Below are 46,851 nucleotides of genomic sequence, written 5' to 3' on the forward strand. Positions count from 1 at the left end.
CATCTTTGTTCAGAAAATCCCAAAGCTCTTTTGCGTACCGGTCGTCCCTGGCGATGCCCCTTAAATAGTTATCCCAGTTGCCGGCGTGGGCGAAACCATCGGGCTCCATAAAGTTGATGAGCATCAGGTTGGGTTTATAAGTCGTCAGGATGCGCTTAGCCTCTATCAAGGTCAGCGAGTCCATGCGGTAGCCAGTGCCGGGGCCGTTTACGCCCGCATTTACCGACGGCTGAAACGTGTTCTCCCAGTCGGGCCTGTTGGTATTGGCAAGTATGTGCAGTTTGTCTTTGCTCGATACGATCCAGGCCGCCGTTGTCGGTTTTCCGCTCTGCTTTAGGAAGTACTGGAAGATAGAGGGATTGGCCGGAAGCTCGTCGCCATAGTTATCAATGGGCTGGTTTACGCCGGTAGTGATGGCTGTGTGGCCGGAGTTGGTATACGTATAGGCATCGTTGAGGAAATGGGGCAGAAAAACGCCTTTCGGCTTCAGGACGGTGGACATGTTGGGAATAAGGCCCGGCACGCTATCCCAGGTCTCAGACATGCGCGTACCGTCTATCACCAATATTATGACATGCTCTGTTTTGGGTTTGTCTGAGGCAGAAGGTGACGAGGTACAGGCAGTTAGCACAACCAACAGCAGGAGCAACAACGCTCTGCCGGCGCATTTATACTTTCCTATAGCTGTTGCTGCCATACTTCCGCCCTCCACACGTCTAATTTTGTATACGATTTGTATAAATGTTTAGATGAAGAGAAAGGGCGTGTCCACTGTCCCTGCCCCGAAACAAGTTCGGGATCCGAGACTTGTCTAAGGCGGGGAATCCGCTATTACTCATACCAAAGTATAAGTTCTATAGTCAAAGTATAAACACCCCTATTGACCTATGGTCGCAAGTTTCGAACTCTCGTTCTCACTTGTCCTCAAGGGGACAGTAGTAATAGCAGCAGCTATCGAACTGATACCCAGTCCTTGGGTTGAGCGCCTTGTGAGATTCCGGTGCCGAACGTGAGTGAGGCATTGCGACGTCAGGAGCAAAGGAAGGGAACACAGCGCGATGCCAAAGGACGAGCCCTCTCGGGCTTGAGAGCACCACTACAGGAAGTGCAACAGTAGGTTTGTGGGAACTACAGGATCAGCGGAAGCTAGAAAATATAGCTTGTGTCAAATTGCAGGGAGCGGCGGCTATGGGAAGTATAGCCGAAGTATAAAGTATAGCTCAAGTATAGGTAAAGTATAAACGCACAAGTATAACCAAGACTCCTACTGCACCGGCAAAACCGGATCAGCGGCAAAAACCTACTCCCGCCATTTGCGTTTAACCCAAAAGTTCGCATTATTGCAACCGTAACAGAACACATGCATCAACCAGCAGCCATAGCGACCACACTATCCCGACCAACATCCCTTGGTATGGCGCTGCTGCACACTGCCTATTCTTATTGCCTGAGCGTGTATAGCTATTACAGCTATTATTATCGCTATTACAGCACCCGCAGCTAAGGCAATCACCAACAACTAGCATTTTAGACTCGGGGAGTAACGCCACAAGGCCCTCCCACCGGTGAACCTGCCAAAGCAGCGGCTCAAGCCCCTGCTTTTTTCTTTTTGTACCCAATTCAAAGCATCAAACCATAAAAACATGAACCTGACACAAAACTACAGCACCTACACCGAAGAGAACCATACCGTTTGGGCCATACTTTTCCAGCGCCAGATCGAGAACCTGCCCGGCAAAGCCATTCCTGAGTTTTTTGAGGGACTCAAGCTGGTGAACTTCCAGCCGGAACGCATCCCCAACTTTGCGGAGGTGAACGAGCGCCTGAAGCCCCTGACCGGCTTTGAGGTGGTGGCCGCCCCCGGTATTGTGGACGACGCGCTGTTCTTCGGCCTGATCGCGGAGAAGAAATTCCCGGCCACGGTGTGGATCAGAAGGATGGATCAGCTCGAGTACCTGGAGGAGCCGGACATGTTCCATGATGTGTTTGGCCACGTGCCGCTGCTCACTATTCCGGTGTACTGCGAGTTTCTGGCCAGGTTATCGGCCCTGGCGCTGCAGCACGTAGACCGCCCCGACATCGTGGACCGACTGACGCGCATCTACTGGTACACCATCGAGTTCGGCCTGTTCCGGAAGCCCGGCGCGGAGGCACGCATTTACGGCGCCGGCATCCTTTCGTCGGTGGGCGAGAGCCGGCTGTCGGTATCGGAGCAAAGTATAAAGCATGAATTCGACGTGCAGCACATCCTCGACACAGCCTATATCAAGGAGACATTCCAGAGCCAGTACTTCTGCATCGAGAGTTTTGAGCAGCTGCTGGAAAGCCTGCCGCAGTTGGAGAAGGCTATCCTGAAGTTGCGCGAGGAGCCTGTGGAGGTAGCCTAAAGTATGGGATTGAGGCATTTAGGGGTCGTCTAGCCCTTCGTGTTAAATCCGAAAATGGCCACCGCTCTGCAAGAAACCAGATCTCTCCTTGCATCTGAGATGACAAAAAAAGACTTTAATCCGCTGAGCTGACTGCATCAGGATTAGGTTTACCCTTAACAAAAAAGAGTTTTAGTTTAAAGATTGACGAGAAAAGGCCCGGGTGCTGCCCGGGCCTTTTGTGTGTGTGCAAAGTATACATGCGTTTAATGCGTCAGCTCCGGGCTTATCTGGAAACCGAGCTTGCGCGGCTTGGTCAGGTGCATGTTCTCCAGCTTTTGCTTCAGGGTAATGCGCTCGATGTCGCTCACGTCCTGGCCCATCAAGTCGTTGTTCACGGCGGCGATCATGGCGCTCTCCACGATAATACGCAGCACCCTGTCGCTGAGCTTGTTCTCGGCAATATTGCTGATCTTCTCCAGCGGCAGGTCCAGCTGCTTCACACCCTCAATGCAGTAATGGTTCTCGATGTTGATGAGCATGCGGCCGATCAGGTAGCCGGGGTCGTCGAGGCGGTTATACTTTATCGTGTCCGCCATAAAGTTATAGGCCATGATGTGCCCGAAGAACCGCCTCCTGAAGTCCTCGTCCACGTAGTCGTTGCGCATGATCTCGTAATCGTCGGGGAAGGTGATGATGTTGGTGTGCATCACAAAGACCAGCAGGTCGCCGGAGAACTTTATCTGGAACTCATGTTCGCCAATGTTACGGTACTCTATCACCACATCCGCATCCTGGCGCGTTACCCGCTCGGTCAGCTCCGCCACCAGATCCTGTGAGATCTCCTTCAGGCGCTCAAAGGCCTGCTTGGTGTTGCGGTAAATCTCCTGCTTTGTCTTGGACTTGTGGTGAAGCCCGCTGATGATATCGTCTAATCTAGTGGTCTCCAGCTTTTTCTCTTCTTTTTCTTCCATAGTTTGAATGCCTTTGGGTGTGTCAGATCTAGTTTTTACCCCACTTTCAGCCACTTTGTTTAATTTCCGCGGATTTGCGGAAGTATAAACGAAACGGTGAACAGCGTTGCCAGGCGAATTTTGTCAGCAACTTGGACCACTATCGCCCTCAGCCCCACCACTATTATACGTGGGCGGCGGGCTTAGCTCCAGCTCCTGCTGCCCCTGCAGCCGGAAGGCCACCTGCCGCAGCCCCGGCTTGCCATGGGGCTGTTGCAGCAACAACTGCTGCGCCTGCGGCAGCCCGAAAACCTCCGGTAGGGTATGCACCGCGCCGGCAGGCACGTGCCGGGTGTGCAGCTGCCGCAGCAGGCTTTCCCGCTCCTGCTGCGCTATAAGCTGGCGCAGCCGCCCGTTTACCTCCTGCCGGTGCTGCACACGCGCATAGTTGGTTTTATACTTCGGATCATCAGCCATACTTTCGGCGCCAAGTATAGCGCACAGCCTCCTGAACTGCCGGTCGTCGCCGATGGCCAGCACGAGTTGTTTGCCGCATTTACAAGTATAAACCGAGCCGTAAGGTACGATGTTGGGATGCTCGGAGCCCATGCGCTGCGGCTCCTGCCCCGCCACCAGGTAGTTGGTGGCCTGGTTGGCCAGCGCTGAGACCGCCGCCTGCAGCAGCGACACCTCCACCAACTGCCCCAGTCCGGTGCGCTCCCGCTGCAGCAGCGCCACCAGCAGCCCCTCCTTCAGCTGGTGCGCCGTCAGGATATCCATCAAAGCGACGGGCATCTTGACAGGCTGTCCATCCGGTTCACCATTCAGGTGCATAAAGCCGCTCTCGGCCTGCACCACCGCATCGTAGCCCGCGCGGGCATCCTTGGGACCGTAGCCGGTGATGTGGCCGTACACCAGGCGCGGATTTATACTTTGCAGCGTCCTGTAATCTACCTGCAGCTTCTCCGCGTCGCCGGGTTTGTAGCTGGCAATGACCACGTCGGCCTGCCTTACTAAGGTATACAGTCGCTGCAGCTGCTCCGGCTCCGTTAAATTCAGGGCCAGGGAGGTTTTGCCCCAGTTGGCGGCGCAGAAGTAAGCAGGGGTGTCGGTTTGGGCAGGTTCAGACTTCAGCTTCCAGCTGCGGGTCACGTCGCCGTGGGTGGCGGCGTTCTCCACCTTGAGCACGCGCGCGCCCAGCTCGGCAAAAAACTGCCCCACGCTTGGCCCGGCCAGCACGCTGGCCAGCTCCAGCACCAGTAGGTCTTTAAAGATCGGTTGCATTGATTTATACGTTGCGGAATCTCCAAACAAAAGGCCGCAACCCCTTGGCTGCGGCCCTGTTTATACTTTGTTGCGCTACTCCAGTTCTGCCAGCACTTCCTCGCTCAGCTCCAGGTTGTGGTATACTTTCTGCACATCGTCGTCGTCCTCCAGCGCGTCGATCAGCCGCAGCACCTTGCGCACCGCTACCGGGTCCTCCACTTTCACGGTGGTCTGCGGCAGGCGCTGCAACTCGGCGCTCTCCAGGTCCAGGCCAAGCTCCTCCACCTTGCGCTGCATGGCCCCGAAATCCTCCATGGCGCTGTAAATGGTCACGTAGCCCTCCTCAAACTCCACTTCCTCGGCGCCCCCGTCGGCCAGTTCCAGCAACAGCTCGTCCTCGTTTATACTTTGCTCCGGGGCTAACCTGGCCACAAACACGCCCTTGCGGTCGAAGAGGTAGTCCACCGAGCCGCTGGTGCCCAGGCTGCCGCCGCTTTTGTTGAACATGGTGCGCAGGTTCTGCACGGTGCGGTTAATGTTATCGGTGAGGCACTCCACCAGCACCGCCACGCCGCCGGGCCCATAGCCCTCGTAGCTTACCTCGCTGTAATCGCCGGCATCGCTCCCCTCCCCTTTCTTCACAGCGCGCTCAATGTTATCCTTGGGCATGTTGGCAGCCTTGCTCGTCTGGATGGCCAGGCGCAGGCGCGCGTTGCCGTCCGGGTCGGGGCCGCCCTCTTTCACGGCCACCGTGATCTCCTTTATCAGCTTGGTGAAAATCTTCGAGCGTTTGGCGTCCAGCGCCCCTTTCTTCCGCTTTATCTGCGACCACTTGTTATGTCCTGCCATAAGCTATATTCTAATCTTAGTTTACAATACACCCCAAACGTACTCCCCCACTAAGCAAAATAAGCAAATTTTAACCGGAAAGGCATAAAAAAGAGCGGCCCTGCTTTCGCGGGGCCGCTCCTGTACGTGTGTATGGTAACATCTAAGGATGCCGCTGCTACACCAGCAGCATAAAGATGGCATTTACAATATTAAGGCCTACCAGTAGGAATAAGTTAGGAGACTCTTGTATAACTTTTTTCATGACTTTGTTGGAGTTAATATATATTTTTTATGATGTTATGATTTACGTTGTTTTGAAGTTGTTTACGCCTTCTCTGCGCCAATGTTTCAGTAAATTATAATTTTACTTACAAAGATTAACATATATAGATATTATAATATGCTTTCTACGCCTCTCAACAAACATTCAGGAAAATTCGGTTTCCCTTTAAATTGGACTAATCCAATTTAACCGCATCATTCACCTCTCCCAGCTGTCCTATTTTTTACAAACATAATACATCCTTTTGAATACTCACAACATTATCCTAAAAAATATTTGAAAAAATGCATATATTTTTAGTCAGCATATTTCTAGTATCTTTACTCGGAAAAGCGGCTGATGGAAAAAGATGGCCGCCATGTACTAAACCAAAACATTAAACACATTGGACTTCCATTCTTTTAACCTACACGAGGATGTGCTGACGGGCATCAACTCCATGGGCTACAACAACCCCACCCCCGTACAGCAGCAGGCTATCCCGCTGATCCTCGAGCAGAAAGACCTGATTGCCTGCGCCCAGACCGGCACAGGAAAAACGGCAGCCTACCTGCTGCCGCTCATCGACCGCATTTCGAACGAGGGCTACGAGCACACCAGCACGCTTATTCTGGTACCAACCCGCGAGCTGGCCAAGCAGATAGACGAGCAGGTAGAAGGCTTCGGCTATTTCGCCTCCGTTAGCTCCATTGCCATTTACGGCGGCAACAAAGGCGATGACTGGGAGCAGCAGAAACGCGCCCTCACCACCGGCGCCGACATCATCATCGCCACGCCGGGCCGCCTGCTCTCGCACATGGCCATGGGCTACGTAAGGCTGGACCAACTCAACCACCTGGTGCTCGACGAAGCCGACAAGATGCTGGACATGGGCTTCATGGACGATCTGATCAAGATCATCAGCCAGCTGCCCAAGCAACGCCAGACGCTTCTGTTCTCGGCTACTATGCCTAAGAAAATTCGTGACCTGGCCCAGCAGATCCTGCAGCAGCCCGCCGAGGTAAACCTGGCCATCTCCAAGCCAGCCGAAGGCATTGATCAGCGCCTCTACCTGACATACGACAACCAGAAACTGCCTTTGCTGGAGCACCTGCTGCGCGAGCTGGAGGTGCAAAGTATGATCATCTTCACGTCCCGCAAATCCAACGTGACCCCGATCGTGCGCTCGCTTAAGAAGATGGACTTCACGGTAGAGGGCATCTCCTCGGACATGACGCAGGATGAGCGCGAGAAGGCACTGCAGGGCTTCAAGAACAAGCAATACCAGATCGTGGTAGCCACCGACATCCTCTCCCGGGGCATCGACATCGACAGCCTGAGCCACGTGGTGAACTTCGACATGCCGCAGGACGCCGAGGACTACGTGCACCGCGTGGGCCGCACGGCGCGTGCCGCCTCCACGGGCATGGCCATCACGTTTGTGAACGAGAAGGACATGTACCGGGTACAGAAGGTGGAGCGACTGATCGAGCGGGAGCTGCCGAAGCTGCCGCTGCCGGAGAACTTCGGACCTGGCCCTGCCTTTGACCCTACCCGCAGAGACGGCGGCAACCCACGGCACCGTGGCGGCAACAAGCCCGGCGCAGGAAACAAGGCAGACAGCCACCGCAGCAAGCACCACAGAGGCCCCAAACCCGGAGCACCACGCCCTGAGGGCGCGCAGCCGAAGGGAGAGGGCAACGACAGGCCGGTAAAACTAGCCGGGCAGGCGGGCGGCGAAGGCCAGGGCAAAAGCAGGAACCGCAACAGGAACAGAAACCGTAACAGGAACAAAGGCGATAATCAGGGTGGCAGCCCGGCAAGCAGTGCCACCACCACGCCACAAGTATAAACCCAACAAGTATCATGCGCGCTTTACTGCTGATAGACATACAGAACGATTTCCTGCCGGGCGGCGCTCTGGCCGTGCCGGAAGGGGATGCCATCATCCCGATCGTGAACCGGCTGCAGAGCCAGTTTGAGCTTGTAGTGGCTACCCAGGACTGGCACCCGCCGCAGCACAAGAGCTTTGCCTCCCAGCACGAAGACAAGAACGTGTTTGAGGTGACGGACCTGAACGGGCTGGAGCAGGTGCTGTGGCCTGACCACTGTGTGCAGGGCACGTTTGGCGCTGAGTTCTCGGCGGAGCTGGAGCAAAACCGCATCGAGGCGATCTTCCGTAAGGGCACCGACCCGGAGGTGGACAGCTACAGCGGCTTTTTTGACAATGGCCGCCGGAAAGACACCGGACTTGCCGGCAGCCTGCGGGCCAAGGGGGTAACGGAAGTATACTTGGCCGGCCTCGCCGCTGACTTCTGTGTGTACTTCTCAGCCAGGGATGCGCAGGCCGAGGGCTTTAAAGTATACTACCTGGAGGATGCCGTCAGGGCCATCAGCGCGGAAGGCCTCGGGAAAGCCAAAGCAGACCTGGTGGAACGGGGCGTACAGCTTATACCCAGCCACACCTTGCTACTGCAATAAAGTATAAATCCGACAGAGAGCCACCCTTTACCGGGTGGCTTTTTTTATGATCCCATACCATAGGAGCAGTTACAGGCAAATAATCTACCCGTCAATTCCTGTACTCACAACTGTTGCTATATGGTTTATCCAATAAATATTTTATACTATATATACTCTATATTAAAATTCTGCGTTATCTTTCCAAACACAAAAACTTTTTGGGCAGGGATAGGCTGGACGGCCTTGGGAATTTAGGGGAAAGTGAGAGCCTGGAAGTATAAGTATAGGCTCGCTTATACTTGGTGCATTACCGTACGCTCACACTAACCTAAGTATACATGAAACAAACCTTCCTGCTGGCCCTGTGCCTGATGCTCTGTTCCATTTCCTGGGCCCAGAGCCCTCCCACCGGCACCATTACAGGGATAGTGATAGACTCCGCTACCCAGGCTCCACTCAGTTATGTTACCGTGGTCGTCAGTCCGCCAGACAAGGACGAGGCCCTGAAAACCACCTTCACGCAGGCTAACGGTAGCTTTGAAGTGACGGGATTGCCGCTGTCCCCTTACAAGCTTATACTTACCTATGTGGGCTACAAGCCCTTCTCGGTGCAGGTGCCGGCGGTGGAGGCAGGCAAGGCCACTGACCTGGGCAAGCTCCGCATCGTTACCTCGGCCAAGCAGCTGCAGGAGGTGGAGGTGACCGCTGAGAAACTGCTCGTGACCCAGGACATCGACAAAATCGGCTACAACGTAGAGTTCGACCCGGAGAGCAAGACCTCCACGGCCCTGGAGATGCTCCGCAAAGTGCCCATGCTCAGCCTCGACGCCGAAGATAACATACAGCTCAACGGCAGCAGCAATTTCAAGGTGCTGGTGAACGGCAGAAACTCCACCCTCTTTGCCCGCAGCCCCAAGGATGTGTTCCGCAGCATGCCGGCCAACACCATCAAGCGCATCGAGGTGATCACCGACCCACCAGCCAAGTATGACGCTGAAGGCATTGGCGGCATCATCAACGTGATCACGCACGACAAGCCGCAGAACGGCTACAACGGCAGCGTATACTTCTCGCAGGCGATGCCCGACAGCCGCTTCGGCTCCGCCAACATCAGGGCGAAAGTGGGCAAGCTGGGCATTTCGGCCTACGGCGGCGCCAACAGGTTTACCAGCCCCGATTCCTATTCCACTTTTGAGCGACGCGACAACAGCACAGGCACCACCTTGCGGCAGCAGGGCCAGGGGAGCAACGAGAACCAGTACAACTACTTTAACAGCGAGCTAAGCTATGAGATAGACACGCTGAACCTGCTCACGGCCAAATTCGACATAAACAGGAGCGAGTTTGAGTCGGCGTACCTGCAGACGGTGGAGGAGTTTAACATTGGGCGCGACCGCACGCAGGCCTTCGAGCGCAACACCTACGGCCTGGGCTCCTGGGGCAGCTACGAGGTGGGGCTGGACTACCAGCATACGTTTAAGCGCAACAAAGAACAGCTGCTCACACTCTCTTACAAGATCGGCGACAACTCCAACGCCAACGACTCGGACCTGGAGTTTGTGCCTACCCTGAACTACACAGGCCCCGTTGGCACGCGCACGCAAAACGACGGCAAATCCATAGAGCAGACGGCCCAGGTGGATTACGTGCATCCCTTTAAAAAGCATACCCTGGAGGTGGGCGCCAAAACCATCCTGCGCGATAATGGCAGCGACTATTTTTACCGCAACTATAACCCCGAAACGGGTACCTATATTGAGGTGCCAAGCCTGACGAACGAGTTTGATTACAACCAGGATATTTACGCCGCCTATACTTCCGCCAGCCTTCGGTACAACAAATGGGGCATTCGCGCGGGCGCCCGCCTGGAGCAAACCGTAGTAGATGCCAACTTCAAGTCTTCCAAGTCAGTGGCCGACCAGGATTACCTGAACCTGATTCCGAGCGCCACGCTGACGCGCACCCTCAAAAACATGGCTACCCTGAGACTGTCTTACACGCAGCGCATCGAGCGGCCCAGTTTGTGGTACCTGAACCCGTACGTGAACCGGCAGAACGAGAAAGCCATTTCCTTTGGTAACCACAAGCTGAAAGCTGCTACCAGCCACGTCTTTAGCCTGGGCCATAGCATGTTTAAAAACGGCAAATCGCTAAACAGCACCCTGACCCATACGTTTACTAACAATGCCATCCAGAGTTATACTACCTTTAACCCCGCCGACTCGGTGAGCAGCACGACCTACGACAACATCGGCAGAAACAACACCACGACCCTCTCCATCAACAGTAACGCCACATTTTTCAAGAAACTCAGCGTGAACCTGAATGGCTCCATGTCTTACAGCCAGCTTAGCGGCAACATAGCAGGCGTTAACCTGAAGAACAGCGGCATCAGCGGGAACGTCTACAGTTATGCCAGCTACAGGTTCGAGAAAAACTGGCGGGCCGGCGTAAACCTGGGCTACTACGCGCCGCGCGTCATGCTGCAGGGCGAGTCGGCCGGGCAGTTCTGGAACGGCTTCTCGCTGAGCAAGAGCTTCCTGAAGGACGAAAAGGCGAGCATCAGCCTCTCGGTACAGAACCCGTTCGGCAAGTACTATACCGGCTACAGCGAGCTGAGTGGCCTGAACTTCGAGCAACGCAGCGAGTACCGTCATGTTCGTCGCCGGGCCAACATCGGCTTTAACTACAGGTTCGGCAAACTGAAAGTGGACATTAAACGCACCAAGCGCGGCATCAAAAACGATGACCTGAAAGGCGGCGAGAGCACCGGCGGAGGCGGTAATTAGGCCCTAAAGTATAAAGTATAGCCAAGCTGAAACTGTGATCGGTTGGGCTATACTTTATACTTTCGGTTTATATATTGTACTAGCGGAGGATTTAAGAAATTCCGTACATAGTGCAGATAAGCCGAATAGACTTCTGTTTAGCCACAAGTTATGGGTAATTAAAACAATAATATGCACAGCTTTGATGACTTAATATACAGAAGTATAGCATTTACATTGAATGCATTGGAAGAAGCGAATTCAAAAATATTACATGAACTTCAGACAGGGGCATCAACTATTGCTGTTAAGAATTTACAAATGATTCAATTACAAAAAGTAATATTAGCTACTGGTATGTTTTCCATGTTTGAATCAATATTACAGGAAGAGTTATCATGCCGCAACGGTTTCGAAGAGGCCAAAAATATACTTATTCAAAAAGGAAAAGATGAACTCCATGACCGTTTCATCAACTTCTATTATGCTATTAATGTACTTGAACATGGCAAAGGGAAAAGCTATGACGCACTAGTAGCAAAATCTGGCTCATTACCCTTTAGGATAAAATTACCAGGAGAAAATTTCTTTGAAGAAGGAGATGTTTCAGAAGTTTCTACATTAGTAGAGGTAGATGACCAGTTCGTTTTAAACTGCGCTGATTTGATAGAGCAGATTTCTAAAGAGATAAGGATTGAATAATAACAACCCATAACAACACCTAATCGTCAGTCTTCGGCCGACGGCCTTGCCCGTCGTTTAGCCCAACCGTTCCTCACCCCCAAAAACCTTTCTCCCCCAGCCATAGTTTAAAATCTGGTACTTCCCTAACTTAACGGGACCGATAAAGCGACCAGCATGTGGTTTACCAAATCATTTGAGGAGGTTGTGGCAGACCTCGATGCCAATCCCGCCCAGGGCCTCTCGGGGGAAGAGGCAAAAGCCCGACTGCAAAAGTATGGACCCAATAAACTGAAGGGCAAGAAGAAGAAAAGCGTCCTACAGATGTTCCTGGCCCAGTTGCAGGACTGGCTGATTTACGTGCTCTTCGCGGCCGTGGTGATCACGATGATTATGGGTGAGTACGTCGACAGCATCATCATCCTGGCCGTGATCATACTGAACGCCATACTGGGCGTGGTGCAGGAGGTAAAAGCCGGTAACGCTATCGAGGCGCTGCAGAAAATGGCCTCGCCCAAAGCCCTGGTGCGCCGCGATGGCACAGTGCAGGAGGTGGACGCTGAAACCCTTGTGCCCGGCGAGATGCTGATACTGGATGCCGGACGCTACATTGCCGCCGACGCGCGCCTGGTGGAGTCGGCAAACCTGCAGGTGGAGGAGTCGGCACTCACCGGCGAGTCAGTGCCCTCCACAAAAGACGCGACCCAAATCCATACTTTAGAAACGCCCCTCGGCGACCGCTTCAACTCTGTTTTTATGTCGACGCTGGTGACGTACGGCCGTGGCGAAGCGCTGGTAACAGGCACCGGGATGGACACCGAAGTAGGCAAGATCGCCAGCATTATTGGTGGAGAGGAGGAGACTAAAACCCCGCTGGAAATACGCCTGAATCACCTGGGCAAGACCCTTGGCAAACTGGCCATCGGCATCTGTGTGCTCATTTTTGTAGTGGCGCTGCTGCAGGGCCGCGACCTGGCTGAAATGTTCCTGATTTCGGTATCGCTGGCGGTGGCCTCCATCCCCGAGGGGCTGGCAGCTATTGTGGCCATCGTGCTCTCCATCGGCGTTACGGGCATGTCCAAGCGCAATGCCATTATCCGGCGGCTCCCGGCTGTGGAGACGCTCGGCTCGGTCAACATCATCTGCTCCGATAAAACCGGCACGCTCACGCAGAATAAAATGAAGGTGGTGCAATACTTTACCCTTCAGGGAGAAACCTCCGTAGAGCACGGCGCACCGAATACCGCCACCGACGAGGCCATCCTGCTGGCCAAGGCCTTTATACTTTGCTCCGACGCCACCTACGACAAACAGACCGAATCCGGCACCGGCGACCCGACCGAGATTGCTCTGCTGCTGCTGGGGGATGACCTGGGCCTGGATCGCGAGGAGCTGCAAGCCGGAAACAAGCGCCTGAATGAGTTTGCCTTTGACTCGGAACGTAAGCTGATGTCCACCTTGGTGGAGGAGGACGGCGACTATACCGTATACACCAAAGGCGCCATCGACAACCTGCTGAACATCTGCACCCATGTACCAGAAAACGGGCAGATCGTCCCGCTGACCGAGGCGCACAAAGAAGCCTTCGCCCAAGCCACGGAACGCATGTCTACCCAGGCGCTGCGTACCTTAGGTGCGGCCTATAAGCCTGTAAACTCCGTTGTGAGTACCGAGGAAATGGAGCAGGACCTGGTTCTGCTGGGGCTGGTGGGCATGATCGACCCGCCCCGCACGGAGGTAAGGCCATCGGTACAGAAGGCGCACCAGGCGGGCATCACCACCGTTATGATCACCGGCGACCACAAGCACACAGCCTTTGCCATTGCCCGTGAGCTGGGGATTTCGGAAAGTATGGACCAGGCCATTACCGGGCAGGAAGTGGACGAAATGACGGAGGAGGCCTTTCAGCAGCGGGTGGATAACTTCCGTGTGTTCGCGCGGGTCTCGCCGGAGCATAAGGTGAAGATCGTGCGGGCCCTCCGGGAGCAGGGCAACATCGTGTCCATGACCGGCGACGGGGTGAACGACGCCCCTTCGCTGCAGGCCGCCGACATTGGGGTGGCCATGGGCATCACAGGCACCGACGTAGCCAAGGGCGCTTCGGACATGATCCTGACAGACGATAACTTCGCCACCATCGTGTCGGCCATCGAGCAGGGGCGCAATATCTACAACAACATCCGCAAGGCGGTTATCTTTCTGCTGACCTGTAACCTGGGCGAGGTGGTGGCCATGTTCATCACCCTGCTCATCGGCTGGGAGGCTCCGCTCATTGCTACCCAACTGCTCTGGATCAACCTCGTGACGGATACCCTACCGGCCGTGGCGCTGGGCATGGACCCCGGCGATCCGGATGTGATGAAGGACAAGCCGCGTGCACCGAATGAGAACTTTTTTGCGGGCGGCGCGGGTATTCGCGCCATAGGCGGCGGTATCCTGATCGGCGCGCTCACCATTTTCGCTTTCTGGTACGGCTACTACGAGCACGGCTTCAGCCCCTTTGATGATGCGGTACCGGTAGAGACCCTCAAGAATGCACGCACCATGGCCTTCCTGACGCTGGTGGCCTGCCAGCTTTACTACTCCCTGGCTATGCGCCACCCGACCAAATCCATTTTCCAGGTGGGCCTTTTCAGCAATAAATATCTTATTGGCGCCATTGTGCTGGGGCTGCTGCTGCAACACCTCATTATCGGCATTCCTTTTATGCAGGAGGCTTTTAGCCTGCATATGCTCGATCTGGAGGGTTGGATAACGGTGATTATACTTGGACTGGTGCCGCTGCTGGCAAATGAGGTGATGAAATTTTTCCTGCGGCGCCGCAGGAATGTGGCGGAAGTATAAGTGGGGGGCTGATCTTTATACTTGCTGTACTTTTACTTCAGCTATACTTCTATACTTGAAACTATACTTTATACTTCCGATTATACTTCCTTAGCCTTTCTGGCGCAAGTCTTCAGACTTATGTACTACGGGAGGTGCTAAATCTCTGACTTAACTGGCTTGAAAAGCAATACTTTATACTTTGGCTATACTTTTTATACTTCGGCCATACTTTATACTTCTCTGGCGCAAGCGTCCGCTTGTGCCTTTTTATACTTGAGCCATACTTTATAATTCGAGCTATACTTTTGTACTTGCTGATTTATACTTCCATATCCACTGCTTCCTTCTGCTTGACACAAGCTATACTTTCTAGCTGCCGCTGATCCTGTAGTTCCCACAAACCTATAGTTTCATTTCTGACTTTGGTGCTCTCAAGCCCGAGAGGGCTCGTCCTCGGGCATCGCGCTGGGAGCTTTTCCTGCCCTCGTACCTCGGGCTGCCTCACTGGCGTTCGGCACCAGAAAAACTCGCATAGGCGCTCAACCCAAGGACTGGGATCAGTTCGATAGCCGCCGCTGACGGAGCTTGAACTAAAGTGTCCCCTTGAGGACAAGTGAGAACGAGAGTTCGAAACTTGCGACCATAGGTCAATAGGGGTGTTTATACTTTGACTATAGAACTTATACTTCAGGTAAAGCAATGACAGGCTCCCCTCCTTAGACAAGGAGGGGTAGGGGTGGTTGGACCCGGCAGTGCAGAAATGCGGACAAGGATGTCTGCAGCAGCCTTAGTACTGCAAAACTCCCTCCCCTGTTTTTAGGGGAGGGTTGGGGAGGGGTGAAATGGTGCCAGGAGCAGGTCTATATTTTGTAGGGACAAGGTCGCGACCTGTCTGCGCGAAGGCTATAGCTATCTATAGAATTTATACTTTTGAAGCAGCAGCTACCGGCTCCCTCCTGTTTTTAAGAGAGAGCTAGGGAGTGGTCCTCCCCTACACCACCTGCCCTATACCAAACAGCAGCACAAACAGCAGCGTGGTAATAGCCATTTGCTTGAGGTAAGGATCCAGCTCCCTGGAGCTTTGCTTGCGCCACACGTTTACGCCATTACTTAGAAGCAGCGGCAGGGCAAGTATAAACAGGAACTGCCAGGGGCTTTGGTAATTCAGCAGCACGTAGGTAAAGGCACTCAGTACCCCGCCCAATAGCACCAGCACATGGTATACACGCGCAGCCTTTGGGCCAATCCGAACAGGTATTGAACGCTTGCCGGCAAGTATGTCGGAATTGATGTCGCGGATGTTGTTGACGTTGAGCACACCTACCGAGAAGAAACCACACACCAGCGCCGGAAGTATAACCGATGGCTCCAGCGCCTGCGCCTGCAGAAAGTAGGTGCCCAACACGCCCACCAGCCCGAAGAAGATGAACACGAAAATATCGCCCAGCCCGGCGTAGCCGTAGGGGTTGTCACCGGCGGTATAGTTGATGGCGGCCCAGATAGAGGCCAGCCCCAGCACCAGGAAAAGCAAAAACAGCAGCATGCCCTCCGCGCCGAAAGCCACCCACAACAGCAACAAACCTGATACCAGCGAGAGCAGGCTAAACACCAGCATGCCCTTCTTCATCTGGTCGGCCTGTATGTGCCCCGCCTGCACGGCCCGCAGCGGTCCCTCGCGGTGCACGCTGTCAGCCCCATGCTTAGAATCGCCATAGTCGTTGGCCAGGTTAGAGAGGATTTGCAGGAAAAGCGTGGTAAGCACACACAGGCCTACTACGGTAGCGTTGAAGTAGCCATGGGCTGCCGCCATAAAACCGCCCATGCTTATGCAGGAGAGCGCCAGTGGCAGCGTGCGCGGCCTAAAAGCCGAAATCCAGGCCTTTACCAGACCTGGATTTGGGGTACTTGTGTGTTGGGATGTATTCAAGTTGCTATACTTATTGCTCAATAGCCGCCAGCAGCTCCTTGTCCATCGGTTTTACTTTGGATGGATAGAAGCCTACCACCTTACCGTTCTCGTCCACGAGGTATTTGCTGAAGTTCCAGCTCGGCTCTTCGTTGCCCGGTGCGTGCTGTGCCAGCCAGGTGTAAAGCGGATGCCGATCCTCCCCCTTCACAGAGATCTTCTCCAGCATTTGGAACGTAACGCCGTAGTTTTTCTGGCAGAAAGAAGCGATCTCCTCGTTAGAGCCCGGCTCCTGCCCGCCAAAGTTGTTGGCCGGAAAACCAAGTATAACCACCTCTTTGCCGTGCTGCTCGTGCAATTGCTGCAGGTCTTCGTACTGCGGTGTAAAGCCGCACTCGGAGGCGGTGTTCACCAGCAGCACCTTCTTGCCCTTGTACTGCGAAAAGTCCACGTCTTTGCCATCCAGCGACTTCATCTTAAAAGTATAAAAGTCGTTTGCCTGTGTGTTTGGAGTTGATTCTGTAGCCATGGTTTCTTCTTTTAGGTTTGTTGTGCCGCCCCCGCCTGAGCAGGAAACTGTTACACCTAATACAAGCACCAGCGCTAAAAGTTTATGCAGGTTTTTCATTTTGATGGTTTTATGGCTTTTAAAACTGAAAGCTAATCTATGTCCCCCTTTGATGCACTTCCGTAGGTTGTCCCCTTGAGGGGACTATAGGGGTGTCTGCTTTTGCAGAATGCGTTTACACCCCTGTGGTCCCCTCAAGGGGACAGTTACAATAATCCCTTCAACCTCTACCTTACATCCGCTCCGGCACCTCGATGCCCAGCAGATTCATACTTTCGCGCACAAAGCGGGCCACCATGGCCGAGAGGGCAATTCTAAAGCTACGCGCCTGCTCATCAGTCTCGTTGAAGATCGAGATCTCCTGGTAGAAGCGGTTGTAGGCCTTTGCCAGCTCGTAGGCATAGTTGGCGATAACAGAAGGCGCATACAAATTGCCCGCCTCCTTCACCACGGCCGGGAAGTTCACCAACTGCGTGATCACCTCCTGCTCCACCTCATGCAGATTCCCGAAGCTCTCAAATGCAGCCGGATCATACTTGATGCCCATCTCGCCGGCCTTACGAAGTATGGCCGAGATGCGGGCATGGGTGTACTGAATGAACGGCCCGGTATTGCCCCGGAAGTCGATGGACTCCTGCGGGTTGAAGAGCATGCGCTTCTTCGGGTCCACCTTTAGCAGGAAGTACTTCAACGCGCCCATGGCCAAAGTATGGTAGAGCTCCTGCGCCTGCTCCGGCGTGAAGCCTTCTATCTTGCCCAACTCCTCGGTCTGCTGGCGGGCCGTGTCGACCATCTCCTGCACCAGTTCGTCGGCATCCACCACGGTTCCCTCCCTGGATTTCATCTTGCCGGAAGGCAGGTCCACCATGCCGTAAGACAGGTGATAGATGCCATCGGCGTAAGGCTTGCCCAGCTTTTTGAGCGTGGCCTTCAGCACCTGGAAGTGGTAGTTCTGCTCATCGGCCACCACGTACACTGATTGGTCGTAAGGGAAGTCGTTATACTTCAGCTCGGCAGTGCCCAGGTCCTGGGTGATGTAGACCGAGGTGCCATCGGCGCGCAGCAGCAGTTTCTCGTCCAGGCCCTCGTCCGTCAGGTCTACCCAAACGGAGCCGTTCTCTTTCTTGAAGAAAACACCCTTCTGCAGCCCCTCCTCCACGCGCTCCTTGCCTAAAGTATAGGTTTGAGATTCGTAATAGTATTTATCGAAGTCCACGCCGATGGTGCGGTAAGTCTCCTCAAAGCCGGCGTATACCCAGGTGTTCATCATCTTCCAGAGGTTTACCACGTGCGGGTCGCCCTGCTCCCACTTCAGCAGCATTTCCTGCGCCTCCAGCATCCACGGCGCCTTTTTCTTGGCTTCCTCTTTGTCCATGCCCTGCTCTACCAGCGCGTCGATCTGCTCCTTGTAAGCCCTATCGAACAGCACGTAATACTTGCCTACCAGGTGGTCGCCTTTCAGGCCGCTGGTTTCAGGAGTCTCGTCATGGCCAAGCTTCTCGTAGGCCAGCATCGACTTACAGATATGGATGCCGCGGTCGTTCACCAGATTCACCTTCATCACCTGGTGGCCATTGGCTTTCAGGATCTCCGACACAGCGTAGCCCAGGAAGTTGTTGCGCAGGTGGCCCAGGTGCAGCGGCTTATTGGTGTTGGGCGAAGAATATTCCACCATCACGTTGCGGCCGCTCGGCTCGCCGTGGCCATAGTTGGCATCCGGCATAATGTCCCGGAACAGGCGCAGCCACTCCCGCTCCTCCACCTCCAGGTTCAGAAACCCCTTTACCACGTTAAAATCCTTTACCTCCCCGGCATACTCCTTCAGGTACTCGCCCAGGGCCTGACCGATCTGCTCAGGGCCCTTGCCCACCTGTTTGGTGTAGGGGAAGGTAACGAAGGTAAACGAGCCGGCAAACTCCTTGCGGGTGGGTTGCAGGGCAATCTGGGAGGCATCAACAGTGATTCCGAACAGGGCTTGCAGCGCCTGGCTTATACTTTGGCTAATGGCGTTTTGTAATTGCATTACTATATGGCTGTACTTTTAGATTCTCGGTGTAAAATAGCGTCGGTGGCGGCCTCCAGAATATCAAAGGCATTCTCGGCCATGGTGTTCTCCGTGTCCAGGGTCGGGTTGATCTCCGTCATCTCGTAACACACCACGCGCGGGTCCTGCAGCAGCAGGTGGTTTAGCTCTTTGGCCTGCTCCACGGTGAGCCCCACCTCCACCGGCGTACCGGTGCCCTTGGAGAACTTGGAGTCGAGGCTGTCCACATCAAACGACACATAGATAAAGTCGCACCCCTGCAGGCGGTCCAGGGCCTCCTGGGCTACCTGCGGTATGCCTTTCTGGTTCACTTCGCTATAGGTAAAGTTCCTGATGCCATACTTGCTGAGGAGGTAGTCCTCGGGCTCCTCGGTGTCGCGCACCACCATGTAGACCAGGTGCTCGGGCGCCAGCTTCGGGCCTTCGAAGCCCAGCTTTTTCAGGGAGTTCCAAAAGAATACGGTCTCGGGCGCAGGGTCGTTTATCTGGCGCTCCAGGTTATCGAAATTCAGGGCCATGGCCAGCGGCATGCCGTGCACGTTGCCTGACGGCGAAGTATATGGCGAATGGATGTCGGCGTGGGCATCGATCCAGATCACCCCTAAAGTTTTATCGGGATAGGCGGCTTTTATACCAGCAATGGTGCCGTGTGCGTTAGAATGATCACCGGAGAGCACCAGCGGGAACATGTCCATGGAGATGGTCTGCTCCACGGCGTTGGCGATGTTCTTCTGCACGGTCAGGATGCTGTCGATGCGGTGGGCGTTGGGGAAAACGTCCTTATCGAATAAAGTATAGTTCAGATCCGGCACACTGATAGAGTTAAACCGTTTGAAGTAGTCAGAGCCTTTGTCCCAGCAGGCTACGCGCAGCGCCTCTATCCCCATGCTGGCCCCACGTGTTCCGGCCCCCAGCTCAGACCTGACCTCTATCAGTTTTACTTTTTTCATAGATTTAGAACAAACTTTTTGCAAAGATGGTAAAATACGAACAATATTGCATGTTTTCTTAACCTCCCCTAACCAACAGAATGGATAAATACACGGATCTGATCCACCAGACTTTTGACTTCCCTACTGATGAATTCACAGTAGAAAATAACGAGTTGCTGTTTAACGGTATCCCACTGATGGACATCATTAAGCAGTACGGCACTCCTCTTAAACTGACCTACCTGCCCAAGATAGGCTCTCAGATACAGAAGGCCAAGCGCCTGTTTAACGAGAGCATGCAAAAGCTGGACTACAAAGGCACTTATACTTACTGCTATTGCACCAAGGCCTCGCACTTCTCTTTTGTAATGGAGGAGGCCCTGAAAAGCGGCGTGCATATCGAGACCTCGTCCGGGTATGATATGGAGATCGTAAAGGCGCTGTATAAGAAGGGAAAGATCGATAAGAATACCTACATTGTCTGCAACGGCTTTAAGCGCGAGCGTTACCGCCACCACATCTCCGAACTTATAAACAGCGGCTTCGTGAACTGCATGCCCATACTCGACCACCTGGGCGAGATTGACTACTATAAGGAGCACGTAAAAACCAAGACGAAGGTTGGCATACGCCTGGCCTCCGACGAGGAGCCGAAGTTCGAGTTTTACACGTCGCGGCTGGGCGTGCGCTACAACGACGTGATCGACCTGTACGAGCAGCAGATCAAGCCCGACGACAGGTTTGAGCTCAAGATGCTGCACTACTTCATCAATACAGGCATTAAAGACACCTCCTACTACTGGTCGGAGCTTAGCCGCTTTGTGCACAAGTATGCCGAGGTGAAGAAAGTATGCCCGGAGCTGGACACCATCGACATTGGCGGCGGCTTCCCGATCAAGACCTCCATCCAGGCCGACTACAATTACCAGTACATGACCGAGGAGATCCTGCGCACCATCAAGCGCATCTGCAACGATGAGGGGGTGCCGGAGCCAAACATCTTCACGGAGTTCGGCATCTTCACCGTAGGCGAGAGCGCGGCTAACATCTACTCTATCCTGGACGAGAAGCTGCAGAACGACAAGGAGCTTTGGTACATGATCGACGGCTCGTTCATCACCAACCTGCCCGATGCCTGGGCGCTGAACCAACGCTGGCCGCTGCTAGCCGTGAATCATTGGAACAAGGAATACCGTAAAGTACAGTTGGGAGGTATGACCTGCGACAGCCAGGATTATTACAATTCCGAAATGCACTCTTTCCAGGTGTTCCTGCCGAAGATACCGAAGGGTGAGCCCCTGTACATCGGCTTCTTCCATACGGGAGCGTACCAGGAGCAGTTGAGTGGCTATGGCGGCATTAAACACTGCCTGATTCCAGCGCCACAGCATATTCTGATCGACAGAGACGAGGACGGGACGCTGAAACACTGGCAATTTGCGCCGGAGCAAACCAGCGAGTCGATGATGCGTATACTGGGTTACGAAGTATAGGTAGCTCCCTATATTTTTGTAACGCTTTTTTTGCTTTTAAAGAATTTATACTATTTTTGGTTCTAAATCCTTCAAATTACTATATCATGAAGAAAGTTATTCTAATGGGCAGCCTGTGCCTGGCAATGGGCATGGCCTCTTGCAAAACGTACTGCCCGGCGTACAACTACGCCAAAGTTGAGAAATCAGCTCAGGAAAAGGTAGTTGTAACCGCCTCCGCTGAGGACCTGACTACAGAGAAAGCCAGCATCTAACTCCCCCACGCGTAAAGAACTAAACCATACATACAAAAACCGGCCCTGTGCCGGTTTTTTTGTTTAGTACTCCTGAATCAGCACGTTTGTAGGTATATTCAAGGTCCTGTGCAGATTCCTTATCATTTCCAGCGTGAGCTTTCTTTTTCTACTCAGCACTTCGCTCACTCTACTCTTATAACCCAGTACTTCGGCTAAATCCTTTTGCTTTAAACCTAGCTGCTCCATTCTGAACTTTACTGCTTCAATCGGGTCCGGTGCTTCGATCGCGAAATGCTCCTTTTCGTAGGAGTCAATCAGGAAAGAAAGTACCTCTAGTTCATCGCCCTCCTGTGTGTCAGGTTCCGCGTCAAAAATAACTTCCAGCCTTTGCAGGGCCAATTGGTAATCTTCTTCTGTTTTTATCAGCTTAATATTCATTCCTTATTCAGTCAAACTTTAGTAGCGTCAATCTTGTCATATTCAGCATGCGTCCCAATAAACCGAATCCAGACAACGCTATACTTGTAATTGATTCTGACGATTAGCCTGTAGTTATTCCCCTTGATGTTGAAGACCATTCTGTTATCTTCCAATATACTAGCTGAAGGATAGTCTTTCTTTATGTCGTTCGGAGACTTCCAGTCAGCCTGCTCCGCCTCGTTGTACCAGGCTTTTAGCTGCTGTTCACTATCGGCATGCTTTTCCCAGAAATCCCGCAGTGTCCGTTTTGCTATTACTCTCACTTCTTTATTTTAGAACTCAAATATAAAGAAATAAGTTACCAAAGTGGTAACTTATTTAAAAATTATTTAATTCAAAATATCATACAACGGCTTGGCTATGGTGCGTTTATGTACTATAGGTCTTGTTGACGTTTCGTTATTCTTAAGGTATTTTGATGTCTCCTTCTCTTTTTAAAAAGTGCCATTCCATTTTATTAACTGTTGCGGTGTCTGTTTCAACCGCAATATTCCATAGACCTAAGAAAGGAGTTAGCTTTACCGTTCTTTGGCTACCATACCCAAAGGCACCGTTATCCCACAGCTGGTGGCTGATTACTTCTCTTGGATTCTCCTTACTTTCATAAACTATTTCATAATTTACCCAAGCACCGAACCCATAGGAGAACATCAGGAGTACTGATAAAAAGAAGGAAGCCACTGCCCCTATACTTGTCAGCACAGCAATTCTTATGTTCTGTTTAACAGTTCTGTGTTTTCCCATTGTATATGCTAAGGTCAAAAGTACAGCAACAGGAAAACCTTGAAGAACTATGTCATAATAAGTGTGGCTATACTTCCAGTCAGCAAATTCTATAGGAAATAATTGACCAATAGTAAGGGAAAATGCCACTATAAAAAAGAACACTGTTGTTACCCAAAAGAAGGTTCCTCTTAATGTTTTCATAATTTGAATGCACGCCAACTATTGCATAACAGTAAACCTACGCTTATCCGCACTATAGCTGGAGCTTTTATCAACTGCTTAAGCAGATAATTAATTTCTAAGTCAGATAAGTACGCAATCCCCATACTTTACCTCTCAGTAAGTATAAACTGCACTGCCTCCCACAGTTGAGCCAGTTGCCATACATGCACATCGGGTTTATACTTACCGCCCACGAACCAGTTCCAGGCTATACTTGCAAAGGCTTTCTCTGGCACCAGGCATTATCTACTACTGAAGCTACTCCAGACTTTTCCTGTGGAGCAAGATTTTGGCGTAGTCTCTCCCTAGCTTGTTGCCATATACCTCGTACGACTTCTTCGCCCACTCTAAGGCTTGATCCGTATTGCCCAGCACTTCGTGCGCGACGGCAATGTTGAGGCTGGCTTTTCCGGCGTTTTTGCGGCTCGTTTGGCTTAAGATGGCGCTCCAACTGTCCATCGCCCCTGGCCAGTTGGCAACTTCGGAGCTCCTGAAGGCTGCTTTAAATGCCTGTTTGCTGGACCCTTTTCCTTTTTTGTAAAGGTCTCTCTTAACAGTATAATGGCTTGGCAGAAAACGCTCGATGTAGCTGCGCCCTGCCTCGTAGGCCGTGTTGTGCAAGGCTTCCGGTGGAGGAAGTATAAGGTTGTTGCCTCCTGGGCCGTTAAAGGTCAGGAAGCTCTTTGCCTGGTGCTGATCGATGATGGTCTTGGAAACCGGATTATACAAGCGCCAGAATGCTTGCACGCTTACCCTGATCTGGTTGGGAACGGCAGGTATGGGGGCATTACCGCCCAGCGCCGCCGTCACCTGGTTGGTAACGGTTGTTAGCAACACATCAGAATTGGAGTCGAATGTTTCGAGCACGAGCAAAGCGTCTGCATTGCTGGCGTCACAGATGTTTCGTACCAGTTCCCAGTCCAGGAGTTCGGGCGTCTCGCGGGTACCGGTGCCGTATAGCCTGGTTTGCGGAGGGAGCACAGCCTGTATGTGGCGGTACCCATTGATCCGGTCGAATATGCCTTTCAGGCACTCGTCGGAAGCTAATCGGTCAGAGCCTGAAATCTCTCCCGTTACAATGGCTTCCAGTACCTTCCCTTGCTTATCCTCCGGCCTTGTGAGCGACCTGTTCACCAGCGCGATCGTCTGAATGTCGTCAGCTAGGTATATCTCCGGCGGGAGCGGATAATCTAAATGGACATAGCCGTGTTTGCTGCACCCGCTAAAAATAAGGCCCAGTAACAAAAGGCAAACCGGCAAACGCCTAAGAAGACGACAGAAGTATAGCATGCTTTAAATATATCAAATATTTAATCAGCACAACACTTCTGTCTCTAAAACTGCTCTTTACCAAAGCGCCTACCTGCAAAAAGATCGGAATGGTCGCAAGTATCGTAGAAGCCTATACTTATACTTTAACGTCCCATTTCAGTCGGTTCCCTAAGTATAAACTGCGCCGCTTCCCACAGGTCAGCTAGTTGCCAGCCGTATGTGCCGGATTTATACTTGTTGCCTACTAAAATCCCCTTCACGCCTACTTTTTCAGCTGCCTCCAGGTCGCGCAAAGAGTCGCCTACCATCCAGCTTTGAGCGGGGTCGATGTTATACTTGGCGATGGCTTTTTCCAGCATCAGGCTGTCGGGTTTGCGGGAGAGGGAGGCGGAGGAACTCGGGTGGCCGGGCGCCATGTAGTGGGCATCGATCAGGGAGTCGCAGGCGTCCTGCAGCTTCCGGTGGCAGGCCAGCACGTCCGATTTTTTGTACAATCCCTTGGCCACGCCCCCCTGGTTTGTAACCACGATCAGCAAATAGCCGTTCTTCTTCAACAACCTAAGCGCCTCAGGCACACGGGGCAGCACCTCAAAATCTTCCAAAGCATACGTATAGTCGCCACGCTCGCGGTTCAGCACGCCGTCGCGGTCCAGGAAAACGCACTTTTGCTTCTGCATCTGGTATAGTTTGTGTGGGTGGTGCGCTAAATTACGCATTTAAACGTTTAGGAGGGTAAATGCCAGCCCAGGCTAAGGCAACAAAGTATAACATACACAGCAACAGCAGCAGATGAGAGTAGCGATTATTGGAGCGGGGATTTCAGGGCTGGCGCTGGCCTATTACCTACAAAAACTGGGCATCCCCTACGATTTGCTGGAGGCCGGCAGCCGGGTTGGGGGCAACATCCGCACGGTTAGAGTGGGCGACTACCTGCTGGAGCTGGGCCCAAATGCTGTCCAATTCTCGCCGGAGCTCGACGACCTGGTGCGGGAGCTGAAACTGGAAACAGAGGTGCTTCCGGCCGCCGCCGACAGCCACAACCACTTTGTGCTGCGCGACGGCACTTACCAGCAGCTGCCCCTTACGCCGTTCTCGCTCCTCTCCAACACCTGCTTCTCCTGGAAAACCCGTTACCGCATCCTGCAGGAAAAGAACATTCCGCCTGCTGACAATGAGTACGAAACCGTTTCGCAGTTTTTTGAGCGCCGCTTTGGCCCCGGCGTGCTGGAGTATGCCGTGAACCCGCTCATCTCCGGCCTCTTTGCCGGCGACCCGGACAAGCTGCTGATCCGGAAACTATTCCCGCAGCTAAAGGAACTGGAGATGGAGCACGGCTCTGTGCTGAAGGGGCTGGCGCACCGCCGCAAACTAGCCGACCGGCTTAAGTCATTCTCGTTTGTGGAGGGCATGGCTACCTTGCCGCTTGCCATTGCAGACAAGCTGATCGCGCTGCACACCGAGCACCAGGTGGAGATGATCACCCGCTGCGAGGGCAAGTACATCGTGAGCTGCGCCTCGCCCTCCGAAACCGACGCTGAGGAGTATGATGCGCTGGTGCTGGCGCTGCCCGCCCCCAAAGCCGCCGATCTGCTGCACTATACTTTCCCGGGGATGGCCGCCGCGCTGCAGAACATCCATTACCCGCCGCTGGCGGTGGTGCATACTGCCTACAACCGCCGCGACGTGAGCAATCCGCTGGAGGGCTTCGGAGCCATGCACCCAAAGGCCGAAGACGCGTTTACCGTACGCTCTATCTGGAGCAGTTCAGTTTTCAGTGGCCGCTGCCGCCCGCACGAGGTGTTATTTACCACGTTTGTGGGCGGGGCGCAGGCCGAGCATCATGCTTTAACCGAGCGCGAGGCCCTGTTACAGCAGGTGCACCAGGAGTTGAGGGAACTGCACGGCATCACCGCCGAAAAGCCGAACTTCCAGTATACCCACCTCTGGCAGCAGTCTATGCCGCAGTACGACATCCACATAGAGGATGCCCATGAAATGGCCGAAACCCTGGAGACGGAAGGCATGTACATCGCCGCCAACTGGCAGTCGGGCGTGTCGGTGCCAAGCTGCATACGCGCCGCCAAGGAGCTGGCCTGCAAAATTAATTCTACCAGGCCTCATGCCCACAATAGCTGATTAGCTATATTTGGGGTATGAAAGACGCGTTGGTGATCATCCCAACTTACAACGAAAGGGAAAACATAGAGGCGATGGTGCGGAAGGTAATGTCCTTGTCCCACCCCTTCGAGCTGTTGGTCATCGACGACGGATCGCCGGACGGCACCGCCGACATTGTGCGCCGCCTGCAAGCGGAGTTTCCGGGCCGCCTGTACCTCGAAACCCGTCAGGGCAAGCTGGGCCTCGGCACGGCCTACATCCACGGCTTTAAGTACGCGCTGCGCCACGGCTACGAGTTTATCTTCGAGATGGACTGCGACTTTTCCCATAACCCTGATGATTTACTGCGCCTCTACGACGCCTGCGCCAACCAGGGCTACGACGTGGCCATTGGCAGCCGCTACGTGCAGGGCGTAAACGTGGTGAACTGGCCCATGAGCCGGGTGCTGATGTCGTGGTTTGCCAGCTGGTATGTACGCCTGGTAACGGGCATGCCCATCCACGACACCACAGCCGGCTTTAAGTGCTACCGCCGCAAAGTACTCGAAACCATCCAACTCGACGAAATCCGCTTTGTAGGCTATGCCTTCCAGATTGAGATGAAGTTCCTCTCCTACAAGTATGGCTTCAAGATAAAGGAGGTGCCGATCATCTTTACCGACCGCACCCGGGGCACTTCCAAAATGTCATCGGGCATTTTTAAGGAAGCCGTGCTGGGGGTGATCAAAATGAAGCTCAGCAGTTACTTCCAGCACTTCGACCGCTACTAGCCGCAGCTTATACTTATACTTATACTTATACTTGTGCTCTGGCAAATGAGCCTCTGAAAGTATAATGTGCCACCCCATGGGGTCGCCGGGATTTATACTTTATACTTTCTATACTTCCGCCACCGGCAAACTTTGAGGGCAGGGAGAGGCTAGCTCCCTTTTATACTTTTTATACTTTGCCGGAAACCTGGCATCCCAATTAGTATGGATTCTTACCGGAATTGTATCCGGACACAGCAGCTTTTCGGCGAACAATTCATGTGAGTTTGCCAACCCTTGCCTATATTTGTTCCTCTAAAAACACGGCCGACCCTCATGGACAATATTTATTTCTGGATCTTTTTTAATGCCTTTGTAGTCCTGATGCTGGTACTGGATCTGTTTGTATTCCACAAAAAGGAGCATGAGGTGAAGATAAAGGAGGCCCTGCTTACCAGCCTCTTTTGGATTATGCTGGCCATGGGCTTTAACGTGCTCATTTACTTCTGGAAAGGCGAGCAGCCGGCCATGGAGTTCCTGACGGGCTACCTGATCGAGAAGTCGCTGAGCGTGGACAACCTGTTCGTCTTCATCCTGATCTTCAACTACTTTAAGGTACCACCCAAGTACCAGCACAACCTGCTTTTCTGGGGCGTGTTCGGGGCCCTGGTGCTGCGCGCCATCTTTATACTTGTCGGTGTGGCGCTTATCGCCAAGTTTCACTTCCTGATCTACATCCTGGGCGCTTTCCTGGTGTACACGGGCATTAAAATGGCGTTCTCCCAGAACAACGACGTGGACCCGGAGCAGAACCCGCTGGTGAAGTGGGCCAGCAAGCACCTGCGCATGACCAAAACGGCCGTGGGCGGCAAGTTCTTCACCAAGATAGACGGCAAGTGGTACGCCACGCCCATGTTCCTGGTGCTGATCATGATCGAGAGTACCGACGTGGTGTTTGCCGCCGACTCCATCCCGGCCATATTGGCTATCTCCAAGGATCCGTTCATCGTGTATACCTCCAACGTGTTTGCCCTGCTGGGTTTGCGTGCTTTATACTTTGCGCTGGCCGGCATCATGCAGCTGTTCCATTACCTGCACTATGGCCTCTCGCTCATTCTGGCCTTTATCGGCGTGAAGCTGATTATCAGTGACATCTACCACATCGACATGCGTTACGCCCTGCTGGTCGTGGGGGCCATACTGGCCATTTCCATCATCGCCTCGCTGCTCTTCCCTAAAAAAGACAGCCAGTTGCCCGAGCCGCCGGTTAAAGAGTAACCAGGTGATCACCACCCTATACTAACTCGCTACAGAACCTACCCCGAAAAAATATTTCCGGGAATAAGTTTGCTTTAGTGGTTGCGTATTTCGTATACTTGCTGAAAATATAGACAAAGATATGCTTCAGCAACTAGCCTGCATTTATACAAATTCCTTTAAGGTGCCTCATAGGGGGCTTCCAAGGTAATGTATTGTGCATCGCGAATAGAGTTGTAGAATATAACCACCAAGGGAGCCCCGCCACAAGCGGGGCTTTTTTGTTTTAAGCCAGTATCAAACTAAAACCAATCAGAAACAAAACCACTTTTTTTTAAGATGTCAAGACCATGAGAGCGAGTAGAATACCGATCAATGTAGCACAGAAAAGCAGCTTCCGACACGCAGACGGCAGCCTGGTGCTGATTGCGGGACCATGCAGTGCCGAGAGCGAAGAACAGATGCTGAAGACAGCCCAACAGCTAAAAGCCATTAAAGGGATTAATGTGCTTCGTGCTGGAATCTGGAAATCGCGCACACGCCCCAATTCGTTCAAGGGCGTCGGCATGGTGGGGCTACAGTGGCTTGATATGGTAAAGAAAGAAACCGGCCTGCGCACCTCCTGCGAAGTGGCCAACGCCCAGCATGCCGAGGAGGCCATGAAGTATGGCGTAGACATCCTGAGCATCAGCGGCCGCGCGACGGTAAACCCGTTTGCCATGGAGGAGATAGCAACCGCCCTGAAAGGCACCGCTATGCCCGTGCTGGTGAACAACCCGGTATACCCGGACCTGGGCCTGTGGCTGGGCGCGCTGGAGCGTCTGAATCAGGCAGACATTACCGACCTGGGCCTGATAAACCGTGGCTTTGCCGCCGATGAGCAGTACCCGTACCGCAGCCACCCGCGCTGGGACCACATGCTGCAGTTGCAGGAGATGCACCCCGAGCTGCCCATACTTTGCGACGCCGCACACATTGCCGGCCGCCGCAGCCTGCTGTACCCTGTTAGCCAGAAAGCGGTAGATTTGGGTGTGGATGGTTTGCTTTTCGAATCACATGTAAACCCGGCGGCGGCGCTCAGCAGTCCGCAGCAACTCATGCCGCAGGAGCTGGAGCTGCTCATCAACGCCCTCAAGACAAAGGTGAGGCTGGACGGCACCAACCACTTGGTAGAGCAACTCGACGATCTGAGCCAGCAGATGGACAGCATGGACAAGGCCCTGATGGAGCTGTTGCTGCGCCGCCGCGAGGTATCGCAGAAGATAAGCCTGCACCAGATGGGCGATGTGCAGGAGAGCCTGGAGGTAAGCCGCTGGCAGCAGGAACTGGACGCCTGGCTGCAGCGCGACGACTATACCGAGATGGACAGCAACTTTGTAAAAACGCTGATGAGGGCGCTGCAGCAGCACCGCCAGAGCCCGCAGAGTGGTATGAAGTCATCGGCAGTGGCGTAATAAAAGTAATTTTTAAGTAGGATTTCTAAATCTCACAAACTAGCTTTGGAGCAGAAAGATGTATAAACACATGTTGCACAACACATTTTACTTTAGCTTTTACTTTTTTGGTACTCCGCCGGGGCTCCACAGGTAATGCTATTGTGTTTGTGAAACACACCAAAGTATAAACCAGAGAAGCCCCGCCACAAGCGGGGCTTTTTCTTTTTAACCCTATAGCAACCACACCATGAACAGAACCAGAATAGCCATACAGGGTGGGCCCGCCTCCTTCCACGACGCGGCTGCCAGGCAGCTGCTCGCCGGCAACCCGGTGGAGACGGTGCCCTGCACTACCTTCCGCAGCCTTTGCGCGGCGCTGCAGCAGGCGGAGGTGGATGTAGCTGCGATGGCCATAGAGAATACCCTGGCCGGAAGCCTGCTGCCCAACTACGGGCTGGTGCAGGAGTACGGGCTGCACATTGCGGCGGAGCTTTGGATGCCCATCGATCAGAACCTGATGGCGCTGCCCGGCCAACGTATAGACGCGCTGCAGACGGTGCTTTCGCACCCGGTGGCGCTGGCGCAGTGCAGCAGCTTTCTGCAACGGCACCCGCACCTGCACCCACAGGAAACCCACGACACCGCCGACAGCGCCAAACTGATACAGGAACAGCAACTGCAAAACACCGCTGCCATTGCCGGAAAAGCGGCCGCCGCGCTTTATGGTCTCGAGATCCTGGCTGAGGGCATCGCTGAGTCTAACCAGAACCATACCCGCTTCCTGCTGCTGCAGCGGGAGCAGCCCGCCACATTGGCCATTGCCAACAAAGCCATCCTTACCTTCCGCAAGCCGCTGCATACTTCCACCCTTACCCTGTTGCTGAGCCTGTTGCAGAAACACCGGGTAGAGCTGGCGCTCCTGCAGCACCTCCCCTCTACTACAGAAAGAGGCGACATGGTGGCAGAGCTGGAGGCGGAGCATGTGGAGCAACTGCAGGAGGCCATCGGGCAGGTACGGCCGCTGGTAGAAGAGCTACAGGTGCTGGGGCTGCTGCAGAAGGCGGCGCGTCCGGCGGCCACAGTATCCGAAAAAGAGACAGCAGCCATACATTAAGAAGATGATCATACCTAAAGCAGACAGGCTACAACACGTGCAGGAGTACTACTTCTCGCGCAAACTGGCGGAGGTGCGGGCACTGCAGGCGCAGGGCAAACACATCATCAACCTCGGCATCGGCAGCCCGGACCTGCCTCCTTCCGAGGCGACTATCACGGCGCTTACGCAGTCGGCGCAGCAGGCCACGAGCCACGGTTACCAGCCCTACAACGGCACAGTCAGGCTACGGCAGGCCATGCAGGCCTGGTACCAGGAGCTGTACCAGGTGGCGCTTCTGGAGCAGGAGGTGCTGCCGCTGGCGGGCTCCAAGGAAGGTATTTTCCATACTTCCATGGCTTTCCTGAACCCCGGCGACAAGGTGCTGGTGCCCAACCCCGGCTACCCGGCCTATGCCGCCGCCGCAAAACTGGCAGGTGCAGAAGTCATCAGTTATACGTTGGAGGAGGAGAACGGATGGCTGCCGCAACTATCGGAACTGGAGCAGCTGGTGGCGCAGGGCGGCGTGAAGATCATGTGGATCAACTACCCGCACATGCCGACAGGTACTGCCGCCACAATTCATACTTTGGAGTGGCTGGTGGAGTTCTCCCAAAAGCACGGCCTGCTGCTAATCAACGATAACCCTTACAGCCTGGTGCTGCCCCAGCAGCCGCCCGTAAGCCTGTTAAGCATAGCCGGAGCCATAGAGAACTGCCTGGAACTGAACTCGCTGAGCAAGTCGCATAACATGGCGGGCTGGCGCGTGGGCATGGTGTTGGGGCAGCAGGAGTACCTGACCGCCATACTGGCCGTAAAGAGCAACCTCGACTCGGGGCAGCTGCTGCCGGTGCAGGAGGCTGCCATTGCTGCCCTGCACAACAACTACGCCTGGCACGCGGAGCGCAACGCGGTGTATGCCCATAGGCAGCAGTTAGCGCACCTCCTCCTCGACCAGCTTGGCTGCACGTACCAGCCAAACCAGGTGGGCATGTTTGTGTGGGCACGCGTGCCGGAGCAGGTAGCCGATGTAGAAGCATACTTAAACCGGCTCCTCTACGAGCAGGGCATTTTTCTAACGCCCGGTAAAATATTCGGCAGCCAGGGAGAGCGTTACCTGCGGGTCTCCCTCTGCGCGTCCGCTGATCAACTCAAAGAAGCTATCAACAGAATCAAATCATCAACAGAAATTTTAAATCAACTATAAATCATGAGTACCAACACATCTAACCTCAACACCGTAGCTACCACAAAAATTTTAAATGGTGGCCCCCTTCCAACTGTTATCGCCGGCCCCTGCAGCGCCGAATCAGAAGAGCAAATGCTGCAAACGGCCCGTGAGCTGAAGAAAGACCACCGCGTTTCTATTTTCAGGGCAGGTATCTGGAAGCCGCGCACCCGTCCCGGACTGTTTGAGGGAGTAGGCACCGTGGGGCTGGAGTGGCTGCAGACGGTGAAACAGGAAACCGGTTTGCTAACTACTGTTGAGGTTGCGAACACGCAGCACGTGGAAGAGGCGCTGAAGTATGGCGTGGATATACTTTGGGTGGGTGCCCGCACCACGGTAAACCCTTTCTCGGTGCAGGAGATAGCCGATGCGCTGCAGGGCGTGGATATCCCGGTGATGGTGAAGAACCCCGTGAACCCGGACCTGCAGCTGTGGCTGGGTGCGCTGGAGCGCCTGAACCGCGCCGGCATCACCGACCTGGGGCTGATCCACCGTGGTTTCTCCACCCCCAGCAATAAGCCGTACCGCAACCACCCCAAATGGCAAACCATCCAGGAGATCCGCAACCTGGCTCCCGGCATTCCGCTGCTCTGCGACCCGAGCCACATTGCCGGCCGCCGCGACCTGCTGGAAACTGTGAGCCAGCAGGCCCTGCGCCTGGGTGCCGACGGCCTGATGATCGAAACGCATATTAACCCGGACGTGGCCCTGAGCGATGCCTCGCAGCAGGTAACACCGGCGGGCCTGGACAAGCTCCTTACGGTGCTGGACCTGGAAAAGGAGAAGGTGGCACAGCCCGAGCAATTGCAGGACCTGCGCGCCCTCATCGACCGCCTCGACAACGAACTGCTCAACGTGCTGTTTCTGCGGGCGGATGTTTCCAAGCGCATCGGGGAGTATAAGCGCGCCAATTCCCTGGACATTTACCAGTCGGGCCGCTGGCAACAGCTGATCGAAAACAGGTTGAAAGCCGCCGGCGACATCGGCCTGGATGAAGAGTTCGTGAAAGCCATTTTCGATGCCATCCATGGCTTTTCACTTGGTCTTCAGAATGAGGTGTTTGCTGCCTCTGCCGTGGATAATCCGGTAACGCAGGCAAAGTAAGCGCTGCCTTTGTTGCTGCCTGGCTGCCGCAAGTATCCTTCTGTCGAAATTTGCGGCGGCGGTAGGGCACGTTTTGTAACTTTGTCCTGTTGCAAGGCAGCAACATTTATTAAATAAAGCAGCACTCATGAAAACTCCGATCTCGCGCCTCCGTACGGTGGGCTTTTACGAAGGTTTGTCTTACCTTATTTTGCTGGGCATCGCCATGCCCTTAAAGTACATGTTCGACATGCCCCTGTTTGTGAAGTATGTTGGCTGGGCGCACGGCCTGTTGTTCGTGCTCTACATGCTGGCCCTGCTGCAGGTGACGCTGGCGCACAACTGGGGGTTTAAGAAAGTGGCGGCTGGCTTTATCGCCTCCCTCCTGCCCTTCGGCCCGTTTATACTTGACAGGAAGCTTTTGGATAAAGAGGAAGCTGCTGTAGAGGCACAGAAGCAGAAACAAATGGCTTAAAACTGCGATTTCTATATTTTGTGAAACGCCCGCTTGCTATTGTAGCAGGTGGGCGTTTTGCTTTGTATACTTGCGTTATACTTTCCTTCCAAGTTCTACTTCAGCTATACTTTTATACCTGCCTTTTTCCATGGTGCAAGTCTTTAGACTTGTATCCTACCATGAGATCAAGTTTGTAACTTGACTGGCTTGAAAAGCCATACTTTTATACTTGCTTCTATACTTGCAGCTGTCTTTTATACTTCGGCTATACTTTATACTTTCTCTGGCGCAAGCGTCCGCTTGTGCCTTTTTATACTTTGCATATACTTTAGCTATACTTCATTATACTTTTCCTAAGCCACCGCTTCATGCAACTGGAACCAAGCTATACTTTCTAGCTGCCGCTGATCCTCTAGTTCCCACAAACCTACAGTTGCACTTCCTGCAGTGGTGCTCTCTAGCCCGAGAGGGCTCGTCCTTTGGTATCGCGCTGTGTACATTTCCTTTGCTTGACCTTACGGTCTCCGCAATTTCGCTAAAGCGAAACCGTAAATCTACAAGGCGCTCAACCCAAGGACTGGGATCATATTCGATAGCCGCTGCTTTTTGTCATCTCGACCTTTGGGAGAGATCTCTTTAGAATTCCAGATAGATCCCTCACTTCTTTCGGGATGACAGCAAAAGATGTAAGTATAATTTTAGTATGAATCCCCCTCCTCGGAGGGGCTGGGGTGGGTTCATACTTTGTAGGGGCAGATCGCGACCTGTCGGCGCGAAAACTGCTGCTACAAAGTTTATACTTCAGCAGCAGTAAAAGCAAGCTCCCCAACTTGGACAAGGAGGGGCAGGGGTGGTTGGATTCGGTACTGCAGAACTCCCTCCCCTGTTCTTAGGGGAGGGTTGGGGTGGGGTAAAACTCCCCCAAGCTGGGCAACTATTGGGTTTTATACTTTCCCAGCACTCAATCCACAGCCTTCCTCCTGGCCTCAGCCTGCGCAATGACGCTGGAGGCCAGCAGTTGCAGGGCGTGGTAGATCATGATGGGCAGCAGGATAATGCCGACCATGTTGCCCCCAGGGAACAGCACCTTCGACATCACCGTGCCGTGCACCAGCGATTTCTTGGAGCCGCAGAAGATAGCCGTGATCTGGTTTTCGCGGTTAAAGCCCAGCAGTTTGGTTATCCCGTAAATGATACCGTACACCAGGAAGAACAGCCCGATCATGGCGCCACCAAGTATAAGTATATCCAGCGCGCTGTAGCCGCTGAACATCCTGCGCGCAAACGACTCGGAGAAGGAGGTGAACACGATGAGCAGAATGATAACCTGGTCGAACACGCGAAGGCGGCCCTTGTTGCGCTCGGCAAAAGCCCCCCAGTAGCGATGCAAAAGTATACCGAGCACCACCGGCAGCAGCACCTGCAGCACCAGCTTGCCCATCACGCTGCCCATGTCAAACCCTGCTGCGCTGGAGGTCAGGAACAGGCCCATCCAGAGCGGCGTGATAAAGATGCCCATCAAGCTGGAAATGCTGGCGTTGAAGATCGCGCCGGGAATGTTGCCGCCCGCTATCGACACCATCACCACCGACGAGGAAACCGTGGAGGGCAGCGCCGCCAGGTAAAACACACCTAACCACAGCAGCTCCTGCGGAGTATCCCTGAACAACGTATAAAGCGGCAGGATCAGCAGCGGGAAAAGTATAAAGGTGCTCAGCTGCACCACCACGTGCAGCTTCCAGTTGCTCAGGCCCACCTTCAGCTTCTCGGGGCTCAGGCGCAGGCCGTAGAAAAAGAAGATCAGCGACACGCCATAATTGGCCACATCACCCAGCGAGAGCGGCTCCCGGTCCACGCCCAGCTCCGGCCACAGGTAGGCCAGCACAATCATACCCAGCAGCGCCAGCAGAAACCAGTCCAGGCCCACGCGGGCGGCCATGGCCCCGGCCCACGGAATCAGGCCAACAGGCTGCGGGTTGCCGTTCTCTTCTCTTTTCATCACCGCAAGTATACGCAATCTATACTTTTTTAAAAGCAAACGGCCCCTGCAACCATGGCTGCAGGGGCTGTTTTTATACTTCAGATCCTTAAAAATCGAGCATATCGATGGTTTCCAGCTCAAACTGGTTCGTATCCTCCTCTATCATGGTGGTGTCCGGCGCGGTCACGATCAGGTCGCGGGCGCGGCCGTAGAGGCGCACGTTCGGGTACAGGTTCTCGTACTCCTCCTGCGATATCAGGCCACGGCGGCGCATGATGCCCCCCAGCATGCGGTAATAGCCCGATTTCCAGTTGCGCAGGTTGCCCTGGCTGTCGAAGGAGGCACGGTAGCGTTTTGGGCTTGGGATGATGCTGGTCAGGAAGATCGCTTCGGCCAGGTTGAGCTCCGAGGGCTGCTTGCCGAAGTAAAAGCGCGAGGCGTCCTTGGCGCCGTACACGTTCGGCCCCCACTCAATGATGTTGAGGTATACTTCAAACAAGCGGTTCTTCGACACCAGGTCCAGGTTCTCGATCAGCCACACGATAATGGCCTCCTCCACCTTGCGGGTGATGGTTTTCTGGCGCGTCAGGAACACGTTCTTCACCAGCTGCATGGAGATGGTGCTGCCGCCGCGGGCGAAATCGCCCTCCTCCAGGTTCTTGATGATGGCCTGCCGGAAGGCCTCCTCATGGAACCCCTTGTGGCTGTAGAAGCCCGCATCCTCGGCAGAAAGTATGGCGTTGCGCAGGTAAGGCGATATCTGGCTGATAGGAGCGTAAAATGGGTTGGCCGGCCCCACCGTAAATGTCCGGATCGGCTTGCCATACTCATACATGGTATGCGTGAACGAGCTGTTTATCTTCTCGATGTTGGTTTTGCCCCACTCCACAATCTTAAAGTCTTTAGAGGCATCCAGGTCGGAGTCGAACACCACCTGCTCCACGCTGTCCATGTTCAGGTGGAAGTCGAGGTCGTACTGCAGCCAGCCCTGGGTCTTTATCCCCTCCAGGTTCTCAAACAGGCCGGGCGGCAGGGAGCTGAAGAAATCGTTGCCCGGCATTTTCTCCGTCTTCACCTTGAGGTCAAATATCTTGGAGGTTCTGTTCTGATAGGCGGCATATACGTTGGCGCGGGCCTTGTTCACGCGCACCTCCGTCAGGCTGTCCACCACAAAAAGGTTCTGGCCGAGCCTTACCACGTAATCCACGGCGCCCTCCACCACCTGTATGTCCTCGTCGGATAACTTCGGGTGGTTCAGCATCAGGTTATTCACCATGGCCGAGCCGCTCACAGTGAGCACGTCGTTGCGGTACTTCTTATCCTTCAGGTTCACGTGCAGCGTATCAAAGGCCACCGTGGCGTCGAACTTCTGCTGTACATACGGCAGACGAATGCCGGCGGTATCGGCAGTGTAGAAGCTGGCCGTGAGGTTATAGTCGCGCGGGTCGATGGTTCCCTTAACATGCAGGTTGTTCACCAACGAGTCGGTGCGCACGTACACCTCCGACTCAATCTGGCCGTTATCAATGAGCAGGTAAGGCATGCGCACATCAATGGTGCGGTTGGTGGAGGTATACGAGGCGTTCAGGTTCTTGAAATCCACCTGGTCGGGCACGTTGTCGAAGGCGGTCTCGAGGAGGCGGTTCAGCAGCTGGCCATAGTTGCGGCCGGCTTGCGTGGAGTCCTTGGGCTGCTCCGGTGCCTTCTCGTCTTTTTTCAGCAGGAAGTCGAAGTTGGTTACATCGCCCTTCTTCACGGCCGTCAGGTAGCTGTCGTTCACCTCCAGGCGCCGGAACACGATGCGGCCCTTAAACAGGGAGCGGAAACCAACGGTGGCACGCACGCTGTCGGTGGTAAAGAGGGTGTCCAAGCCGTGTGGCACCAGCGAGATATCGCTAAGCACGACGGAGTTCCAATCTACAAAGGCAGCATTTTCGATATTGAGGTCCACGGGGTACCGGTTTTCTACTTTCGCGATAACGCGCTCCACTGTGTAGCTCAGCATTTTACTCCGGAAGGCGAAAAGAAGTATAACCAGGAGTGCAAAGAAGGCCAGCACGCCGCCGACCCACATAAAGATTTTATTTTTCAAACGATGGTCCAAAGTATAATCCGGTGCGAATTAAGTAATAAGATTCTGTATCAAAAAAAGCGGTGCCAGGTAATAAGAGGATTTCTATATAGTCACTCATGAATTAGCCTATATACCTGTTTTCTCCACTTCTTACGGCTGCGGCCCCGTTAGGATATGTCCGCCACGCCCCCTGCTGCAAGCTTGGTGCCAAAAATAGCTGATACATAACAACTTAACCGCGTGCCGATAGAATAAGTTGCGCCTGATTTGTATGTCCCCTACGGCCCGGCACGAAGTATAAAGTATAAACCGGGGCCGCATAATTGGCTTTGTGGGGCAAAGGTATGTATCTTTGAAGAGGAGAATCACATCCCCAGATCATGAACCTGACAACACTTACCGCTATTTCGCCAGTGGATGGCCGTTACCGCCGCCATACCAGCGACCTTGCCCCCTTTTTCTCAGAATTCGGCCTGATCCGCTACCGTGTGCTGGTGGAGGTAGAGTACTTTATCGCGCTTTGCGAGCTGCCGCTGCCACAATTGCAGGACGTTCGCGCCAGCCTGTTCCCGGAGCTGCGCGCCATCTACGGGAATTTCACGGAGCAGGACGCCCTAACCATCAAGGAAACGGAAAAAACGACCAATCATGATGTAAAGGCGGTGGAATATTTTCTGAAGGAGAAATTCGACCTGCTGGGCCTGGGCGAGCACAAGGAGTTCATCCACTTCGGCCTTACCTCCCAGGATGTGAATAACACGGCCATTCCGCTCTCGCTGCGCGAGGCGCACGAGCGCGTGCTGCTGCCTACTTATCAACATATACTGCAAACCCTGCAGGGGCTGGCGCATGCGTGGAAAGACGTGCCAATGCTGGCGCACACGCACGGCCAGCCAGCCTCCCCTACCCGTTTGGGCAAGGAGATCATGGTGTTTGCCGAGCGCCTGCAGCGGCAGCTGGACCTGCTGGCCCAGGTGCCTTTCTCGGCCAAGTTCGGTGGCGCTACCGGCAACTTCAACGCCCACTACGTGGCGTACCCAAGTATAAGCTGGCCCGAGTTCGGTAACCGCTTCGTGCAGGAGCAGCTGGGCCTGACCCGCAGCCAGTACACCACCCAGATAGAGCATTACGACAACCTGGCCGCGTACTTTGATGGCCTCAAGCGCCTGAACACCATCCTGCTGGACTTCTCCCGCGATGTGTGGCAGTACGTATCGATGGGCTACTTTAAGCAGAAGATAAAGGCCGGCGAGGTGGGTTCCTCCGCCATGCCGCACAAGGTTAACCCCATCGACTTTGAGAACGCCGAGGGCAACCTGGGTATCGCCAACGCCCTGCTGGAGCATTTGTCTGCCAAGCTGCCTATCTCCCGCCTGCAACGCGACCTGACGGACTCTACCGTACTGCGTAACGTGGGAGTGCCGCTGGCGCACGCGCTTATCGCCCTAAAGTCTTTGGAGAAAGGTATTGGGAAACTGGAGCTGAGCGAGGCCGCCCTGCACGCGCACCTGGAGGATAACTGGGCCGTGGTGGCCGAGGGCATCCAGACGGTGCTGCGCCGCGAGGGCTACCCGCAGCCATACGAGGCCCTGAAGGAGCTGACCCGCAAGAACGAGAAGATGACCGAGGAGCGCATCCATACGTTTATCGACACGCTGCAGGTAAGCGACGCGGTGAAGGCGGAGCTGAAAAACATCTCCCCGTTCAACTACACCGGCGTAGAGCAGCTGATCTGATAGACGGAAGTATAAAAATATGAATCCCCGACAGCCGAAACTGCCGGGGATTTTTTGTTTGTATGTCTGGAGGCAAAGGTTGCGACCTATCCCTCCGAATGGGAACGTGCCTCCAGTATCTCCGCTAAGGCATGCTTCGGAAGTACTTCGGTTATCTCTTCCACCACTTCGCCATTTTGGAAAATCAATAATGTAGGCAGGCTGCGCACCCGATACTTTACCGAGCTCTGTGCATTGGCATCCACATCAAGTTTCAGGAATTTGATGCGGCCTTCATACTTCTCGGCCAGTTCTTCCAGCACAGGCACCATGGCTTCGCACTGGCTACACCAGCCGGCACTGAAACAAACCAGAACCGGCGTAGGGGCATGCAGCACTTCGTGTTCAAAGGAAGTGTCATCTATTTCGATAAGCAGCGTATTTTCTTTCATAGTTGAATTGATGTGGTCTGCTATACTTATACGTTCTTCAGTTTTATACTATCCGCCAGTTGCCAGACAGAGTTTACGAAACGGCTCCAGCTGAAGCGCTTTTTATACTTGCTGATGTTCCCGGAAAGTATGGCCGCCTCAACGGAAGTATAAAAGTGGTGAATAGCAGCGGCGATGGCCTGCGGCTGCGGCTCCACCACATAGCCTACCTCGCCGTGCGGCACCAGTTCAGATAAGCCGCCCACGCGCGTTACCACCATCGGCTTGTCGAAATGGTAGGCCACCTGCGTTACGCCACTCTGTGTAGCGTGTTTGTAGGGCTGCACCACCAGGTCGGCGGCGCAGAAGTAGTGGCGCACCTCGGCGTTCGGTATAAAATCAGTGCGAAGTATAAGCCTGTCCTGCAGCTGCAGTTGCTCGATAAGCTGCTGGTAGGGTGCGACATCCTCGTAAAACTCACCGGCCACAATCAATTTTAAGTTTGATAACTCCTGCACCTGTGGGTCGGCCATGGCCTGCAGCAGCAGGTCGAGCCCTTTGTAGGCACGGATAAAGCCGAAAAAGAGCAGGTAGTTATACGTTGAGTCCAGCCCTAGGGCGGCACAGGCGGCTTCTTTGGTCTCGGCCTCGCCAAAGTTATCATAGAGCGGGTGCGGCAGGTATACGTTTGGCTTTTTCGGCTCAAATCGCTCCAGGTCCTGCTGCACCGACCGCGACAGCGTAACAAAGCCGTGGCAGGAGCCTAGAAAATACCGGGTAAGAAGTTCATCGCCCGGGCGCTTCTCGTGCGGCACCACGTTATCGGTGATGGCCAGAATGCGGCTATACTTGTTGCGGCGAATAAGGCGGGCTATCGTGCCCAGCGCAGGCCCCATAAACGGCAGCCAATACCGGAACACCACCAGGTCGGGCTTTTGCTTCTTGATATATTGCCCGGTACGCCACCAACTAATGGGGTTGATGGAGTTAATGAGCACTTTTATTGATAATCCTTCCGGTGCGGGCTCTGTGGTGAACTGGCTCTTGCCGGGGAAGAGGAAGGCGGGGTATTGCAGGCGAAAGGTAACGATCTCCACCTCGCAGCCCTCCTCCTGGAAGGCATAGGCCATCCGCTCGTTGAAGGTGGCCATGCCGCCGCCCCGCAGCGGGTGCGCCGGACCAACGATGATTACCCGCCTCGCCATTATTTTTTAATCGAGCCTACCTTGTCGCGGATCAGGTACTCGTTGCGCCTGCTCGATGCCATGGAAATCATTTCAGCCAGGAAACCAGCCAGAAACAGCTGCACGCCAAGCAGAACGGCCACCAGCGCCAGGAAGAACAATGGCTGGTCTACAATGTCGCGCACGCGGCCCTCAGCATATAGGCCAAACAGCTTCTGCACGATCAGCCAGATCGTAATGCCCAAACCCACCACAAACATGAGCGTGCCCAGCGAGCCGAAGAAGTGCATCGGGCGCTTTTTAAAGCGGCTCACAAAGGTAATGGAAAGCAGGTCCAGGAAGCCGAACACGAAGCGCTCCAGGCCAAACTTGGTGGTGCCATACTTGCGCTCCTGGTGCTGCACCACCTTCTCGCCTATCCTGGTAAAGCCGTTCCACTTGGCGATCACCGGGATGTAGCGGTGCATCTCCCCGTGCACTTCTATACTTTTAACCAGCAGCTGGCGGTAAGCCTTCAGGCCGCAGTTAAAGTCGTGCAGCTTTATACCTGATAGTTTGCGCGTGGCGCCGTTAAAGAACTTTGTGGGGATGGTTTTGCTCAGCGGGTCGAAGCGCTTTTTCTTCCAGCCACTCACCAGATCATACTTCTGGTGCTTGATCATGTCGTAGAGGGCCGGAATTTCCTCGGGGCTGTCCTGCAGGTCGGCATCCATGGTGATCACCACCTCGCCCTCGCAACGGCGGAAGCCCTCGTTCAGAGCGGCAGACTTGCCGTAATTGCGGTTAAAGCTGATGCCTTTCACGGCTTTGTCCTCCTCCCCCAGGGCGTGAATTACCTCCCAGGAGCGGTCGGTGCTGCCATCGTCCACCAGTATCACCTCATAAGAAAACTCGTGCGCATGCATCACCCTCCGGATCCAGCGCACGAGCTCAGGCAGCGACTCCTCCTCGTTGAAGAGCGGAACGACTACCGAAATATCATACGTGTATTGCTGCATGTTTTACTCAAACTCCGGTCGCGAGTTTTTCATCACCGCAGCGATGATCAGCGACAGGATAAATCCAAAAATCAACGTGATCACGGCAGAGCCGAGGATCACCGTGAACGGCCCCTGGAAGTTCTCAGCGATAGCCATCCCCGCGTCAATCTGCTCGTCGGTCATACCGTCCTGCAGCATCTGCACGCGCTGTTTCTCCATGATGCGGGTCATGTATTCCGGGTCCACGAACTCCATGTACAGCCACGACGAGATGCCGGAAAGGAGCCCGTACACAACGGAGACAATCGAGCCGATACCCAGGCCCTGCCCATACGACATAAAGCCGTTGTTCTCTTCCTTGTAGTTCTTCATGGCCATCACAATACCCCCGATCAGGATGAGGTAGGCGAGGCTGGAGATCCAGCGGTTCTCTGCCAGGCCGGTCACCATCAGCACCAGGGTGAAAATAACGCCGATGAGCGCAAAGATGAAGCCCCACTTTAAGGCAACAGATCCAACGGAAGGTTGTTTCTCAATCATAGTTGATGTGTTATAGGTTTAGATGAAATTATTTCCGGAAAAACACGGCAGCCACCAGCGCAAAGATGCTGCCCACAATCAACCTCCACAAAAAGAAATCAGCCGCCTGCGTCGTTGGCGTCAGGGTCTCCAGCGCCTCGTACACACTCCTGTACGACTCCTCGCCTAACAATTGCACCTGTTGCTCCCGCGTCTCCTCCATCAAGGCCTGCATCTCCGTGATATGGTTCTGCAGTATTTCAGGCCCCGCCAAGTATATCAGCGCCAGCACCAGCAGGGCAGAGGTCAGGGCTGTATAAAATGCCACGGCCAGGCCCACCCGCAGCCCCCTGCCAAACGTCAGCTCCGTATCGCTATACCTTTTATAGTTACGGATGGCCAGGAAAACGAAGACCGGGATCGGCAAGTATGAGATCCTGCCCATGTCGCCGAAGGGATTGTAGCCCACCACGTATAGCAAGGCCACCAGCGCAAAGCAGATGAGGCCGCTCAGCACCCCATACCGTATCCCGATCCGCACAATTGTTTGATTAAACATAGTCTCTCCCTCAGGCAAACACGGCACAGCGCCTATCCCACCTAAATATAGGTATAAATATATTAAAAAGAATCGTTGAGCACTAACTGCCCCTTATGAATTGTTCCCAGCACGCGCCCTTTCAGCTCACGGCCAAAGAAGGGGCTGTTGTGCGATTTAGACCTGCTTTTGTCCGCCGACGGCACCCAGGTTTGCCCGGGGGCAAAGATAGTGAGGCTTGCCGCCTCGCCCACGGCCAGGCGCGCCTCGGGCAGGCCAAGTATGCGGCGCGGGTTGCTTGTCAGCTTCTCCAGGAGCAGTTCCAGTGGCAGTTCCAGGGTTGTGTTGGCCACCGCAAAGGCCGTCTCCAGGTTTATGATGCCAAACTCCGCCAGGTCAAACTCGAGTTTCTTTGCTTCCACGTCCTGCGGCATATGCGCCGATACCACCGCATCGATGGTGCCGTCTCTCAGGCCTTCTTTTATGGCAGCCGCATCGGAGGCTCCACGGAAAGGCGGCGTTACTTTATAGTTGGTATCGAACGGCTCCAGGGTCTCGTCGGTGAAGGCCGCCTGGTAGCTGGCCACATCGCAGGATACCTGCAGCCCCTCTTCTTTCGCCCGGCGGATGGCTGCCACAGCAGCGGCCGTGGAGATAAGCGAGAAGTGCAGCTTGCCACCTGTGTAGCGCAGCAATTGCAGGTCGCGGGTAATCGTAACTTCCTCGGCCAACGATGGAATGCCTTTCATACCCAGGCGGGTGCTGGCTTCGCCTTCGTGCATCTGCCCATTCTCCGTCAGGCGGGTATGTTCGGGCCTGTTCATCAGCAAGCCGTTAAACGGCTGCACGTATTGCAGCGCCTTCAGGATCACATCAGCGCCTTGCAAAGGGTGCGTGCCGTCTGTAAAGGCCACAGCGCCCGCTCGGTGCAGGTCGATCATCTCCGTCAGGTCTTTGCCTGCGGCATCAACGGTAATGGCGGCGGCGGGCAAAAGCGTTACCGGCAACGCATGGGTTCTGTTCTTGATGAAGTTGATGGCGCCCTTGGTCTGCACCACCGGCTCGGTGTTTGGCAAAAGCAGCACCTCGGTAAATCCTCCGGCGGCAGCGGCAGCGGCTAGGCTCTCCAGGTCTTCCTTGTACTCCAGCCCCGGCTCACCGGCATAGGCCTGCATGTCCACCCATCCTGCCGATACGCTCAGGCCGTCGGTTGCAATTACCTGATCCGCCTGCTGCTCGTCCGGCCCGATGTAGGCAATGGCGCCGTTCTCGATGAGGATGTGCTGCTGCTGCAGGTGGAACTCAGATTGGGGATCGTAAATGGTTGCTGCTCGGAGGAGTATTTTCATGTCAGAGGAATCTAATAAGTGCTATTTCGGCCATCAGGAAAAACAGACACAATATTAGGCAATATTTCCAAAGCTTGACGCCAAAATATCGTTTTTCGAACTCCCCTTTCACCGAAAACGCATCGCCATAGTCGTACACATGCACATTTGGCCGGTCATTGCCCAGCAGCGCACGAAGCTCGTCGGGGCTATACTGCTCCAGGTATGATTCCTCCTTGCCGTAGTTAAAAGCCAGGGTCGCCACCGCGGAATCCTGCAGCTGCAAAGTATAAAACCCTGCTTCGCTCATATCTGGAGGCACATTAATGTATAGCCTGCCCCCGCGTACCTGCTGCTCAGGTATAAACGAGAGGGTATCTTTCCGGAGTTCGTACACGCCTTCCTGCCTAGTTTGCTCCGACGCTGGTAGCTGAATGGTTCCGCCTCCCAACGTATACGCCAGCTGCTGCGCCTGCTTATAGCTGCTGATGGCCAGCCTGTACATGATGGGAACAAGGAGCGCGTGGTTAGGCAGTGTGCTGTAATCCTCCTGTAGTGGAGCAGCCATCAGGTAAACATACCCGCTGCCCCTGTCGAAACGGGACAGGAACGGTGCGCCTCCCCTATACTTGAGGATATCATCCGAGGCCCTGGTCCAGGCTATACTTCTGGCGGCAGTCGGCATTTGCATCTCGGCATCAAAATCAGAAAAGATACTCCGGAAGAAGGGGTTATTTGGGTCTGGGGTAGCCAGGGAGGTTTTAGCAGCATCAGCGCCTGCGCCCGTAAAGTAGGCAGGCAGGCTTAGGCTTTGAAAAAGCGTGGCATATCCCCCTTTATCCTGACCGGCAGGTGGAATTATACTCAGGGAGCCTCCCGCCTTTACATAATTCGCCGCCGTAGCCGCCAGCGCAGCCGAAAGCGACTCCACCCCATTAAGTATAACTATGTCAGCGGCCGCCAGTGTGGCGTAATCTATACTTCCGCTGCGGAAAGAAGTGAACCTAAAGAAGGGCTCGTTGCCGTACAGGCGCTGCAGACTTGAGCTCTGCTGATCTATAACTTCCACAACCTTGATGGGAGCAGACGGTGCCAGCACAAAATAATAGGTATTGTCGAACTCTACGGGGTAGTCCTCTACCTGTACATAGGCTTTCGTTGCCCTCCCGGCAGATGCCCTGAAAGACATAACTGCTGCAGTGGATTGCCTGGCAGGCAAATCTATACTTAGTGCCGATGCCTGCTGCTCCTGCATAAAGAGTTTTACAGGCACATCTTCCACCGCTTCATCCCCTGTATTTGTCAACAGCACATGTAGCCGTGTCTCCGCGCCGAAACGAATGAACTCATCCTCCAGGTAAACAGAATCAATGGTGATGTTCGCTATACTGGCGGCGGCTATGGGAACAAGGTGCACCTGCGTTAATGAATCAACAGCATCCAGTACGGCGGCCGAAAAGCTGTTCTTCTGAAAATCTGAAAGTATAAAGACGTGGTTAGGCTGACTTCTAAGTGCCTGGGAGGGCGTAAATCTTTTGGCAGAAAAATCGAGTTGGTTAAGTATGGCTGCAGCTTCGCCTTCCTGGACAGACGCGCCGTGGTTCAGGTTATCCGTAGTAAACAGTCTGAAAGAAGACGAGGCAGGGAAAAGATCAGCAACAACCCTGGCCTTGTCCGTAGCAACATTCAGGAGCGTCAGGTCTTCCTCCTGATGCAGGTTCTGCATGCTAAAGGAGTTATCTAATGTAATACCAACATCTGAGCCATCAGTAGGCACAACAGCGTCTGAGGCAGGCAGAAAGGGCTGCGCAAAGGCTAGTACAAGAAATGTTATGAAAAGTATGCGGCTGAGAAGTATAAGCAGTTCCTTCAGGTTGCGCTGGCTGGCCGTCAGATCCTTGGATACCTGAATAAACCTGACATTACTAAACATGACCCGCTTGGCCCGCCTCAGTTGCACCAGGTGAAGTATAATAGGAACAGCAACTGCTGCCAGAGCAAAAAGGAATGATGGGAACAGAAATGCCATAGCTCAAGTTAAAGAGGCGCAGGTGAAAAAACAACATGCCCCCAGAGCTATACTTTAATTTCTGTTGAGAAGTTAGAAGATGTAGAAAGCAGTAGGAGTACCTAACGATTCTTATTCTACAAGGCAAGGCCGTAAAGAATATTATTGAGTAGAAGGCTTTCCGCTATTCTGTATGATGCGTTTCTCCCTGGAGAACCTGATCAACCCGCGGTTCATCAACAGCTGAGTTTTCCAGCATTTCATGTTACCATACTTGAGGCCCCATCCTTTTAGGTTGGGGCCTTTGCTTTGGCGTCTGTGGCCGGGGCCTTTGGGGGGTGGGGTATAAAAAGAAAAAGGGGCAGCGGGATTTCTCC

40 protein-coding genes (1 of these 40 running past the window's edge) are annotated in these 46,851 nt (G+C 54.0%); 17 read left to right on the plus strand and 23 right to left on the minus strand.

Annotated features, from left to right (window positions below):
* A protein-coding gene (locus A3841_RS13160) for an alkaline phosphatase family protein (RefSeq protein ID WP_083610356.1) crosses the window boundary here: on the minus strand, positions 1-697 show its 5' portion. It extends 377 nt beyond the left edge of the window; only the first 697 of its 1,074 coding nucleotides appear in the window; the start codon lies at positions 695-697; the stop codon falls past the left edge of the window.
* A 946-nt stretch (positions 698-1,643) separates the two neighbouring features.
* On the opposite strand from A3841_RS13160, the gene A3841_RS13165 reads away from it, so the two are divergent.
* Positions 1,644-2,387 (plus strand): phenylalanine 4-monooxygenase, encoded by a 744-nt coding sequence (locus A3841_RS13165; RefSeq protein WP_073852846.1) that lies wholly within the window; start codon positions 1,644-1,646, stop codon positions 2,385-2,387.
* 245 nt (positions 2,388-2,632) lie between these two features.
* Here A3841_RS13165 and A3841_RS13170 read toward each other — a convergent pair whose 3' ends face one another.
* The 3 genes from A3841_RS13170 to A3841_RS13180 form a co-directional block, all read right to left on the minus strand.
* Entirely contained in the window at positions 2,633-3,340 is a 708-nt protein-coding gene (locus A3841_RS13170) for a hypothetical protein (RefSeq protein ID WP_073852802.1), read from the minus strand.
* A 123-nt stretch (positions 3,341-3,463) separates the two neighbouring features.
* A complete protein-coding gene (locus A3841_RS13175) occupies positions 3,464-4,603 on the minus strand; it encodes a CaiB/BaiF CoA transferase family protein (protein WP_073852803.1) in 1,140 nt (379 codons plus the stop codon).
* Between the two features lie 75 nt (positions 4,604-4,678).
* Positions 4,679-5,434 (minus strand): YebC/PmpR family DNA-binding transcriptional regulator, encoded by a 756-nt coding sequence (locus A3841_RS13180; protein ID WP_073852804.1) that lies wholly within the window; start codon positions 5,432-5,434, stop codon positions 4,679-4,681.
* Positions 5,435-6,084: 650 nt separating this feature from the next.
* Here A3841_RS13180 and A3841_RS13185 point away from each other — a divergent pair.
* The 5 genes from A3841_RS13185 to A3841_RS13205 all read left to right on the plus strand — a co-directional run bounded on the left by A3841_RS13185 (position 6,085) and on the right by A3841_RS13205 (position 14,434).
* Entirely contained in the window at positions 6,085-7,530 is a 1,446-nt protein-coding gene (locus A3841_RS13185; protein ID WP_394332893.1) for a DEAD/DEAH box helicase, read from the plus strand.
* 14 nt (positions 7,531-7,544) lie between these two features.
* Positions 7,545-8,159 carry a bifunctional nicotinamidase/pyrazinamidase gene (gene pncA, locus A3841_RS13190; protein WP_073852805.1) on the plus strand — a complete coding sequence of 205 codons (615 nt, stop codon included), beginning with the start codon at positions 7,545-7,547 and terminating at the stop codon, positions 8,157-8,159.
* Positions 8,160-8,479: 320 nt separating this feature from the next.
* The gene (locus A3841_RS13195; RefSeq protein WP_073852806.1) at positions 8,480-10,930 is read left to right on the plus strand and encodes an outer membrane beta-barrel protein; all 2,451 of its coding nucleotides are present in this window, start codon (positions 8,480-8,482) and stop codon (positions 10,928-10,930) included.
* A gap of 171 nt (positions 10,931-11,101) precedes the next feature.
* The gene (locus tag A3841_RS13200; RefSeq protein WP_073852807.1) at positions 11,102-11,611 is read left to right on the plus strand and encodes a hypothetical protein; all 510 of its coding nucleotides are present in this window, start codon (positions 11,102-11,104) and stop codon (positions 11,609-11,611) included.
* Positions 11,612-11,767: 156 nt separating this feature from the next.
* A complete protein-coding gene (locus tag A3841_RS13205) occupies positions 11,768-14,434 on the plus strand; it encodes a cation-translocating P-type ATPase (RefSeq protein WP_073852808.1) in 2,667 nt (888 codons plus the stop codon).
* Positions 14,435-15,407: 973 nt separating this feature from the next.
* On the opposite strand, the gene A3841_RS13215 is transcribed toward A3841_RS13205, so the two are convergent.
* The 4 genes from A3841_RS13215 to rocF form a co-directional block, all read right to left on the minus strand.
* The gene (locus A3841_RS13215) at positions 15,408-16,343 is read right to left on the minus strand and encodes a 1,4-dihydroxy-2-naphthoate polyprenyltransferase (RefSeq protein WP_073852848.1); all 936 of its coding nucleotides are present in this window, start codon (positions 16,341-16,343) and stop codon (positions 15,408-15,410) included.
* A 10-nt stretch (positions 16,344-16,353) separates the two neighbouring features.
* Positions 16,354-16,851 carry a glutathione peroxidase gene (locus A3841_RS13220; protein WP_083610362.1) on the minus strand — a complete coding sequence of 166 codons (498 nt, stop codon included), beginning with the start codon at positions 16,849-16,851 and terminating at the stop codon, positions 16,354-16,356.
* A gap of 271 nt (positions 16,852-17,122) precedes the next feature.
* Positions 17,123-18,913: an arginine--tRNA ligase gene (gene argS, locus A3841_RS13225; RefSeq protein ID WP_073852811.1), complete on the minus strand. Its 1,791-nt coding sequence runs from the start codon at positions 18,911-18,913 to the stop codon at positions 17,123-17,125.
* 2 nt (positions 18,914-18,915) lie between these two features.
* Positions 18,916-19,884, minus strand: a complete 969-nt coding sequence (gene rocF, locus A3841_RS13230; RefSeq protein WP_073852812.1) for an arginase — start codon at positions 19,882-19,884, stop codon at positions 18,916-18,918.
* An 80-nt stretch (positions 19,885-19,964) separates the two neighbouring features.
* On the opposite strand from rocF, the gene A3841_RS13235 reads away from it, so the two are divergent.
* Positions 19,965-21,359, plus strand: coding sequence for a type III PLP-dependent enzyme domain-containing protein (locus A3841_RS13235; protein ID WP_073852813.1), 1,395 nt, complete (start codon positions 19,965-19,967; stop codon positions 21,357-21,359).
* 86 nt (positions 21,360-21,445) lie between these two features.
* A complete protein-coding gene (locus A3841_RS20335; RefSeq protein WP_170866198.1) occupies positions 21,446-21,613 on the plus strand; it encodes a hypothetical protein in 168 nt (55 codons plus the stop codon).
* A 63-nt stretch (positions 21,614-21,676) separates the two neighbouring features.
* Here A3841_RS20335 and A3841_RS13240 read toward each other — a convergent pair whose 3' ends face one another.
* The 6 genes from A3841_RS13240 to A3841_RS13260 all read right to left on the minus strand — a co-directional run bounded on the left by A3841_RS13240 (position 21,677) and on the right by A3841_RS13260 (position 25,011).
* Positions 21,677-22,033 carry a helix-turn-helix domain-containing protein gene (locus A3841_RS13240; RefSeq protein ID WP_073852814.1) on the minus strand — a complete coding sequence of 119 codons (357 nt, stop codon included), beginning with the start codon at positions 22,031-22,033 and terminating at the stop codon, positions 21,677-21,679.
* A gap of 11 nt (positions 22,034-22,044) precedes the next feature.
* Positions 22,045-22,338 (minus strand): type II toxin-antitoxin system HigB family toxin, encoded by a 294-nt coding sequence (locus tag A3841_RS13245; protein ID WP_073852815.1) that lies wholly within the window; start codon positions 22,336-22,338, stop codon positions 22,045-22,047.
* A 142-nt stretch (positions 22,339-22,480) separates the two neighbouring features.
* Positions 22,481-23,002, minus strand: coding sequence for a hypothetical protein (locus A3841_RS13250; protein ID WP_073852816.1), 522 nt, complete (start codon positions 23,000-23,002; stop codon positions 22,481-22,483).
* A gap of 128 nt (positions 23,003-23,130) precedes the next feature.
* Positions 23,131-23,259 carry a hypothetical protein gene (locus A3841_RS20720; protein WP_262502595.1) on the minus strand — a complete coding sequence of 43 codons (129 nt, stop codon included), beginning with the start codon at positions 23,257-23,259 and terminating at the stop codon, positions 23,131-23,133.
* A 22-nt stretch (positions 23,260-23,281) separates the two neighbouring features.
* Positions 23,282-24,268, minus strand: coding sequence for a DUF6340 family protein (locus A3841_RS13255; RefSeq protein WP_073852817.1), 987 nt, complete (start codon positions 24,266-24,268; stop codon positions 23,282-23,284).
* A 170-nt stretch (positions 24,269-24,438) separates the two neighbouring features.
* Positions 24,439-25,011, minus strand: a complete 573-nt coding sequence (locus A3841_RS13260) for a D-glycero-alpha-D-manno-heptose-1,7-bisphosphate 7-phosphatase (RefSeq protein ID WP_235861412.1) — start codon at positions 25,009-25,011, stop codon at positions 24,439-24,441.
* A gap of 73 nt (positions 25,012-25,084) precedes the next feature.
* On the opposite strand from A3841_RS13260, the gene hemG reads away from it, so the two are divergent.
* The 8 genes from hemG to A3841_RS13300 all read left to right on the plus strand — a co-directional run bounded on the left by hemG (position 25,085) and on the right by A3841_RS13300 (position 33,734).
* Positions 25,085-26,431 (plus strand): protoporphyrinogen oxidase, encoded by a 1,347-nt coding sequence (gene hemG, locus A3841_RS13265; protein WP_073852819.1) that lies wholly within the window; start codon positions 25,085-25,087, stop codon positions 26,429-26,431.
* Positions 26,432-26,448: 17 nt separating this feature from the next.
* Positions 26,449-27,183 (plus strand): polyprenol monophosphomannose synthase, encoded by a 735-nt coding sequence (locus A3841_RS13270; protein ID WP_073852820.1) that lies wholly within the window; start codon positions 26,449-26,451, stop codon positions 27,181-27,183.
* A 315-nt stretch (positions 27,184-27,498) separates the two neighbouring features.
* A complete protein-coding gene (locus A3841_RS13275; RefSeq protein ID WP_073852821.1) occupies positions 27,499-28,440 on the plus strand; it encodes a TerC family protein in 942 nt (313 codons plus the stop codon).
* Between the two features lie 329 nt (positions 28,441-28,769).
* Complete coding sequence (locus tag A3841_RS13280) at positions 28,770-29,873, plus strand: bifunctional 3-deoxy-7-phosphoheptulonate synthase/chorismate mutase type II (RefSeq protein WP_083610357.1); 1,104 nt, start codon at positions 28,770-28,772, stop codon at positions 29,871-29,873.
* Positions 29,874-30,102: 229 nt separating this feature from the next.
* Entirely contained in the window at positions 30,103-30,969 is an 867-nt protein-coding gene (locus A3841_RS13285; RefSeq protein WP_073852822.1) for a prephenate dehydratase domain-containing protein, read from the plus strand.
* A 4-nt stretch (positions 30,970-30,973) separates the two neighbouring features.
* Positions 30,974-32,155: a pyridoxal phosphate-dependent aminotransferase gene (locus tag A3841_RS13290; protein ID WP_073852823.1), complete on the plus strand. Its 1,182-nt coding sequence runs from the start codon at positions 30,974-30,976 to the stop codon at positions 32,153-32,155.
* A 3-nt stretch (positions 32,156-32,158) separates the two neighbouring features.
* Positions 32,159-33,280 carry a chorismate mutase gene (locus A3841_RS13295; protein WP_083610358.1) on the plus strand — a complete coding sequence of 374 codons (1,122 nt, stop codon included), beginning with the start codon at positions 32,159-32,161 and terminating at the stop codon, positions 33,278-33,280.
* Positions 33,281-33,407: 127 nt separating this feature from the next.
* Positions 33,408-33,734, plus strand: coding sequence for a DUF3817 domain-containing protein (locus tag A3841_RS13300; protein WP_073852824.1), 327 nt, complete (start codon positions 33,408-33,410; stop codon positions 33,732-33,734).
* A gap of 943 nt (positions 33,735-34,677) precedes the next feature.
* Here the strand turns inward: A3841_RS13300 and A3841_RS13305 are convergent.
* Together A3841_RS13305 and A3841_RS13310 are read right to left on the minus strand one after the other, a co-directional pair.
* Complete coding sequence (locus A3841_RS13305; protein ID WP_073852825.1) at positions 34,678-35,715, minus strand: bile acid:sodium symporter family protein; 1,038 nt, start codon at positions 35,713-35,715, stop codon at positions 34,678-34,680.
* 88 nt (positions 35,716-35,803) lie between these two features.
* Positions 35,804-37,789: a biosynthetic peptidoglycan transglycosylase gene (locus tag A3841_RS13310; protein WP_073852826.1), complete on the minus strand. Its 1,986-nt coding sequence runs from the start codon at positions 37,787-37,789 to the stop codon at positions 35,804-35,806.
* Positions 37,790-38,151: 362 nt separating this feature from the next.
* Here A3841_RS13310 and purB point away from each other — a divergent pair, with 362 nt between their 5' ends.
* Positions 38,152-39,507 (plus strand): adenylosuccinate lyase, encoded by a 1,356-nt coding sequence (gene purB, locus A3841_RS13315; protein ID WP_073852827.1) that lies wholly within the window; start codon positions 38,152-38,154, stop codon positions 39,505-39,507.
* Positions 39,508-39,593: 86 nt separating this feature from the next.
* Here the strand turns inward: purB and A3841_RS13320 are convergent, their stop codons facing one another.
* The 7 genes from A3841_RS13320 to A3841_RS13350 form a co-directional block, all read right to left on the minus strand.
* Positions 39,594-39,938, minus strand: a complete 345-nt coding sequence (locus tag A3841_RS13320; protein ID WP_073852828.1) for a thioredoxin family protein — start codon at positions 39,936-39,938, stop codon at positions 39,594-39,596.
* A 26-nt stretch (positions 39,939-39,964) separates the two neighbouring features.
* A complete protein-coding gene (locus A3841_RS13325; protein ID WP_073852829.1) occupies positions 39,965-41,122 on the minus strand; it encodes a glycosyltransferase in 1,158 nt (385 codons plus the stop codon).
* Positions 41,122-42,099: a glycosyltransferase family 2 protein gene (locus tag A3841_RS13330; RefSeq protein ID WP_073852830.1), complete on the minus strand. Its 978-nt coding sequence runs from the start codon at positions 42,097-42,099 to the stop codon at positions 41,122-41,124. The genes A3841_RS13325 and A3841_RS13330 overlap by 1 nt, the downstream gene beginning before the upstream one ends.
* 3 nt (positions 42,100-42,102) lie before the next feature.
* The gene (locus A3841_RS13335) at positions 42,103-42,621 is read right to left on the minus strand and encodes a DUF4199 domain-containing protein (protein ID WP_073852831.1); all 519 of its coding nucleotides are present in this window, start codon (positions 42,619-42,621) and stop codon (positions 42,103-42,105) included.
* Between the two features lie 28 nt (positions 42,622-42,649).
* Complete coding sequence (locus tag A3841_RS13340; protein ID WP_073852832.1) at positions 42,650-43,159, minus strand: DUF4199 domain-containing protein; 510 nt, start codon at positions 43,157-43,159, stop codon at positions 42,650-42,652.
* A gap of 62 nt (positions 43,160-43,221) precedes the next feature.
* The gene (locus A3841_RS13345) at positions 43,222-44,487 is read right to left on the minus strand and encodes a dihydroorotase (RefSeq protein ID WP_073852833.1); all 1,266 of its coding nucleotides are present in this window, start codon (positions 44,485-44,487) and stop codon (positions 43,222-43,224) included.
* A gap of 1 nt (position 44,488) precedes the next feature.
* Positions 44,489-46,495 (minus strand): BatA domain-containing protein, encoded by a 2,007-nt coding sequence (locus A3841_RS13350; RefSeq protein ID WP_073852834.1) that lies wholly within the window; start codon positions 46,493-46,495, stop codon positions 44,489-44,491.
* Between the last annotated feature and the right edge of the window lie 356 nt (positions 46,496-46,851).

The organism is Pontibacter flavimaris, assembly GCF_001907195.1.
Lineage (GTDB): Bacteria > Bacteroidota > Bacteroidia > Cytophagales > Hymenobacteraceae > Pontibacter > Pontibacter flavimaris.

Bases quoted from the DNA above. Each gene is read 5' to 3' on its own strand.
- A3841_RS13165 (WP_073852846.1), top strand. From the start codon at position 1,644: ATGAACCTGACACAAAACTACAGCACCTACACCGAAGAGAACCATACC.
- A3841_RS13170 (WP_073852802.1), bottom strand. From the start codon at position 3,340: ATGGAAGAAAAAGAAGAGAAAAAGCTGGAGACCACTAGATTAGACGAT.
- A3841_RS13175 (WP_073852803.1), bottom strand. From the start codon at position 4,603: ATGCAACCGATCTTTAAAGACCTACTGGTGCTGGAGCTGGCCAGCGTG.
- A3841_RS13180 (WP_073852804.1), bottom strand. From the start codon at position 5,434: ATGGCAGGACATAACAAGTGGTCGCAGATAAAGCGGAAGAAAGGGGCG.
- pncA (WP_073852805.1), top strand. From the start codon at position 7,545: ATGCGCGCTTTACTGCTGATAGACATACAGAACGATTTCCTGCCGGGC.
- A3841_RS13195 (WP_073852806.1), top strand. From the start codon at position 8,480: ATGAAACAAACCTTCCTGCTGGCCCTGTGCCTGATGCTCTGTTCCATT.
- A3841_RS13200 (WP_073852807.1), top strand. From the start codon at position 11,102: ATGCACAGCTTTGATGACTTAATATACAGAAGTATAGCATTTACATTG.
- A3841_RS13205 (WP_073852808.1), top strand. From the start codon at position 11,768: ATGTGGTTTACCAAATCATTTGAGGAGGTTGTGGCAGACCTCGATGCC.
- A3841_RS13220 (WP_083610362.1), bottom strand. From the start codon at position 16,851: ATGGCTACAGAATCAACTCCAAACACACAGGCAAACGACTTTTATACT.
- argS (WP_073852811.1), bottom strand. From the start codon at position 18,913: ATGCAATTACAAAACGCCATTAGCCAAAGTATAAGCCAGGCGCTGCAA.
- rocF (WP_073852812.1), bottom strand. From the start codon at position 19,884: ATGAAAAAAGTAAAACTGATAGAGGTCAGGTCTGAGCTGGGGGCCGGA.
- A3841_RS13235 (WP_073852813.1), top strand. From the start codon at position 19,965: ATGGATAAATACACGGATCTGATCCACCAGACTTTTGACTTCCCTACT.
- A3841_RS20335 (WP_170866198.1), top strand. From the start codon at position 21,446: ATGAAGAAAGTTATTCTAATGGGCAGCCTGTGCCTGGCAATGGGCATG.
- A3841_RS13240 (WP_073852814.1), bottom strand. From the start codon at position 22,033: ATGAATATTAAGCTGATAAAAACAGAAGAAGATTACCAATTGGCCCTG.
- A3841_RS13250 (WP_073852816.1), bottom strand. From the start codon at position 23,002: ATGAAAACATTAAGAGGAACCTTCTTTTGGGTAACAACAGTGTTCTTT.
- A3841_RS13260 (WP_235861412.1), bottom strand. From the start codon at position 25,011: ATGCGTAATTTAGCGCACCACCCACACAAACTATACCAGATGCAGAAG.
- hemG (WP_073852819.1), top strand. From the start codon at position 25,085: ATGAGAGTAGCGATTATTGGAGCGGGGATTTCAGGGCTGGCGCTGGCC.
- A3841_RS13270 (WP_073852820.1), top strand. From the start codon at position 26,449: ATGAAAGACGCGTTGGTGATCATCCCAACTTACAACGAAAGGGAAAAC.
- A3841_RS13275 (WP_073852821.1), top strand. From the start codon at position 27,499: ATGGACAATATTTATTTCTGGATCTTTTTTAATGCCTTTGTAGTCCTG.
- A3841_RS13280 (WP_083610357.1), top strand. From the start codon at position 28,770: ATGAGAGCGAGTAGAATACCGATCAATGTAGCACAGAAAAGCAGCTTC.
- A3841_RS13285 (WP_073852822.1), top strand. From the start codon at position 30,103: ATGAACAGAACCAGAATAGCCATACAGGGTGGGCCCGCCTCCTTCCAC.
- A3841_RS13290 (WP_073852823.1), top strand. From the start codon at position 30,974: ATGATCATACCTAAAGCAGACAGGCTACAACACGTGCAGGAGTACTAC.
- A3841_RS13295 (WP_083610358.1), top strand. From the start codon at position 32,159: ATGAGTACCAACACATCTAACCTCAACACCGTAGCTACCACAAAAATT.
- A3841_RS13300 (WP_073852824.1), top strand. From the start codon at position 33,408: ATGAAAACTCCGATCTCGCGCCTCCGTACGGTGGGCTTTTACGAAGGT.
- A3841_RS13305 (WP_073852825.1), bottom strand. From the start codon at position 35,715: ATGAAAAGAGAAGAGAACGGCAACCCGCAGCCTGTTGGCCTGATTCCG.
- purB (WP_073852827.1), top strand. From the start codon at position 38,152: ATGAACCTGACAACACTTACCGCTATTTCGCCAGTGGATGGCCGTTAC.
- A3841_RS13320 (WP_073852828.1), bottom strand. From the start codon at position 39,938: ATGAAAGAAAATACGCTGCTTATCGAAATAGATGACACTTCCTTTGAA.
- A3841_RS13325 (WP_073852829.1), bottom strand. From the start codon at position 41,122: ATGGCGAGGCGGGTAATCATCGTTGGTCCGGCGCACCCGCTGCGGGGC.
- A3841_RS13330 (WP_073852830.1), bottom strand. From the start codon at position 42,099: ATGCAGCAATACACGTATGATATTTCGGTAGTCGTTCCGCTCTTCAAC.
- A3841_RS13335 (WP_073852831.1), bottom strand. From the start codon at position 42,621: ATGATTGAGAAACAACCTTCCGTTGGATCTGTTGCCTTAAAGTGGGGC.
- A3841_RS13340 (WP_073852832.1), bottom strand. From the start codon at position 43,159: ATGTTTAATCAAACAATTGTGCGGATCGGGATACGGTATGGGGTGCTG.
- A3841_RS13345 (WP_073852833.1), bottom strand. From the start codon at position 44,487: ATGAAAATACTCCTCCGAGCAGCAACCATTTACGATCCCCAATCTGAG.
- A3841_RS13350 (WP_073852834.1), bottom strand. From the start codon at position 46,495: ATGGCATTTCTGTTCCCATCATTCCTTTTTGCTCTGGCAGCAGTTGCT.